At 42.6% G+C, this 57,671-nt stretch carries 47 protein-coding genes, 1 tRNA gene and 1 other RNA gene (2 of these 49 cut by a window edge); 9 read left to right on the top strand and 40 right to left on the bottom strand.

The features are described from left to right. The 3 genes from T541_RS0105480 to T541_RS0105470 form a co-directional block, all read right to left on the bottom strand. On the bottom strand, positions 1-4,585 hold the 5' portion of the coding sequence (locus tag T541_RS0105480; RefSeq protein WP_026651744.1) for an RHS repeat-associated core domain-containing protein. 809 nt of this gene lie to the left of the window's left edge; 4,585 of the gene's 5,394 nt are visible here — the first part of the coding sequence; the start codon lies at positions 4,583-4,585; the stop codon falls past the left edge of the window. Between the two features lie 78 nt (positions 4,586-4,663). Next, positions 4,664-5,038 (bottom strand): hypothetical protein, encoded by a 375-nt coding sequence (locus tag T541_RS0105475; protein WP_026651743.1) that lies wholly within the window; start codon positions 5,036-5,038, stop codon positions 4,664-4,666. Between the two features lie 23 nt (positions 5,039-5,061). Continuing rightward, the gene (locus T541_RS0105470; RefSeq protein ID WP_026651742.1) at positions 5,062-5,421 is read right to left on the bottom strand and encodes a hypothetical protein; all 360 of its coding nucleotides are present in this window, start codon (positions 5,419-5,421) and stop codon (positions 5,062-5,064) included. 216 nt (positions 5,422-5,637) lie between these two features. Here T541_RS0105470 and T541_RS0105465 point away from each other — a divergent pair, with 216 nt between their 5' ends. Further along, a complete protein-coding gene (locus T541_RS0105465; RefSeq protein WP_026651741.1) occupies positions 5,638-7,296 on the top strand; it encodes a putative bifunctional diguanylate cyclase/phosphodiesterase in 1,659 nt (552 codons plus the stop codon). Positions 7,297-7,449: 153 nt separating this feature from the next. Then, positions 7,450-7,698 carry an HPr family phosphocarrier protein gene (locus tag T541_RS0105460; RefSeq protein WP_051538108.1) on the top strand — a complete coding sequence of 83 codons (249 nt, stop codon included), beginning with the start codon at positions 7,450-7,452 and terminating at the stop codon, positions 7,696-7,698. Between the two features lie 75 nt (positions 7,699-7,773). Here the strand turns inward: T541_RS0105460 and T541_RS0105455 are convergent, their stop codons facing one another. From T541_RS0105455 to T541_RS0105355, 22 genes are all read right to left on the bottom strand, one after another. Beyond that, the gene (locus T541_RS0105455; protein WP_026651738.1) at positions 7,774-8,661 is read right to left on the bottom strand and encodes a DegV family protein; all 888 of its coding nucleotides are present in this window, start codon (positions 8,659-8,661) and stop codon (positions 7,774-7,776) included. A gap of 117 nt (positions 8,662-8,778) precedes the next feature. Continuing rightward, a complete protein-coding gene (locus T541_RS0105450; RefSeq protein WP_013280467.1) occupies positions 8,779-9,057 on the bottom strand; it encodes an HU family DNA-binding protein in 279 nt (92 codons plus the stop codon). 186 nt (positions 9,058-9,243) lie between these two features. After that, positions 9,244-10,503: a 6-phosphofructokinase gene (locus T541_RS0105445; protein WP_026651737.1), complete on the bottom strand. Its 1,260-nt coding sequence runs from the start codon at positions 10,501-10,503 to the stop codon at positions 9,244-9,246. Between the two features lie 86 nt (positions 10,504-10,589). After that, a complete protein-coding gene (locus T541_RS0105440) occupies positions 10,590-11,675 on the bottom strand; it encodes an endonuclease/exonuclease/phosphatase family protein (RefSeq protein ID WP_051538107.1) in 1,086 nt (361 codons plus the stop codon). A gap of 62 nt (positions 11,676-11,737) precedes the next feature. Beyond that, positions 11,738-11,953, bottom strand: a complete 216-nt coding sequence (locus T541_RS0105435; RefSeq protein ID WP_026651735.1) for a hypothetical protein — start codon at positions 11,951-11,953, stop codon at positions 11,738-11,740. Between the two features lie 46 nt (positions 11,954-11,999). Next, positions 12,000-13,136, bottom strand: a complete 1,137-nt coding sequence (locus T541_RS0105430; RefSeq protein WP_026651734.1) for an AI-2E family transporter — start codon at positions 13,134-13,136, stop codon at positions 12,000-12,002. A gap of 92 nt (positions 13,137-13,228) precedes the next feature. After that, positions 13,229-13,437, bottom strand: a non-coding RNA gene (ssrS, locus tag T541_RS21070) — 6S RNA. A gap of 128 nt (positions 13,438-13,565) precedes the next feature. Further along, entirely contained in the window at positions 13,566-15,221 is a 1,656-nt protein-coding gene (locus tag T541_RS0105425; RefSeq protein ID WP_026651733.1) for a nucleoside kinase, read from the bottom strand. Positions 15,222-15,233: 12 nt separating this feature from the next. Beyond that, the gene (locus T541_RS20570; protein WP_051538106.1) at positions 15,234-16,055 is read right to left on the bottom strand and encodes a class I SAM-dependent methyltransferase; all 822 of its coding nucleotides are present in this window, start codon (positions 16,053-16,055) and stop codon (positions 15,234-15,236) included. A gap of 9 nt (positions 16,056-16,064) precedes the next feature. Next, complete coding sequence (gene rpoD / locus T541_RS18895; RefSeq protein WP_051538116.1) at positions 16,065-17,228, bottom strand: RNA polymerase sigma factor RpoD; 1,164 nt, start codon at positions 17,226-17,228, stop codon at positions 16,065-16,067. Between the two features lie 634 nt (positions 17,229-17,862). After that, positions 17,863-19,641, bottom strand: coding sequence for a DNA primase (dnaG, locus tag T541_RS0105410; protein WP_026651731.1), 1,779 nt, complete (start codon positions 19,639-19,641; stop codon positions 17,863-17,865). Between the two features lie 97 nt (positions 19,642-19,738). Continuing rightward, a complete protein-coding gene (locus tag T541_RS0105405) occupies positions 19,739-20,746 on the bottom strand; it encodes a deoxyguanosinetriphosphate triphosphohydrolase (RefSeq protein WP_026651730.1) in 1,008 nt (335 codons plus the stop codon). A 272-nt stretch (positions 20,747-21,018) separates the two neighbouring features. After that, complete coding sequence (locus T541_RS0105400) at positions 21,019-21,333, bottom strand: hypothetical protein (RefSeq protein WP_026651728.1); 315 nt, start codon at positions 21,331-21,333, stop codon at positions 21,019-21,021. Next, entirely contained in the window at positions 21,333-21,806 is a 474-nt protein-coding gene (locus T541_RS20565) for a DUF6465 family protein (RefSeq protein ID WP_051538105.1), read from the bottom strand. The genes T541_RS0105400 and T541_RS20565 overlap by 1 nt, the downstream gene beginning before the upstream one ends. A 20-nt stretch (positions 21,807-21,826) precedes the next feature. Further along, positions 21,827-22,303, bottom strand: a complete 477-nt coding sequence (locus T541_RS0105390; RefSeq protein WP_026651727.1) for a hypothetical protein — start codon at positions 22,301-22,303, stop codon at positions 21,827-21,829. Positions 22,304-22,377: 74 nt separating this feature from the next. Continuing rightward, on the bottom strand, positions 22,378-23,127 hold the full coding sequence (locus tag T541_RS0105385) for an SIMPL domain-containing protein (protein WP_026651726.1): 750 nt from the start codon (positions 23,125-23,127) through the stop codon (positions 22,378-22,380). A 127-nt stretch (positions 23,128-23,254) separates the two neighbouring features. Continuing rightward, entirely contained in the window at positions 23,255-24,328 is a 1,074-nt protein-coding gene (locus T541_RS0105380; RefSeq protein ID WP_026651725.1) for a phosphotransferase enzyme family protein, read from the bottom strand. A gap of 29 nt (positions 24,329-24,357) precedes the next feature. Further along, a complete protein-coding gene (locus tag T541_RS0105375) occupies positions 24,358-25,836 on the bottom strand; it encodes an ABC transporter substrate-binding protein (protein ID WP_026651724.1) in 1,479 nt (492 codons plus the stop codon). A 13-nt stretch (positions 25,837-25,849) separates the two neighbouring features. Next, complete coding sequence (locus tag T541_RS0105370) at positions 25,850-26,761, bottom strand: carbohydrate ABC transporter permease (RefSeq protein ID WP_026651723.1); 912 nt, start codon at positions 26,759-26,761, stop codon at positions 25,850-25,852. Continuing rightward, positions 26,761-27,669 carry an ABC transporter permease gene (locus T541_RS0105365; protein WP_026651722.1) on the bottom strand — a complete coding sequence of 303 codons (909 nt, stop codon included), beginning with the start codon at positions 27,667-27,669 and terminating at the stop codon, positions 26,761-26,763. The genes T541_RS0105370 and T541_RS0105365 overlap by 1 nt, the downstream gene beginning before the upstream one ends. Further along, entirely contained in the window at positions 27,666-29,114 is a 1,449-nt protein-coding gene (locus T541_RS0105360) for an acyltransferase domain-containing protein (protein ID WP_026651721.1), read from the bottom strand. Before T541_RS0105360 ends, T541_RS0105365 begins: the two co-directional genes overlap by 4 nt. 12 nt (positions 29,115-29,126) lie before the next feature. After that, positions 29,127-30,374, bottom strand: coding sequence for a Gfo/Idh/MocA family protein (locus T541_RS0105355; protein ID WP_026651720.1), 1,248 nt, complete (start codon positions 30,372-30,374; stop codon positions 29,127-29,129). 315 nt (positions 30,375-30,689) lie between these two features. Between T541_RS0105355 and T541_RS0105350 the strand changes: the two genes are divergently transcribed. Together T541_RS0105350 and T541_RS0105345 are read left to right on the top strand one after the other, a co-directional pair. Then, positions 30,690-31,712, top strand: coding sequence for a LacI family DNA-binding transcriptional regulator (locus T541_RS0105350; protein WP_026651719.1), 1,023 nt, complete (start codon positions 30,690-30,692; stop codon positions 31,710-31,712). A 189-nt stretch (positions 31,713-31,901) separates the two neighbouring features. Then, positions 31,902-32,987: a GGDEF domain-containing protein gene (locus T541_RS0105345; protein WP_026651718.1), complete on the top strand. Its 1,086-nt coding sequence runs from the start codon at positions 31,902-31,904 to the stop codon at positions 32,985-32,987. 145 nt (positions 32,988-33,132) lie between these two features. Here the strand turns inward: T541_RS0105345 and T541_RS0105340 are convergent, their stop codons facing one another. The 9 genes from T541_RS0105340 to T541_RS0105300 form a co-directional block, all read right to left on the bottom strand. Continuing rightward, entirely contained in the window at positions 33,133-34,155 is a 1,023-nt protein-coding gene (locus tag T541_RS0105340) for a helix-turn-helix domain-containing protein (RefSeq protein ID WP_026651717.1), read from the bottom strand. Between the two features lie 329 nt (positions 34,156-34,484). Further along, positions 34,485-34,569: transfer RNA gene (locus T541_RS0105335), tRNA-Leu, on the bottom strand. Positions 34,570-34,654: 85 nt separating this feature from the next. Continuing rightward, the gene (locus tag T541_RS0105330; protein ID WP_026651716.1) at positions 34,655-35,311 is read right to left on the bottom strand and encodes an HAD family hydrolase; all 657 of its coding nucleotides are present in this window, start codon (positions 35,309-35,311) and stop codon (positions 34,655-34,657) included. Between the two features lie 60 nt (positions 35,312-35,371). Beyond that, positions 35,372-36,295 carry a hypothetical protein gene (locus T541_RS0105325; RefSeq protein ID WP_026651714.1) on the bottom strand — a complete coding sequence of 308 codons (924 nt, stop codon included), beginning with the start codon at positions 36,293-36,295 and terminating at the stop codon, positions 35,372-35,374. Next, positions 36,288-36,881 carry an RNA polymerase sigma factor gene (locus tag T541_RS0105320; RefSeq protein WP_081779863.1) on the bottom strand — a complete coding sequence of 198 codons (594 nt, stop codon included), beginning with the start codon at positions 36,879-36,881 and terminating at the stop codon, positions 36,288-36,290. Before T541_RS0105320 ends, T541_RS0105325 begins: the two co-directional genes overlap by 8 nt. A gap of 254 nt (positions 36,882-37,135) precedes the next feature. Beyond that, on the bottom strand, positions 37,136-38,257 hold the full coding sequence (locus T541_RS18885) for a DUF4349 domain-containing protein (RefSeq protein ID WP_026651712.1): 1,122 nt from the start codon (positions 38,255-38,257) through the stop codon (positions 37,136-37,138). A gap of 1,083 nt (positions 38,258-39,340) precedes the next feature. Further along, the gene (locus T541_RS0105310) at positions 39,341-40,195 is read right to left on the bottom strand and encodes a trypsin-like peptidase domain-containing protein (RefSeq protein WP_026651711.1); all 855 of its coding nucleotides are present in this window, start codon (positions 40,193-40,195) and stop codon (positions 39,341-39,343) included. After that, complete coding sequence (locus tag T541_RS21345; protein ID WP_155839465.1) at positions 40,182-40,322, bottom strand: hypothetical protein; 141 nt, start codon at positions 40,320-40,322, stop codon at positions 40,182-40,184. Before T541_RS21345 ends, T541_RS0105310 begins: the two co-directional genes overlap by 14 nt. 87 nt (positions 40,323-40,409) lie before the next feature. Further along, positions 40,410-42,236, bottom strand: coding sequence for an aminopeptidase P family protein (locus tag T541_RS0105300; RefSeq protein ID WP_026651710.1), 1,827 nt, complete (start codon positions 42,234-42,236; stop codon positions 40,410-40,412). 200 nt (positions 42,237-42,436) lie between these two features. Here T541_RS0105300 and T541_RS20560 point away from each other — a divergent pair, with 200 nt between their 5' ends. Both T541_RS20560 and deoC read left to right on the top strand, forming a co-directional pair. Further along, positions 42,437-44,920, top strand: coding sequence for an EAL domain-containing protein (locus tag T541_RS20560; protein ID WP_026651709.1), 2,484 nt, complete (start codon positions 42,437-42,439; stop codon positions 44,918-44,920). A 113-nt stretch (positions 44,921-45,033) separates the two neighbouring features. Next, positions 45,034-45,693: a deoxyribose-phosphate aldolase gene (deoC, locus tag T541_RS0105290; protein ID WP_026651708.1), complete on the top strand. Its 660-nt coding sequence runs from the start codon at positions 45,034-45,036 to the stop codon at positions 45,691-45,693. Positions 45,694-45,803: 110 nt separating this feature from the next. Here the strand turns inward: deoC and T541_RS0105280 are convergent, their stop codons facing one another. Together T541_RS0105280 and thrC are read right to left on the bottom strand one after the other, a co-directional pair. Then, complete coding sequence (locus tag T541_RS0105280; RefSeq protein ID WP_026651707.1) at positions 45,804-47,177, bottom strand: citrate/2-methylcitrate synthase; 1,374 nt, start codon at positions 47,175-47,177, stop codon at positions 45,804-45,806. A 43-nt stretch (positions 47,178-47,220) separates the two neighbouring features. Continuing rightward, positions 47,221-48,717 carry a threonine synthase gene (thrC, locus tag T541_RS0105275; RefSeq protein ID WP_026651706.1) on the bottom strand — a complete coding sequence of 499 codons (1,497 nt, stop codon included), beginning with the start codon at positions 48,715-48,717 and terminating at the stop codon, positions 47,221-47,223. A gap of 170 nt (positions 48,718-48,887) precedes the next feature. Here thrC and T541_RS0105270 point away from each other — a divergent pair, with 170 nt between their 5' ends. Beyond that, positions 48,888-49,682, top strand: coding sequence for a hypothetical protein (locus T541_RS0105270; RefSeq protein ID WP_026651705.1), 795 nt, complete (start codon positions 48,888-48,890; stop codon positions 49,680-49,682). A gap of 672 nt (positions 49,683-50,354) precedes the next feature. Here T541_RS0105270 and T541_RS0105260 read toward each other — a convergent pair. The 3 genes from T541_RS0105260 to T541_RS0105250 form a co-directional block, all read right to left on the bottom strand. Then, entirely contained in the window at positions 50,355-51,203 is an 849-nt protein-coding gene (locus T541_RS0105260; RefSeq protein ID WP_026651704.1) for a hypothetical protein, read from the bottom strand. A gap of 34 nt (positions 51,204-51,237) precedes the next feature. Beyond that, positions 51,238-52,086 carry a hypothetical protein gene (locus tag T541_RS0105255; RefSeq protein ID WP_026651702.1) on the bottom strand — a complete coding sequence of 283 codons (849 nt, stop codon included), beginning with the start codon at positions 52,084-52,086 and terminating at the stop codon, positions 51,238-51,240. Positions 52,087-52,154: 68 nt separating this feature from the next. Continuing rightward, entirely contained in the window at positions 52,155-53,714 is a 1,560-nt protein-coding gene (locus T541_RS0105250; RefSeq protein ID WP_026651701.1) for an ABC-F family ATP-binding cassette domain-containing protein, read from the bottom strand. Positions 53,715-53,965: 251 nt separating this feature from the next. Between T541_RS0105250 and T541_RS0105245 the strand changes: the two genes are divergently transcribed. Next, a complete protein-coding gene (locus tag T541_RS0105245; RefSeq protein WP_051538104.1) occupies positions 53,966-55,333 on the top strand; it encodes an MATE family efflux transporter in 1,368 nt (455 codons plus the stop codon). Positions 55,334-55,457: 124 nt separating this feature from the next. Beyond that, entirely contained in the window at positions 55,458-56,555 is a 1,098-nt protein-coding gene (locus T541_RS20555) for a hypothetical protein (RefSeq protein WP_051538103.1), read from the top strand. 59 nt (positions 56,556-56,614) lie between these two features. On the opposite strand, the gene rhaB is transcribed toward T541_RS20555, so the two are convergent. Beyond that, positions 56,615-57,671: the 3' portion of a rhamnulokinase gene (gene rhaB / locus T541_RS0105235; RefSeq protein WP_034466156.1), read on the bottom strand. The gene runs 374 nt beyond the window's last position; 1,057 of the gene's 1,431 nt are visible here — the last part of the coding sequence; the start codon falls outside the window, past its right edge; it ends in the stop codon at positions 56,615-56,617.

Below are 57,671 nucleotides of genomic sequence, written 5' to 3'. Positions count from 1 at the left end.
AAAGACCTGAAACCTCATCATCCTCATAGCCTGTAAATGCAAATGGCTGACTAACCTGACCATTTCTTCTGATTGTCTTTTTACCAAAGTCGTCGTAAGAGTATGCGTTAACCACTGCGCCATCTGTTCCAGTAAGGTACATTGTGCTTCCAAGCTCATCCTGGAGGTAATAGTAGTTCTCACCGCCCTTATTCATGCCTACAACGTTGGTGTCATATACAAACTTCTCGTCCTGTCCGTTTACAGTTCTTTCAAGAAGGTTGTAGTAATCTCTTGAGATATCGCATACATACTCTACTGCGTGCTCTGGGCTAAGAGACTCAACTCTGTAGCCAAGACCGTTGTACTTGTATGTTGTGCTACCCATAGCAGCATCTGTAGCCTTTACCATCTTGCCCTTAGCATCAAACTCAAAGGCCTTCTTAACTACATCACCTGATAAAAGAGCTACCTGGTTACCGCGTCTGTCATATCTGTAGGAGCTTACAACTTCACTTCCCACGCCGCTCTTAACAACTGATCTTGTAAGTCTGTCCAGAGCATCATACTCATAAACAGTCTCTGTGCCAGCTTCCATCATTCTTGATCTGTTGCCAAATCCGTCATACTCGTAGGAAGCGCTAAGCTCGCCATTTACTGAGCTCTTTGAAAGTCTTCCAAGGTTGTCATACTCGTAGTGGTATGCACCAGAAGCCTCTTCGCAGTCTCTTCTCTTTCTCTCGATGTCAGTAATTGCATTAGCTGAATTGTACTTGTAGCTGTACTCATCAATAATGCCCTGAGCATCTGAGCTTACTAGGCTCTTAAGAAGTCCGCCCTGATAGTAATCAAACTTAACGTTGATACCATTTGGAAGTGCCTTACCGCTAAGTCTTCCAGCAGCATCGTAGGAGTAAGATACCTCTCCGTCACTATTAAGGCTCTTCATTCTGCCAAACTCATCAAAGCTGTACTCAACTCTCTTGCCATCTGGATAGATAACAGCAGTCTCATGATCATATGGGCCATACTCATAAGCGATTGATCTGCCCTTATAATCTGTTACCTTTGTTGTTCTTCCAATAGCATCGCTTTCAATGCTTGTAAGACCAAGCTCGTCCTTAACCTCTTCAAGAACGTTAAGAGCGTTATAAGAAAGTCTTACGCAGCTGCCATCAGCATAATCAATGCCTGTGACATTGCCATTTAAATCTCTTGTATAAACCGTTCTGTAACCGTCTCTGTCTGTGTGACTAAAGAGCTTGCCACAGTTGTCGTATTCATAAACATCCTTAATACCAAGAGCATCTGTAACAGTCTCAAGCTTACCAGCAAGGCTGTGCTCATAGATTGTTACACGGCCGTCGCCTTCACTACCAGCTGCGAATCTCTCAATCTTCTTAAGAAGATCAAGCTCATCGTAGGTGTACTCAGTTCTGTTACCAATAGCATCAACTACGCTCTTAATCTTGCCTGTTCCTGTGTAAGCGTAGGTTGTAACCTTATCGCCCTCTTCCTTGGTAAGAACTCTTCCGCAGGCATCATAGGTGTAGCTGATAACTCTTCCTGTAGATTCAGAAATTGTCTTGATATTGCCAGCAGCTGTGTAGCTGTAAGTAGCAGTAAATCCATCTGCCTTAGTCTCTGTAGCAATTCTGCCGCAGCTATCGTACTCATAAGCACTTACAAGGATTTCCTCACCTGCTGCCTTCTTGCATACCTTAATGAGTCTTCCATCCTCATAGGTATTCTCTGTAACAACACCTGAAGGCTCAGTTGTAGTCTTGAGATTACCAGCCTTATCGTAGGTATATGCTGTTACATTGCCCTCTGCATCAGTCTCTTTAATAAGTCTTCCAGCAGCGTCATATTCCATCAGGGTCTCATGACCATCAGCATCTGTAACCTTAGTAATTCTGCTTTCTCCGTCGTACTCATACTCTGTTCTGTTACCATTTCCGTCGTACTCAGCAGCAATTCTTCCAAGGCCGTCATACTCATATTCGTTAACAACAACCATGCATTCTTCTGCTTCGTCAGGCTTTTCTACAGTAAGGACATTGCCCTCTGCGTCGTAGCTGTACTCAGTTACTCTGCCATCTGCATCACTGGTCTTAACAAGATTACCAAGAAGGTCATACTCAAATGTAAGCTCTCCGCTGTTAGGAAGAACGATCTTCTCTTCCTTCTGCATGTTGTTGTAGTAAACCTTAGTAGTTCTAAACTCCTCATCAGTAAAGGCTGATGGCTTGCCCATCTCGTTGTACTCCCAGCGTCTTACTGTTCCGTCTGGGTTAGTGATGCTTACAAGTTTTCCAAGAAGGTCGTACTCATAAGAAGTTACATTACCCTCTGGATCAACGCTTCTGATGATGTTGCCATTTGCATCCACATCAAAGGTTGTTCTTGCACCATCTGCATTCTCAGTGGCAACAACTCTTCCAAGTTCGTCGCACTCATACTTAGTTACAACACCGCTTGGATCAGTGATTGATGCAATAAAGCCTCTCTCATCATAAGTAAGATAGGTCTTTTTATTCTCAGGATCTCTGATAGCTACAACTCTACCTGCCTCATAATCAAACTTGATCTTGTCGCCAAGAGGATTAGCAACGCTGTAGAGATTGCCATCAAGGTCATACTTATACTTAGTCACATTGCCATCAGAATCCTTTTTAGAGGTCATTTTGCCCTCTGAATCGTATGTGATGTATTCGTGTAGCCCCTCTGGTCCAAAAATGCTCATAAGGTGTCCATAATTGTCATATGAGTACCTTGTTGTATATCCACGTCTGTCTGTATAAGAAACCTTCTGGTTCTGATCGTTGTAAAGGAACTTCTCATCCACGCCAAGATCTGGGAAGCGTGTTGCAATGTGGCGTCCCATCATATCTGACACATACTCAACTCTGCAGCCATTTGGCTCAACAGCAGTTGTGATGTGGCTTTCCTCATCGTAGCTAAAGCTGTAAACACTGCCATCAGCAAGAGTCTGCTTAACTACTCTGTTCTTGTCATCATACTCATTAACAAGAGTAACCACGCCGTCTGCACGAACTGAAGTCTGGATAAGACCATTCTCAGTGTAGGTGTACTTACGCTCTGCACCGTTAACAGCAACGATGGATGTGAGTCTGTACTCATCATTCTCATCCTCATATCTGTAGCTTACTTCTCTTCCTGTATGATCCTTAGCCTTTGTTAAAAGACCTTTCTCATCATAGGTAAAGGATAATGAGCAGCCCTCTTTTGTCTTAACAAGACTAGGAAGAGCCTTTCTTACTTCTGCTCCGTCAACTACCTTCTCAAAAATCTCATAATCTACTGTTGTGTGCTGACCGTAGTTGTCACCAGCTGCAACGAGATATCCGTCAGTATCAAAGTCGTAATATCTGTTGTCGTCATAGGATAAGCGATATACGTTATCTACAAAATGGAACACGCCGTCATCACCATGTACTTCAACGTATGCTTCCTCACCAGCAATAGTTGTCTTCTCAAAGTAGCACTCCTTACCATCCTCGAAGAAAAGAACTATATCATCACCCTTAAGGGAAATGTGCTGCTCATAGTTAAAGTTCCAGCCCTTACCAAGAACGCCTACTTTGTCAGAAAGAGCGTTGTAGAAGCGTCTTGCCTCGATGAAGTATCTGCCTCCGGAAACAGAAATGTCTGCTTCACTGGAGATAAAGTTACCTGTGATCATGTTGACAGGATCGTAGTTGTAGGACTGAGATCTAGGCTCAACACCCTTCTGGTGATCTCTGTACTTCTCAACATCCTCCTGCTTCTTCTCGTGCTCTTGTTCCTCTCTCTTTCCGTCATCGATATCAGGATCCTCAGTTGGATCGCCCATGATCTCCTTAAGGTTCTTAAGTACTCTGTCAATAAGAGTCTTAAACTCACTCTTAGAGAAATCATCCTCGTGCTTTTTGATAAAGGACTCAAACTTCTTATAGAAGGTAACAACAGTACCCTTTGTTTCATCTGATGTTACAAACTCGTCAAAGTCACACTGAAGATGCTTGCTATCTGGTTTCTTAAGCTTAACCTTCTTGGTGACAGAACTCTTCTTAATGATGTCTTTAGCTCTTTTATAAGTTGCCTCGATATCCTTGGCAATTTCACCGAACTCACCATTGTACTGAGCGAAATCTTTAATGACCTTCTCAAGCTTAGCACTTGAAAGAATGGCCATATCATTTTCATCCAGCATTTCATTGAAGTCATCAAGAACAGGGGCAGTTCTTCCCTTGCCCTTGCCTTTTCCAAGCATCATAGACTTTAAAGCCTCTGCTGCATTCACTGTATCAACCAGTGTCACATAGAGTCTACACTGAACAAAGTACTTGGACTCATCAGCCTCTGGTCCTGTATGCTCATCATCATTGATAAAATCGATAAAAGATCTTTCCATTTCATCTGCAGCGTCAAGAAATGGATCAATGATCTTCATGCATTCTTCAAAATATTCTCTGGCCTTTTCCTGGTTCCATGTAACATCATCTCCGCTAAAGCCCTCGTTGATATCGTAATTGATCTTGCGTGTTCCTGGCGCAGGGCAATTCAGTGAAGTCGTTGTAACATTTATATTATTCTCTCCCACTTTTTTCCTCTCCTAACATTTCACTTTTTTCATATTAAGCTGATAATCCCCATTATCAGCATCAAATCCACAATTAAATCAGTCGAGCTTTGTTGTAGCTACGCCGTCTACGTTCTCATAGTTCGCAGCAACCTTATCCATGGTAACAGTTGCTTTGTTAATACATTCCTTAAGTCTCTGGATTGTCTGACCCAGGACCTCGTTGGCATTTCTGTAGTCAGGCATAACAGGGTTGTCAAAGCATCCCGACTCAGTAGGTCCAAGATATGTTCTGTACTCAGGCATCTGGTGATTACTTCTCTTGATTCTCTCAACTTCATCCCTATACCTTTGCTCATTTATAGCAATAGTATTTTCAAGCTCCTGGATCCTTGCTGCCTGTTCTTGTATTACCTTGTCTTTATCTACGACCTTTTTTCCTCTTTTTTTGGCCTTATTTGAACTTTTCCCCATGACCTTTTAACCTCCGCGTATTATTAGAGTGCTGCCATCTGCTTTTTAAGCTTTTTAATCTTTTCTTTTAAAAGATCTATCGCCTGACCGATCTGATCGATCAGGACCAGTGTTTCCTCTTCATATTGGTAACAACTACTCTTGATCTCATTCTTTTTCTCTTCGGCCTTATCAGCATTGTTACCTCTCCAGCTAAGAAACCCAATTCCGCCGCTTTCATATATCTCATAATCAGCGACAGGCTTCTCCACATCATCAACGAATCTGTCCAGGTCCTTGCGAAGCTGCTCCTGACAATCCCTTAGTTCAAGCATCATCTGCATGTACTTGACGATTTTCTGTTGTATCTTTTCTTTTTGTGCTGCTATCTCCGCATTTGACATCCCCACTTTTCTCCTTTATTCAAAATATAAATTTTTTATTAACAAATACACACTCTATAGTTATAACAGATAATGGCATAAAAAAGTTGCAATTAGTTGAAAATTTTTAAAAAAAATTTTCATGCTACCCCCTTGCAACATCTAATGTGATTGATATTTTGTTAAGCTTTTAATAAAATAATATATATACACACTTTACTATGAGGGCGTAAAAGTATGACATTTGAAAGAAGTTTTGAGAATTTTGTCCAGATTCTATCTGAAGAAGACGTTACTCCAGAGATTTCTCCCAGCGCTCTTGCAGATCTGGCAAAAGAATTTTCTTTAAGATCCATAGTGGCAATTGTGTCAGATAATAAAGATTCGGATAAAGCCGGATCTGCGGATACTATTGTGCCATTATTTGGACCTGTCCCAGAGGATGAACCACCTGCTTATTTTTTCAAACGTGATATGCCTGCCAAAAAGACTGTTATCTACAACATATATCTTTTTGGTGATGGTTCATGGAATGAAGAGGAATACAAGGGCTTTGGCCTTATCATTGATATTCTCTCCTTCCATATGGAGAGATTCCTTCTTGCAAATATAGTTAAACAAAGTGCCCTTACACAGTATCTTACAGGCCTTCCTAATTCAGGAGGCTTCATTGTATTTGCCAAGTCTTTGTTTGAGACCAGGGCAATCATGAACTATGATTCATTTTTCTTTAACCTTAAGAACTTTGGTTTGTTTAGCAGACGCTATGGTATAGCTGAAGGCGATGAAATTATAAAGCGCTATGCCAATAAGTTAAAAGAGTTCTGTCAGGAGGATGAAATAATCTCCCACTTTGGCGGCGACAATTTCACCGCCCTTATCAAAAAAGAAAGAACCAAGCAGTTCCTTAAATACTTGTCAGGAGTTCCTGTATATGGAATGAAGAATGATAAGAAGGAGGACTTCAAGATATCTGCCGTTGCCGGTGTTTACGCTGTTGACGAATCCTTAAAGGAGCCTGGACAGCTTATTTCCAGAGCAGCCATGGCTCTTGCCTATGCCAAGAACGAAGCCAATAAGCCTTACGTATTCGTTAATAAAGCCATGAGCACCAAGATCTACAGGCAAAAGCAGATTGAAGACAGATATGAGGAAGCTCTTCAGAACGACGAGTTCAGGATCTATCTTCAGCCTAAGGTTGACATTAGAACCGGCGAAATAGTTGGAGCTGAGGCCCTTGCAAGATGGTTCTGCAACGGCATAGTTCTTTATCCTGTAGAATTCATACCTATCCTGGAACAGGAAGGAATGGTGGCAACACTTGACCTCTATGTTCTTAAAAAGAGCTGTGAATTTATAAAGGGCTGGATTGACAATAAGCAGCCTGCGATTCCGGTATCAGTGAATTTCTCCAGGAAAGACCTTAATTACAAGCACCTTGCAAGAGAAATCTGCCAGATAATCGATGAATCCGGTGTTGACAGAAAGTATATCGAGATTGAGGTTACTGAGACAGCCAGCGAGGATGAGCGCATCCTTATGACCACTTTTCTTAATAAACTTAAGGATATGAACATCACCACTTTAATAGATGATTTTGGAACAGGCTACTCTTCTCTTTCTACACTGAGGGACTTCCCAGTTTCCATTATCAAGATAGACAAATCCTTTATTGACAACGAGCCCCTTAATGACAACGATCGGATTGTCCTTAGAAGTATCGTAAATATGGCTAAAGAACTTGGCATTACTGTTATAGCTGAGGGCGTTGAAAGAGAGGATCAGATAGACCTTCTTAAGGAAGTTGGGTGCAATATTGTACAGGGATTCATGTATGACAATCCTATGCCTAAAGCGGACTTTGAGAAACGCTTAGGCAAGGGTACCTACGCTTAGCCGCATGGATACTGGCTTCCAGCGAAAACGTTTAAGCAAAATTTTATATTTTTTTTATAATTTATTTGTTCACAAAGTGTTCACAAAGTGTTACACTATTCTCTGTCGCCGGTATTTGAAGGCCTGCGATTTATGAGAAGGGGAAAATAGATTATGAAAAAAGAAGTAAAAGTATCACTGGGAGGGAAATCCCAAATCGTTCAGTTCATCAACATGAATTCCAAATCTTCATGCGAGATTGATGTTCAGGATGGACACAGCTATATCGATGGAAAGTCGATCGTTGGTCTGTTATCACTGAATCTTTTCAAACCTCTTGAGGTTACAGTAATTGGTGATGACAAGAAGATCTCAGCTTTGATCGATAGCTACAATTCACATCAACTTTTGCTTGCTGAATAAGCTAGCTGATGATAAAAAAGAGACCCAAGGGGGTCTCTTTTTATTTGCAATAATTATGTTATTAAGTGGTATCTATCAGTCTACTCTCTTGCCACCCCAGAAGAACAAAGCAACTGTTCCCGGGCCTGTATGGCTTCCAATAGTAGTTCCGATGCTATAGATTCTAACCTTGCCCTTAAGCTTAGGGAACTTCTCCTCTACAAGATCTGCAACAGCTCTTGCATCTGCATAGCAGTCAGAATTGGAGATATAGCACTCTCCGTCGTAGTCAGGACCCTTGTCAGCAAGCTCAAGCATCTTCTGAACCTGAGCCTTGATAACAGCGTTCTTACCACGAATCTTGCTGCGTACAATAAGTCTTCCCTGATAGTCAACGTTCATAAGAGGACAGATATTAAGCACGCTTCCGATGGTACCTGCCACCTTGGATACTCTTCCGCCTCTGATAAGGTACTTAAGGTCGGATACAAAGAACCAGTGCTGGCACTCAAGTCTGTGCTCGATAACCCACTCATATACCTCATCAATACTCTTGCCCTCATCTCTAAGGTCTGCAAGTCTGTCCATAAGAAGGCCGTAACCTGCTGATGCAGCCAGAGAATCAACTACGAAAAGCTTTCTGTCAGGGTACTTCTCCTGGAGCTGGTCTCTTGCAACGATGGCAGAATTAAGAGTACCGGATATTCCAGAACTGAGGGTAAGATGGATAACATCCTTGCCTTCCTTAAGGAATTTCTCAAAGTATTCTGCATACTCTCCAACGCTTACCTGAGAGGTGCGTGTCATGGCTCCCTGGGCCATTCTCTTATAGAACTCGTCAAAAGAAATTGACTGGCCAAGGTCATCTGCGTATTCCTGATCATCTATCTGGAAATGGAAGCAGATATAACTAATATTCCTTCTTGTAAAATGTTCATTATCAAGATCTGCTGTTGAACAACAGCTTAAAACAAAATCGCTCATTGAAAAGCCCTCTCTTAACTCTTTTTCACTCCCTATATCATACTCTATTATTCTATATGTATCAATCAAGACAGAAAAAAGGCTGCACGCAATGTGCAGCCTTATATTCCAAAGAAATTATTTCTTGTTTACAAGATCCTTAAGAGCCTTACCAGCCTTGAACTTAGGTGCTACAGATGCAGGAATCTTGATAGCAGCGCCAGTCTGAGGATTCTTACCTGTTCTAGCAGCTCTCTTTGTTGTCTCGAATGTACCGAAACCAACAAGCTGAACCTTACCCTTCTTCTTAAGCTCCTTTGTTACTGTGTCTGTGAAAGCGTTGAGTGCTGCAGCAGCATCCTTCTTTGAAAGACCAGCTTCCTTTGCGATTGCATCAATAAGTTCTGTCTTGTTCATTAGTTTTCCCTCCAAAAAGAAAATTTATTTATTACAATGCCCATTTTACCACTATTGTGTACCCCAAACAACCCAAAAACATAGAAAATTACTGAAAAAATCAAATATTTTTCAAAAAAAGCCGCATTTTTTCTACATTTGTTATATATCATATAGATAAAGCGCTGTTATTTACTATGCATTACATCAAAGGATATCCTGGAATCCAGGTCTGTAAAGATGTCTTGGAATACCATCAACCATGATAGGTCCAACATCGCCCTGAATAAGAGGTCTTACATATGTGATGAACTCATTAGTTACATATGTACCATCCTTGCTGATCCACTCTCTTGGAACTGTACGCTCATCGTTAGCAATCTTGTGAACGTCCTTAACCTCTGTTCCAGCCTGATAAGGATCATCAGAAAGTCTCTCGATAACTACCATCTTGCCGCTATCGCCTTCGTCTGCAGCCTTCATGGCAGCACCACCAACCTCGTAAGCCTCAAGGATATCTACACGAGATGCGCAGTGGCTGGCAGCTCTCTGAAGAGTTGAAAGCTCGATGGCACGTGTCTTACAACCGCACTCCCTAGCAACTACGTCGCAAAGGTATCTTGCTGTACCTGTAAGCTGCTTGTGTCCAAAGGCATCAACATAATCAATGTTGTTACCAAGCTCACTTACATACTTGCCGTCCTTGGTTCTGATACCCTCAGAAACAGCAACTACTATAGAAGCTTTAGTCTTAAGAAGACCTTTGATTTTCTTAATGAATGCATCCATATCGAATGCAAGCTCTGGAAGATAGATAGCATCTGGTCCGTCACAGTCTTCGCCCTTTGCAAGTGCTGTAGCGCCTGTAAGCCAGCCTGCGTTTCTACCCATTACTTCTACAATGATAACCTGTCCATGACTTGTCTCAAGTGACCAGCTATCTCTTATGATCTCTTTTACGGAAGTACCGATGTACTTGGCAGCTGAGCCATAACCCGGAGTATGATCAGTAAGCGCCAGATCGTTATCGATTGTCTTAGGGCAGCCTACGAATCTGATGTCTGAACCAGTGATTATAGCGTAGTCTGAAAGCTTTTTGATTGTATCCATGGAGTCATTGCCGCCGATATAGATAAAGCAGTCAATTTCCAACTTGACGAGAATCTCAAAGATCTTTTCATAGATATCTTTGCTCTCGAAGATCTCAGGAAGCTTGTATCTGCATGATCCCAGATATGCAGATGGTGTTCTCTTAAGAAGCTCAATATCAAGGCCAGACTGAATGTGATCAGAAAGATCAACATATCTGCCTTCCATAAGGCCCTGAACACCGTGAATCATACCGTAGACCTTCTGATATCCACGGTCGATGGCAGTTCTATAAACTCCAGCAAGTGAAGAGTTAATAGCTGCGGTAGGTCCTCCCGACTGTCCAACAATTACGTTTCGTTTCTTTTTCTGTACCATTACCCCTGTTCCCCTTTCAAAAGTATCATACTTTTACATTATATTCGAAAAAGCGTGCAGTGTCATGCACTTTCTCCCCAATGCAATCACTTTTCCAAATAAAATTCAACGTATACAGGATTATGATCTGAATACTTAAATCCCAGATCAATAGTAGAAATATCCTTGATAACAACATTACTAGATGCTATAACCCCATCAAGCATATAGTACTGAAAATGTTCCGGATCCTTGTTCTCTGCAGTTACCAGCACTCTGTCAAGACTTCTTCCCGTTGGCACTGATGGATCTGTGTAAAAAGACAGATCTGGATCAAACTCATTAACATCGATAAAGCCAGGCTCCCAAGGTGCATCTATGTTGGGATATCTGCTGGTATCTGTGGTGGAAAAGACCTGATTAAAGTCCCCCACAGCTATGACATAATTACCCTTTGCAACCTCATCCGCCATAATGCCCTTAAGCATATTGGTCTGCTCCACCTTGCCCTCTCCATCGTCATAGGCTTCAAGATGAAGATTGATAAACACAAGCTCTTTATCCGATCCTGCAATACTGTGCCGTGTTACAAGAAGGCACCTCTTAATATTGGCAACTCTTGAAGGCCATTTAAAAGGACATGGAAGCTGATATCTCTCAGCATCAGTAATGGAATACTTACTAAAGGTCAGTAGTCCACTATAGACCTTACCAATTGGTGGAATCGGATAAGGCAGAAAAGACACACTGAAATTAGGGGCAAACACATACTGTCTGTCCACAATTCTGGATTCACAATTATCGCTGATGTACTGCTTTTCATCAATGAAATAGGATCTGGATGAGCTTATGTCTAGTTCCTGAAAGAACAGAAAATCCGGATCTAGCTGATCTATTACATCACAAATGCCATCAAGATTGTAAACAACCCTCTCCTCAGTTGCGGTGTTAACCATTTTACCGCCATCCATGAAGAAATCGGCATTGTCTCCAAGGGCTCCGTAACCAATATTCCAAGTAGCAAAACGATAATCAACTTCTGTGTTAAGTCTGGTGCTCTTGGCACCGTAAATGTTCATCTTCTCAAGGTCTGCCGGCTTATATTCCTGCACTGTAAGATATGCAGCAAAAAGAGCTGTAAAAAAGACCAGGTGAAAAAGGACTGAAAGTATGGCCTTAATAAACTTCTTCATGTTGCTCCTAAATAGAATCATAAAGGGCATCTGTTATTCACAGATGCCCATAGTTATACATATTAAAAATCTTCTTCAAGGTAAGCCGCTTTCCTTCCGCTAGCCTTACCAATGCTGTATGCAATTGAAACAAGCACAATGGTGCATACTGCGGCCGCAACACATCCAACAAGCAGTCTCTTCTTCTGCTCGTCCATGCCTTCCCATATCTCCATAACTGTGTTGATCTTGTTCTTACAAAACTCCACAGCTGTATCTACGAATCCAACAATATCCATACGCCCCTCCGTAATCAGTATGTGAAATCATAACTATAGATATATTTTACCCCTGCTTGCGCTTTTGCTCAAGCCTTTTTAACAGATAATCCTTCCAGGTGAAGTCCAAAATTGCAGCAAATGGAATGGCTATAAGGATACCCATTACGCCAAAGAGCCTTCCACCAAGGATGATTGCTATAAGGATCATAAGAGGTGATACTCCAAGGCTTTCTCCAAAGAGCCTTGGCTTAAGCACATATCCATCCACGGTCTGAAGAATCAGTGTGAAGATGATAAACCAAAGGGCATACCATGGATTAACAAGAACCAGGATAAAGCCGCCAATCACAGCACCAACAATAGGTCCAAAGGTAGGTGCTAAGTTAGTCACACCAACAATAACTGAGATAAGTACTGAGTATGGAAGGCCAGCCACCAGCATGTAGATAAAGTTGGCAATTCCCACAATAATACCGTCGATAATATCGAAACTTATGTATCTGATAATGATCTCGTTACATCTTTTTGCAAATATAGCTGACTTCTCGTAGGAATCCTCCTTGAGGATAAGGGCCATCAACTTGGAAAAGCCCTCAATTATCCTGTGCTTATCAAGAAGAAGGTAGATAGCAAGTATAAAGGCCAGCACGCCATCAAAAACGCCTTTTCCGATGGATGCTGAGGTTGCAACAAAGGAATCCATGTTGCTGCCAAAATAATCGCCAATACTGCTGAGGGAGTTTTCAGCAAACTCTGCAATCTGGGCAAAGCTGATACCAAATATTCTTCTGTTGGTTGATCCCTCAAACTGCTTAAGAAGCTCCTGGGAAGACTCAATATATCCGGACATATTAGAAGCCAAAGTGGCTGTACTGTCTATAAGCTGAGGAATAAGAGCTGCTCCAAGTAATGAAACAAAAAGAAGTATGGTAATGATGGTACAGGCAACACTGAGCCTCCATCTGTTCTTCTCATTCTTCATTCTTTTGAAAATGTGATTGTCGTAAAGCTTAGATATTGGATTAAAGACATAAGCTACGATAATTCCTGAAACTACAGGCTTAATAAACTGGTAGAAGCCACTGATACCCCTTCCTATAGTTCCAATGTGGGACAACAGCATGTACAGAATCACTGCTGAACAGGTAGCTATTGTATAAGACACCCATTTTTTCTTGAACCACTTGTTGTTAAGCTTCATAATTGTCCTTTCATGAATCAGGGTTAATACATCTATGTCTATTATACATGGAAAAAGCAGCCATATAAAATATATGACTGCTTTATTTTCCAATGTTACCCAAAATGCCGGTTCCTGTTATTTGACTCCTAGCTAACGCCAGGTGGGTTACCGCAACCTATATGCCTGTCTTCCTCTCCCATAGCTTACCTGCGCATGCGCAGCACCGAAGGCGTGACATTTATATAAGTAATGTAGGAGTCCCGTTTAAAGTAACTGTAGGTTCAAATTACACAGGAGTTGTCGGACATCCCAGGAAAAGAACTAGGTTCTTTCTAATTCTTATTATACCCATAGGACCCCGAATTTCAAGGGTTTAAGGGCTAATTTAACATACTTTTTATGTATTTATCAGTTTTTAATCACTTTGTGATTGAATCAAGGTAAAAATTAAACCTTAAAGCAGCTTCCTCCAACGAATTCTCTGCAGATTGAATTCCTTGGAAGCATAGAGCTGTCAACGCTTACAAAGTAGTCAAGGAACTTAAGAAGGCGTTTTGCCTCAAAATATTCAGGATCAGTCTTCTCAATCGAGAAAAGAAGCGGCTCTGCAAAAGGTTTAATAACTGCCAGCTCATAAATCTGAGCTGAATTAAACATCTCATCTGCTCCCTCCTGGAATGGGAAGATATTCTGCTCTTCTCCTGCTCGAACAGATCCCCACATTCTGATGGTATCCTTGGCGGATGCTCCTCTTGTTCTTGCATCTCTTACAATTCTACGAAGAAGTCTTCCATCTGTTGTTGGAATTCTATTATGTGAATCGATTGAAAGAGTTGTAAGAGCGCTTATATAAATCTTAAACTTAGACTCCGCAGGAAGTGAATAGGACATTCTCTCATTAAGTCCGTGGATACCCTCGATAACAAGGATATCATTAGCACCAAGCTGCAGATATTCTCCGTTGTATTCCCTTTTACCGGTAACGAAGTTAAACTCCGGCATCTCAACTCTGTCTCCGTTAAGAAGCCTTGTCATATCTCTGTTAAAGCCCTCAACGTCAATGGCTTCAAGACATTCAAAGTTGTAGTTGCCATCCTCGTCCCTAGGTGTTTCCTCTCTGTTAACAAAATAGTTGTCCAAACTGATAGGATGTGGCACCATACCAAAGCTTCGCAGCTGAATGGACAGTCTGTTGGCAAAGCTGGTCTTACCCGAGGAACTTGGGCCAGCTATCATTACAAATTTAACATGGCTCTTTTGCTGGATATTGTGGGCTATCTGGGCAATTCTACGCTCCTGAAGAGCCTCCTGAACAAGTATCATCTCGTTGATGCGTCCCTGGCAGACCTGATCGTTAAGATCTCCCACGTTATCAATTCCCATCATGATGCCCCAGTCGCTGGCAAGCTTCATGGTGTTAAAGAGCTTTTCTCTAGGTTCAGACACCACCAGCTTATCAGGCTCTCTTATGGTTGGAATTGTGAGAAGCAGGCCATCGTGATATCTGTCAATCTGGAACTTATCGATATATGAGGTGTTAGGCAGCATGTAGCCATAGAAATAGTCGTAGAAATCCTCAAGCTTGTAAATGTTGATCTCAGAGCTTCTCCTATAGCGAAGAAGTGCCATCTTATCATGCATTCCCTGCTTATTAAAGATCTCCAGCGCATCCTCCAAAGGATAGACCTTCTTGGTAATAGGAATGGCTCTGTCCACAAGATCCTGGAATTTCTCAGAAACCTGTCTGGCAAACTCATCCGTTACCTCAACACCGCCTCTGATGGTGCAATAATATCCATTTCCGATGGTGAATTCCACCTTGGTAGATACCTTGCTCTTTTTGCCGACTACGTCATGAACTGCCTTGATAAGCATCATAACTGCAGTTCTTCGCATAGTCTTATTACCAATGGAATCCTTGAAGGTCAAAAAGGTCAGCTCGCCGTCCTTCTTAACCGTCTTCATAAGCTCTCTGATCTTGCCGCCAAAGATTACAGCAGCAATTCTTGAATCATACTGACTCTGGTACTCCTTTGCGATTTCTTCAAAGGTGGTACCCTTTTCGTATTCTTTAGATTCACCATTAATTGTAATTACAGGCATATGCGCTCCTTTTTAGTCTATAAGTTTAAGTGCAGCTACAATATCCTCAATTTCTCTATTAACTTGGTTATAACGCTCACTGTGAGCATCAGGGTCAAGATTACCTATAACGCTTTCAAGGACCTCTTTTCCATGCTCAAGGTAAGCTTTAAGGGCTTCATCCTTAGAAAGGAGATTGTGTTCTCCAAATTTGTTGCAGATGTCTCTGGCTCTTGCATCGTCGCATCCGCATTTACTTACAAGCTCTTCCTCCACCTGTGACAGGACTTTGTTAAAAGAGCTATCTCCATTCGCAAATGAAACCTTCGTTGGGAAATAGTACTTACCATCCTCGAAAATAACTCTCTCTTCAAGAATCTGGTAGTTATTATCCCTTAAAAACTGCCTGAAAAGATCTAGTTCTGACTGGGGCTGAAGCACAGCTCTTTCTATGCCAAGCTTAGAAAGAGATACATCACTTAAAAGTCTCATCATGAGTTTTCCACCCATTCCCGCTATTATAACGGAATTGGCTTCGCCCTCCTTGAGAGCTGTAAGACCATCTGAAAGTCTTGTACTTATGCTCTGTGAAAGTCCAAACTCTGCGATATTCTTCTCAGCTCCAGAAAGTGGGCCCTTGCGGACGTCCATGGCTATGGCTTTAGTGGCTATTTCTTTTAACAAAAGATATATAGACACGTAGCCATGGTCACAGCCAACGTCAGCAACCTTAAGGTTATCTCCGGCAGTACCCAGCATGTCTGCCACGGTCAGTAGCCTTTCAGACATGCGGGATTTAATTATCTGTAATCTGTCAGAATTATCTGTTGTATTGTTGTTAATCTTATCTGTCATAGCACTGGATCAATCAAGGTAATCCTTGAGCTTACGGCTGCGGCTTGGGTGACGGAGCTTTCTAAGAGCCTTAGCCTCGATCTGACGGATACGCTCACGGGTTACGTTGAATTCCTTACCTACTTCTTCAAGAGTTCTTGCTCTTCCATCATCAAGACCAAAGCGGAGTCTAAGAACCTTCTGCTCACGCTCTGTAAGAGTTCCAAGAACCTCTACAAGCTGCTCCTTAAGGAGTGTGAATGCTGCTGCATCAGCTGGTACTGGAACGTTATCATCCTGGATGAAATCACCAAGATGTGAATCTTCCTCTTCACCGATAGGTGTTTCAAGAGATACTGGCTCCTGAGAAATCTTGAGGATCTCACGAACTCTCTCAACTGGCATATTCATCTCTTTTGCAACCTCTTCTGGAAGTGGCTCACGGCCAAGTTCCTGAAGGAGCTGACGGCTTACACGGATGAGCTTGTTGATGGTCTCAACCATGTGAACTGGGATACGGATAGTTCTTGCCTGGTCAGCGATAGCTCTTGTGATAGCCTGTCTGATCCACCATGTAGCGTAGGTTGAGAACTTGAAGCCCTTACGGAAGTCAAACTTCTCAACGGCCTTGATAAGACCAAGGTTGCCCTCCTGGATAAGGTCAAGGAAAAGCATTCCTCTACCAACATATCTCTTGGCAATACTTACAACGAGACGAAGGTTAGCCTCTGCAAGACGCTTCTTAGCTTCGTTTCCTTCGTAAATGATTGCATTAAGCTCTTTCTTTCTCTTGTCTGAGAGCTTGTTCTTGCCCTCATCCTCTGCAAGCTCTTTTTCAGCCTCAAGGCCTGCTTCCATAGCCTTTGCAAGGTCAATTTCCTGATCAGCTGTAAGAAGAGGCACCTTACCGATTTCCTTAAGGTACATTCTTACTGGATCCTCGATGCTGATTCCATCTGGAACTGACAGGTCGATATTCTCCATATCAACCTCATCCTCATCTGTAAGAACCATATCGTCATCATCAGGAATATCATCGTCTGTATCTGAAACTCTAAGAACGTCGATTCCAGAATTCTCAAGGACTTCGAGAACGTTATCAAGCTGCTCCTCGTTAAGGTTAAGATCGCTGAAGAAATCGCTGATCTCAGCATACTCAAGAACGTTTTTCTTCTTCTTGGCAAGAGCAAGGATTTCTTTTACCTTCTGGGTAAAGAGCTCCTTTGTAGCCTCATCAAGCTCTCCATCCTCAGACTCCTTACCTTCGGAATCAGCCTTGGAACCCTTCTTGCCAGACTTCTTAGGAGCCTTCTCAGCCTTTGCTGGCTTCTCGGCCTTTGCAGCCTTCTTAGCTGGCTTTTCCTCTACTACTTCCTCTACAGCCTTTGCAGCCTTTGTAGTTTTGGTAGCCTTCTTAGCTGGCTTTTCTTCTACTACTTCCTCTACAGCCTTAGCAGCCTTAGTAGACTTCTTAGCTGGCTTCTCTTCTACTTCTTCCTTAGCAGCCTTAGTAGCCTTTGTAGCAGTCTTCTTAGCTGGTTTTTCCTCTGCTACTTCCTTAGCAGCCTTGGTAGCCTTCTTAGCTGGCTTTTCTTCTGCCGCTGCCTTTGTAGCCTTTGCAGTCTTCTTTGTTTCTTTTTCCTCGGCAGCCTTCTTAGGAGCTGCCTTTGTAGCAGCCTTAGTAGTCTTCTTAGCCTCTGTTTCCTTAACTGTTTCCTTCTTAGCCATTTTATTCATCCTTTTCTGTATTATTATCTTTTTGTTGGTTTGCAGATGTTATCTGCAGTTGCGAAAGTTTTGCTGATATTTCAGCAAAGTGATATTCAGTTTAATCATCAGGGGATATCTCTGCATGAGACAATTTCTCGAGATCTTTTTTACCCTGAATTGTTTTCATCAGGAAGTCCGGATCATCCGGCTTAAGTTCTTTCTTTTGTCTCTCGTATCCAGCCTGTTTAACGCCATATATAATGTCGTGGAACGCTTTCTTACGCTGCTCCTTAGTTTCGATGTCCACCAGATTGGTGTTGAACATTTCAGCAACCTTGCTGTGTTCCTCCTCGTCTGTGAAATCATCCAATATTGCAGCCGGTGAAAAGTTCCCTACATCCATTCCCTGGAAAACCTTGGAGGCAACGCTCCTATAAAGGTCATCCGCAAAATCCTCGGCAGACACGTACTGTCTAACCTTGGAATATATCCTTGGCTCATCTGTAAGCCAGGTTAAAAGAAGTCTCTGATTCTTCCTTGCACCGTCCTCAGGAGTTTTCTTATTCTGAATTCCTGATTTAGGTCTTGTGGCCGGTGTGATCATACCACCCTTGGAAGCATAGGATGCAACCATCTTGCGAAGGTCATCCACCGGGATGTTGTACCTGGCTGCCACAGCCTCCAGATAATTCTCCCTTTCGAGAGCTTCCTCGAATTCACATAGCTTTTTGGCTATCTCTCTGTAGAATTCCGTCTTGGATTCCGGATCGGACATGCTATAGTTCTTTTCCATTATCCTGACTTCAAAGAAGAATGGATTCTCAGCGTTTCTGGCTCTCTCTTCAAAAGCTTCCTTACCTTCGTTCTTGATGAATTCGTCAGGGTCCTTGTGAGGTCTAAGGTCTAAGACCTTGCCCTTAAGGCCTGCTTCCTTGAGAATTCCTATTCCTCGTAGTGCCGCTTTGGTACCGGCTTCGTCGCTATCGTAGGATAGGATCACTTCGTCAGTATATCTTTTTAATATAAGGGCCTGTCCGGTGGTGAATGCAGTTCCAAGGGAAGCCACCGCCATGTTAAATCCTGCCTGGTGCATAGCGATAACGTCCATGTAGCCCTCACAAATGATCATGTAGCCTGCCCTTGAATTCTTGGCAAGGTTAAGGCCAAAGAGGTTCCTGCTTTTATCAAATATAAGAGTTTCCGGAGAATTGAGATACTTAGGTTTGGCATCTCCCAGAACTCTCCCACCAAAACCGATGACCTTTTGGGATGCATCCTGAATTGGGAACATGACTCTGTTCCAGAACTTGTCATGGGTTCCATATTTTTCATCGTAGGACGCAAGGCCCGCATCTATTATCTGCTTATCCTGATAACCAAGCTTTTTAAGATGGTTAACAAGGTCTGAACTGGTTACGTTGGCATATCCAAGGCCGAACTTCTGCATGGTCTCATCGGATAATTCTCTTTTCCTGAAATACTCCATGCCCTTCTGGCCGTTTGGACTTCTGAGCTGATAGTAATAGTACTTGGCAGCCTCCTTGTTGATATCAAGAAGGATCTGTCTCTTATCTCGCATGGCCTTGGCCTGTGGTGAATCGTCCTCATCCGGGAGTTTGATTCCGGCCCTTTCAGCCAGCTGTTTAACTGCTTCCTGAAATGTTAAATTGTCATATTTCATCAAAAAGGTAATGACATTGCCCCCGGCTCCGCATCCAAAGCAGTAGTACATCTGCTTGTGAGCTGATACGGAAAATGACCCCGATTTTTCGTTGTGGAATGGGCATAATCCAAAGTAATTGGAGCCTTTCTTCTGTAAATGGACGTACTGTCCAACCACATCCACAATGTCATTGCGCGAGCGAACCTCTTCGATTATCTCGTCCGAATAGCGCAAATTATCTCTCCTCAGTGTGTAATTAGTTGTGTTGTTTTATGATATACGAATTGCTCCATAGCTAACATGTACACATTTTAGATTTATGACGTCTATATCATAAAACGTTCCAGGAATGAGGAACATAGATCTCCTCAAACATGGCAACTGCGTATCTGTCTGTCATGGAACTTACATAGTCGCAAACAAGCCTCTCCTCCGGCTCTCCCTGTTTACGCATTCTCTGTAAGTAATCTGGAAGAAGCTCTAAGTGATCAAGATAGTATCTGTAAAGGATCTTGATCATCTCTTCAACCTTGCCCTCCTGATTCTTGGCAATCGGGTTGGTATAGACATTTTCAAACATAAAAGATCTAAGCTTGTGGAAGGCGTCATAGACTTCCGGAGACATTCTGATGTCGTCCGTATCCATGCTGGTGGCTATGATGTCGTGGATAAAGGTATCTATCCACTCCTTGTTGGTATAGCCGATTACCTCCACCAGGTCTCTTGGCACATCCTCTGGAGTAAGGATTCCGCCTCTAAGTGCATCATCCATGTCGTGATGCATGTAGGCAATCTTATCAGAAAGTCTTACAACCTTGCCCTCAAGGGTTGCTGGTGTAAGATTCATCTCGTGATTGACGATTCCATTTCTGACTTCCCAGGTCAGATTAAGACCTGTTCCGTAGTTCTCCAGCTTCTCAACAATCCTAAGGCTCTGCTCATTGTGTCTAAAGCCCTCAGGAGCCACATCATTAAGAGCCCTCTCTCCGGCGTGACCAAAGGGCGTATGTCCCAGGTCATGTCCAAGGGCGATGGCCTCTGCAAGATCCTCATTGAGCATAAGGGCCTTGGCAATTGTCCTGGCATTCTGTGAAACCTCAAGGGTATGAGTCATTCTGGTCCTGTAGTGATCTCCATCAGGCGCAAGAAATACCTGGGTCTTGTCCTTAAGACGCCTAAAAGACTTAGAATACAGGATTCTGTCTCGGTCTCTCTGAAAACAAGGCCTGATATCACAAGGTTTTTCTTCTTTTTCTCTTCCCTTGGAATTCATGCTGAGAGTAGCATGCTTACTTAAGATCTCGGTCTCTCTCTTCTCTAGCTTTTCGCGAATTTTCAATTTTGTCGTCTTCTTTCTGCACAAAAAATTAAATCCTACAATCTCTATATTCTGCGTTTCTTTTCAAAATCCTTTTTATAAATAAAAAAAATCTAAGAAGCTTTTTAATATGGATTAATTTAGACAGATACAAACTACTAACTATGGATAGTAAAAGGACTGTGAAAACAAAAACATTTTTCACAGTCCTTTTTATTCATTTTAGACTTTTCTTCAGATCTATCAGATTCTTCTGTTTTCGTGATTACCAAACAAACATCTTCTCACGAAAACTATCTCTTCTCCCACTTCCCGGGATTATCAGTGTACTGGGCGTTGATCCAGGCAACTGCTGCATCAAATCCCTCCTGAGATACCTCGAAGTGCTCGGAAGTCTTAAGTTCATCAGGGGTGTGAGCGTAGGAATTAGGCTCAGGCCACACCGTTGCCATTAAAGTGGCAGGACCACGCTGATCTATCGGCGTGAACTTAACGTTCTCCAAGGGTTCACGGGCCAGTCTGTATCTCATTCCCTTATGACTTCCAAAATATGCTTCCCCATACTCGTAGTGAGTTAAGGGAAAGAAGGTGTTCTGCTCAATTTCCATTATTTATTAAATCCAATCTTTCCTGTCTCTGCGTGATTTACAACATAATATGCTGCATTATCAGAAGGCTTGATATAAACCTGAATCTCCTTGATATCGCTCTCAACATGGCCCTTAGCGATGTAATCAGCCTTGGCAGCCTTAACGATGTCTGAAGTTCTAACCTCGTGAGCTGCATACTGCACGAATACTTCTTCCTTGCAGTTTCTTCTAGCTGAAGCCTTGGAGATATCTTTTTTAACATTGTTGGCAACGTCCTTAGCCTTGGCTGTGCCCTGCTTAGCCTTCTTAAGAACTGGCTCCGCCTTAACCTTGATATCATCAATTACAGGCTCTGCCTTGGTCTTAATCTCATCAATGTAAGGTTCTGCCTTCTCTACATAGGGCTTAGCCTTCTCAACTATTGGCTTTGCAGCCTGCTGAACGTCCTGTGCGATCTCTTTGATCTTTTCCTCTGCAGTTCTTTTATCCATGCCTGATTCCTCCCTTTTTATCACTTGAATTTACTGAAGAATGATGCCATAGGTCCTACAGTCTCCTGAAGATCTGAAATTGCCTGGTTGAGGCCCTCAAAATCGATCTCAGAAATAGACTTGGTGGCCTTGGTAAGAGTCTCGGCGTTCTCATCGATGAAGCCGTTGAGATTCTCACTGGCTGTAGTAATGCTCTCTGTCATTTCATCTATCTTGGCAACTGAATTGGTGGCATCAGTTGCAAGCTGATTGACCTGGTTGATAGTCCTGATGGCCCTTGGCACGATAAGAAGTGCAGCAACAAGTATCACCAGGAATATTCCTGTTGTGGATATGGCTGCCAGCCTCTGGAAAAAAAGCTGTTTCTTAAGAAGTTCAGCAACCTCAGAGCCACTGGTATTCTGGTTCTGCTCATTACCTGATGAAACTGGTGCACTCATATTCACTGCACCACTATTCTCAGAAGCTGTCTGGATGTTATTCTCGTTATCTGCCATAGTTATCACCCCTCATTCATATACAATTCCGACCATTACTACTTCAATTCAAATATCACTATCTAAAATCGTCATTACTTAAGATCGTACTCAAGTCTAACTGTGATTGTAGCTGTCTTGTATCTTGAACCTGTATCAAAAGCTCCATCATAGGAATAGCTGCTGGTTCCAGAGTTCTTAGCAGTGATCTGGAATACACCAAGGCTTGAATTCTTAAGCTTTCCAAGGCGAGCTCCTGAATTCTTGGCAATGATGTCGATTCTGTCCTTGGCATTTGTAGAAGCCTTGTCGATAAGATCAAGCTTAAGGTCATCAAGGCCTGAGTAGTAGTACTCTGGAGACTCTGATGTGAACTCGACGCCAAGATCAAGAAGGCTTGAAATGTCACGGGAAATCTTCTCAACGTTATCAATATTAGATGATGTAATAGTAACACTCTGGGTAAGTCTGTATCCATCAGCCTCGCTTCCAATGTAGTTACCATTGTCATCGTAGATATCTCTGTAGATCTGGCTGATATCAACTGAGTTAAACACAACCTCATCCTCTGTAAGGTTGTTAGCTAAAAGATATTTCTTAACCTGGTCAGCCTCTGACTTGATTATGTTGTAGGCATCCTGTGATGTGTAGGCTGTTGCTGAGAAATATCCCCTCCAGATAATGATATCTGCCTCAAAGTCTACACTGGCACTACCTGTAGCTGTAATAACATGGGCGCTCTCTGATCTAAAGTGTGCAAGACCAAAGGCCAGTGAAATACAGCTTATAACAATGCAAAGTCCGATGATCAGTGGATTAAGCCAACTTAACTTTTTCTGTTCCATAACACTCCTCCTGTAAAAAGAAAAATTTCACACCGCCAAAAAGCCCCCACAGACCATTTCAGCGACACTACACTACTATGTTACCCCCTTTTGCCCCATTTGTGAACCACTAAGAAAGGGGCCGGTCCTAAAACCGCCCCCAATAGCTTTCCATATCTTCTATAAGTTTGAACTGATTCCGGGTCCTATCAAGGTTGTGGGTAGGATAATCCACCTTAAAGTAGGTGTCCCCCACCAGGAAGTCCGAAAGGAACCGAATTGCACATTCATAGGTCATGAGCACACTTGAAAAGGGTAAAAGATCTATCTCCTGCCTGGTCATATAAGGCTCCATTTCGCTTAAAAAGCCCTTAGCATAGGCATCATACATCCCCGCATCAAACCTCACTTTAGAAAGATCTGTCTCATCCTCTGTAGCAGTATTGGCCCCAAACCTTATGCTGTCGCCAAAATCGTATAGAAGTGACCCTGGCATTATTGTATCAAGATCAATTATGCAGACACTTTCGTTGGTATCTGGATCCATTAGGATATTGTTAAGCTTGGTATCGTTATGAGTAACTCTAAGAGGGATTTGGTCACTACCAAGCTTAGACACTATCCTATCGCAATAATTCTTGCGTTCCGTGGCAAAAGAAATCTCTTTTTCCGCTGCCTTAACTCTATCGGGTATTCCCTCTGCAATAGCCCTTTCAAAGGCTTCGTAGCGCTTAACTGTGTTGTGGAAATTGGGAATAACCTCATAGAGCTTTGAAGCATCAAAGTCAAATAAAAGCTTTTGGAAATTACCAAAGGCTCTGCCTGCATTTTCAAGAACCTCTCTGGTGGCTGCGCTTTGGTAGGATACAGTATTTTCGATAAAAAGATATATCCTGTAGCAGCTGCCAGATGAATCCCTGTAGTAGCTCTTTCCATCTCTGGTCCGTACCAGAGTAAGTGTACTCCTTAAAGGATCGCCGCCATTTGCGGCAATCTTCTCCTTAAGGTAGTCAGTAACAAGACAGATATTGTGCATTAGTTTATCAACATCAAAGATCTCTGAGTTGATTCTCTGCAATATATAGCGAACAGGCGGATGGAGCTCTCTCTTACAGTAAATAGCATAAGTGTCATTGATGTGTCCGCAGCCAAAGGGCTCTTCGTACACCATCTCCCCGTCTATGTCAAAATGCTCAACTATTTTTCTGATATCGATTTCCATCTGCCTGCTCCTCATAGTTCTTTTAACAATTACTTGGTCTTAAGGTACTCCTCAAGCTGCTTGTTAACCTCTTCCATATATCTGTCGATTCCAGCATCCTTGAGCTGCTGCTGAACTGCAGGGAAAGCCTCGTCGTAGTCAACGTATCCGCAGAGGATAGGCATAAGCTGTGTATTGATAAGCTCGCCGATTGCTGTAGCCTCATTCTTAACGTTGGTGTTATCAAAGTGGAATGCCATTACATCTGATTCGATAGCGTTCTCATCCCAGTGTGAATAGAGCTCGATAAACTCGTCAGTTACATCTGTTGTGAACATCTGATAGTTGGCATTTCTAAACATCCACTCGTAGAAAAATCCGCCAAATGATGGATCCTTAAGGACGATTCTGTCGTTCTCAACTGTGTAGTTCTCACCCTCAGGTCCGTAAAGAGCAAACATGTAGTTTTCCTGGCTTGTGTACAACCAGTTTACAAACTTGATGGCTCCGATTGGGTTCTGCGCTGAATAAGGAACGCAGAGAACTTCGCCGCCGCAGGCTGTAATGTACTTATCCTGCTCAGGAGCAAGGATGTAGGACTTAAGAACTGCATCTGGAGCGTTGGCACGAACTGAATTGATGATCTCATTTTCTTTTCCGATGGAGCCCTCTACCCAAAGGTATGTGCCCTGCTGCATTCTTGAATCACGCTCGTTGTAGTTGGTTGTAAGCTCATCTCTGTAAAGACCCTTTTCATACATGCTTCTATTGAACTTGGCAACCTTTTCAAAGGCCTCTGACTCGAAATAGCTGTATGCCTTCTTGGAAGTCTCGCCGTAAACAACTGCATCACCAGCTGAGAACCAGGTAAGTGGCTCATCCTGGAAGTATCTTGTAAGAGGCTTGAAGATTACATCTGCAGGACCTGAAAGCTCTGGATGAGCATCTGCAACCTTCTGTGCAAACTCTGTAAGATCTTCTGCAGTACTGATATCTGTCATTCCAACTTCTTCAAGAAGATCTTCTCTTACGCATACAAGTTGGAACATTCCTGATGAAGGAGCGTAAGCAGATGGAATACCATACTGAATGCCGTTAACAACACCACCAGAAAGCTGTCCATCAGGGATAACCTTCTTCATATCCTGACCATAGGTCTCGATGAGTTCGTCAAGGGGCTGTGCCTGTTTCTTGTTAACCATGCTGCTGATATCCTGAAGTCCATCCCAGTACAGGTCGATGGCATCGCCTGCGGACAACATGATATCTTTTTGCTCCCAATACTGATCCCATCCCTTATAGACCAGCTCTACCTCTTCGCCAATCTCTTCCTTGAGCTTAGGATTGAGCTCGTTCTTTATGAAGTTGCTCATTTCGTCTGTTTCTTCGCCAGGATACAGGATCACTACCTTACCGGTATCCTTAACATTGACGCCCAAGTTCTTGGAACCGCTTTTTCCGCATCCAGTAAAGAGCATTGATGCAGAAAGGACACCTACCATAAGTAACGATAATACCTTCTTATTCATACTTTCCTCCTTTTTACTCTTTAACGGCACCCACCATAATTCCGTTTACGAAATACTTCTGAATGAAGGGGTAAAGGAAAATGATAGGTCCAATAGTAACGATAGTAACTGCCATCTTAACTGTTTCCGACGGAAGCTTGATGTTGGCTGCGGCTCCCGATGGAACTCGTCCCGAGGTTATGGCGTTTACGTTGGACAGGATGTTGTACAGATAATACTGAAGTGGGAAATACTCTCTGTCATTTACAAACATCAGGGCATTCCACCAGTCGTTCCAATAGGTCAGAGCAAACATCATTCCAACAGTCATCATTCCGGTCTTGGTAAGAGGAACTGCGATCCTGGCCCAGATCTTGAAGTAGTCAGCACCGTCGATTCTTGCTGATTCGTACAGGGATGTGGGCACCTGCTCGAAATAGGTCCTAAGAAGGAACATGTTAAACACGTTCACCATCTGCGGAACTATCAGGGACCTGAAGTTATTGCCAAACCCATACCAGTTAACGCACACGTAGTACCATGGGATAAGTCCTGCGGAAAAGATAATTGTAAAATTGCAAAAGTACGAGATTATATTTCTGTATTTAAGGCTCTTTATTGAAAGAGCAAAGGCGCACATGCTGGTGATGATCATGGCTGATATGGTGCCCACCACAGTGACGATTATGGTAACACCGTAGGATTTAAGGATCCTTAGGCCGCTGTGGGCAAACAGATATAGGTAGGTATCCGTTGTGAAATTCCTTGGTAAAAAAGAATATCCCTTCTGCACCACTGCAGTGTTATCTGAAAGTGAAACAGATACCACCATCAGAAGCGGCATGAAGCACACCAGTGCTATGAAGCCAACAAATACATAGGAGAAAACTATTACAGCAATGTCTGCGCCGGATTTTTTAACTTTCTTAGGTGCTTTACTACTCATCAGAACAGTCCCTCCCCTTCATTTATCTTTTTAGCAAAATGATTGGAGATGGTGATAAGGATAAGTCCCATCACTGACTGCATAAGGCCAATGGCTGTGGTGTAGGAAAAGCCCATGGTCCTCATGGCTGAATAAACGTAGGTATCAATAACCGCAACCTCTTCATAGAGAAGGGAGTTGTTGCCTACGATACCGTAGATCATTCCAAAGTCTCCAAAGAAGATACGTCCGATGGCCATCAGTGTCAGGATAACCACTGTAGGCCTAAGTAGCGGCAGTGTTATGTGGATTATCTGCTTAAATCTGTTGGCACCGTCCACCTGGGCTGCCTCGTACAGAGTGCTGTCAAAGCCCGCCAGGGCTGCCATGTAGATGATTGAGTTGTAACCACACCACTTCCATACATCTGCGATGATGATAATAGGCTTCCAATACTTGGGCTCGGCGTACCATCTTACAATCTCACTGCCTGAGTTTGTGAGCCACTGGTTAACTATACCTGTGCTGGTTGAAAAGAAAGCGTAGATGATGGCACCTACAACAACCCAGGAAAGGAAATAAGGAAAGAACATTACGCTCTGGGCTATTTTCTTGTAAACCTTGTTGGTAACGTCGTTAAAGCAGATGGCTATGGTTATTGGGAAAACTGTTCCAAAGATAAGTCCCCAAAAGTTGATGATAAGTGTATTTCTTACGGACTTAAGTCCAAGTCCTGTGCCGGATCCAAGGAAGTACTTGATGTTCTGAAGACCCACGAACCGGCTTCCAAAGATACCGTCCACCACGTTGTAATCAGTAAAAGCCATCCACAGACCGCCATAAGGGATGTAGCAGAACATAATGAGAAATATGATTGCTGGCAGAGTCATCAGGTATAACTGCCAGTTTCTTTTAAACTCTTTTTTCATACCACTCCCCCTTTCTGGTTTTCTGCTGTGTCTGGGGCTTTAGGTTCGATGCTGTCGGTTTCATTTATGCCCTTGATGCCGTTTGCTTTAAAGAGCTTTCTCTGATCCTCTAAGTCCTTGTCTGTAATGTAGATCATCTGGTTGCAGTCCTTAGATAGTTCCTCTGGGAAATACACCATGCCTGGCTCGCAGAACTTTCCGCCCCTTTCAAGGTAGGTGGCCACGTTCCTTTGAAGGCTCGTCTTCTTAGGTACCTCTGCCAGCGGAATATCGCAGTCTCCGTAGAGTTCCAGATATAGCATCTCTCCGTTCCAGCCTCCCGAATAATTAAAGAGATGCCTTTGAGTCCTTACAATGTTGCTATCATCTGGTAGCAGCAAGGATAATCTTCCGTCATAGAGCCAGCTGGCGCTCCAAAAGCCCTTAAAAGGAATCTCCGGGTAATACTTACAGAAGAACTCCCAGGCCGGCTTCATGCTGCTTCTTACTCTCTCTGGAACATATCCCTCTCCCGATGGGATGTGGAAGCCAAGGAGCCAGTCATCTCTTTTAAGGATCTGCTTCCAGCTTCCCTTATCCAGGGTTACTAATTCTTTAGTAATAAAGCCGCAGGGTGAGATTCGATAGCCTGTAACCTCAGTATCTGTCTCAGTCCTGATGGTTTTAAATTCCTCTTTTCTATCTTTTTTGAAGGCGCCGTAGTAGTGGCCGTCCTTCTTTATTGTGTTGGTGTCAAAAGAGCTGTCTATGGTAGCGGTTTTGGAGGTCTCTGTGTTGTCCGTGCCATCTTCTGGCGGAAGGATCAGCTGGCCCTCAAAGTCCACTGACAGGCCGTCATCTGCAATTCCTATTACCTCGTTTCCGTTTCGGTAGAAGGTGTAGGGATCATCGAATCTGCAGGGCACAAACAGGAATCTGTCAAAAAGATATATGGCAAGGCTGTAGAAGTTGCTCTGCCAGGGAAGATCGTCCAGCTCATAGCTTCCCGTCTTTTTGAACTTCTCCATGTGCATCCTTAGCATTCTGTGGGGGATATCCTCGTATAGCTTTTCATAGATCCCTCTTTTAACAAGATCTCTTTTAGCATATCCAATGCAGGATAGGCACATGAAAAAGCTGACGGTCTTGCCCACATCTCCCACGTTCCCTGGATTAAAATCCGTATTGTCGTCGATATAGTAGTCGTAACGTTTGTCGCACTGACAATAGGTAAGGAATTTGATGTATTCAGTTAGCTGCTGGCTTTCACGGATTGTTTGAAGATAGGATTCAAGCTCTTTTACCTGATCCGCAGATAGATCATATCTACCCAGGATCTGCCAGAGCTCATCCCTTGTTAAGACGCTTCCTTCGCCGTTCCACTCTTCGTAGAACTTTGGAAAGCTTTCCGGAACATTCCCTACCCCCAAGTCCTTAATAAGCTTTTCATACCCGGTCTTATTCATTTCGTTCCCCATTCAAGTGTTGGTGGTTCTAAGTTCTTCCAGCTCGATAGTTCTGTGCTCTACCCTGGATTTCTCTGCCCCAATAGCCATGACGTGGCTTTCTATGGACCTTTCTATAGCAGAGAGATTCTCGGCATCTGTCCCCTCCAGCATTCCAAGGAAGTTCTCCATAAGGCCTGAATCCCCACCGCCGTGGAAGCCTTCCCTTAGGTCGGGACTAAATTTCTTGATGTATGGCGCGCTCTGCCAGTTGGGCGCAAACCTTATTATCTCGATTTCATTGAGGCCATCATCGCCTCTGATCTCGCCATTCTCGCACATGATCTTGATGGTGCGGCACATCCTGTTGGTAAAGCCGCTTAGGTTAAAGGATGCATGAACGCCATTTTCAAATTCAAATATTGCCACCTGATGGTCGCAAACGTTGTTATCACAGTGGTAAACACATCTTCCGTAGGGGCCTTCCTTGATGGCCTTCATAAGACCTTCTTCTGACTGATCTACAGAAAGAACCGTTGCAGGCCACTCTCCTGCTATTGGAAGGTAAACCTTTCTGGCATCAAAGCGGCAATCTGTTACCTTGCAGTCAAGACATCTGTCAGCGCTTCCTTCAGGTGCATGATCCTTGTTAAAAAAGCTAAGCTCTCCAAAGGAGGATACGCTTCTGGCCCTACTTCCTGTGATCCATGTCAAAAGATCCATGTCGTGGCAGGACTTCTGCATAATGAGGGAGCTGGTCTCGGCGCTGTTCCTCCAGTTGCCCCTTACGAAAGAATGAGCAATGTGAAAGTTACCTATATTCTCGTTGTGCTGGATATCAATGACTTTGCCAAGCTCTCCGCTGTCCACAATCTTCTTAATGGCTCCCCAAAAGCCTGTGTACCTAAGAACGTGGCAGACCATGACCTTGCACTTATTCTTAAGGGCCAGATCCCTTATCTTAAGGCACTCATCAAGATTAGGAGAAATTGGCTTTTCAAGGAGAATGTCGTAGCCAAGCTCTAAAGCCTTCATAACATGGCCGTAATGCTGTCTGTCCATGGTGGCTATTATGACTGCATCTGTAACCTTCCCCAGTTTGTAAAAGTCTTCCGGGTCTGTAAACAGCTTGTCCTCTGAAAGGCCGTACTTGTCAGCTGCAGCTTGTCTTCTATCTATGTCGGGCTCTACCACATACGCAATCTCCGCCCTGTTGTGATCAAAGGCGTAATCTGCATATATTCTTCCTCTCTGACCTGCCCCAATAAGCGTAAGTTTCATTTGCTCTCCACCCCGTTGTGAATGTAAACTTTGTTACCTTGTTGTTACCTAGATTATAACGCGTTTGTTACCTTGTTGTAAACCAGTTTTTGTGATTGTGTTATTTTATTGTAAGCCGCATGGTTGTGGGCTTGTTGACTTTGCATTTATGCTATTCTATAATTATTTTATGTTGTGTAACGCATGTTGTTAATCAGAAGTGTTACCTAGTTCTTTTACCAAGTAATCAACTATTTATTATCAATATAGTTACCCAGAATTACATTAATCAGGTGTCCAAAAAGGCTTAGGCGCCTGTAAATATGCGAGGTTAATATGAGTAATATTCGCGAAGTTGCCAAGGCAGCAGGCGTATCAACCGCCACAGTATCAAGGGTTATCAACCACGATACTGAGGGGCGTATGACAGAGGAAACCAAAGAAAGGGTCTGGGCAGCCATTGCAGAGCTTAACTACAAGGCTCCCGCCAAGAATATCAAGAAGAAATCCAAGAGTCTGCGCCAGCAAAGCGAAGGGACTCACTTTAAGATTGGCTGTATCATCAGTACTGACAAAGACAAGTACAGTGACCCTTATTACCTTAGCATCTTAGCTTCCATTGAGAGCGAGGCTGCAAGAAATGGCTATACAGTGCCCTTTATTGCAACCTCTAAAGAGATTGAGGAATGTAAGGCTCTTGACTCCTTCTTCCCTGCCCTTGATGGAATCATTTTGATGAACACCCTTAGCCCGGACATTTACTCTTATATAAAAAGAAATATCCCCGCCATCGTGGGTATAGATACCTCCCACAGGGATATTGATAATATCATCTACGATCACTATGAAGCTGCCTCTCTTGCGGTTTCTACACTGGCAGAAAGAGGCTACAAGGATATAGGATTTCTTGGAGCTTCACCTCAGGATTCCACTTTGGAAGACAGTAAGCGATTCCGTGGTTTTCTTGGCGAAATGAATTCCAGGGGATTAACTGTAAAGAAGGAAACCTGCATCAACTGCCACTGGAATGAGGACGAGTGCTATGCCGGAATTAAAAAGCTCCATAAAAAGAAGGCACTTCCAAGAGCCTTTGTGGTATCCAGTGACCTGATGGCCATGGCTGTTCTTCGTTCACTTTATGACTTCAACATCAAAGTCCCTGAGGAAGTGGCTGTAATGGGCATCACCAACATTGAGATGGCACGCTTTTCTAACCCTCCTCTCTCCACCATCAGTGTACCAATGACCGAAATGGGAATGGTAGCTGTAGATGCTCTCAAAGAGCGCATGAATGGATACAAAATGCTCCCCCGCAAGATTTCCCTCCCACTGGAGGTTATACTAAGATCATCCATTTAAGATAGCAAAACCTTGGACTACTTAACTGCAGTCCGAGGTTTTTTCTTTTCTTCCAACGCAATTCCTTAAATCACACTATCTTCATAAAGATTTAATAAACAAACGAAATATAGTAACGCTTAGATATGATATTATAGATATATATGTCCATAAACTACTTTATGTACTTGAAAAAGAGTCGAGGATTCTATGGAAGCACTAAATAAATTATGGAAAAAACTCTTACCTAAGAATAAGCAAGAGATAAATGACATAATAGACAAGGGCAACATGTCCAGCATAAGGGCAATGTGTCTAGTTACCATCTTCAGTGAAAGCTTTGTAGTTCTCAGATATTATGTCACGTACCGCGACAATTTCTACATAAATATGACCACAGCATTCGCAATTGCCGTCATTATTTCCTGCATTATAATGGCAATTCTGGCGGATTTATTGGTGCGTGGTATAATTCATGGTCATAAACTATCTGTTAGCATTGTCCTTGCGTTCATCCTTATTATTTCTCTTTTTGCCATGTACACCTCTTATACCAACTATAGGATGGGCAGGCAGATTATTGTTCTATTTGTAGCCAGCGTAGCCATTACATCTTTCATACAAATAACGCCGCTCTATCACATGATATTGCTGCTAATTGAATTCATAATTCTTTATTCCTTGCTATATGCGTACGACGGCGCCAAGAACATGGTATTTCTTAACGCCTTTGCTTATCTTGTGGTAATCCTGATAGTATGCGTTATTAGCTATCACAGAAAAAATGACAGCATTATAGCCGCCTATGAAGCCAAAATGCGAGCTGAAGACTATTATATAAAGTCTTCTGAAGATCAGCTCACAGGCCTTATGAACAGATTTGCTCTTGATTCCATTACCATCAAAAATGAAAAGACATTCTGCGTGGCAATGACAGATATAGACTTCTTCAAGACCATCAACGATAGTTTCGGTCACATAAAAGGCGATGAAGTCATCAAGATGACCGCATCCAAGCTTCTTGAACTATTCAGAAAAAATGACTGTTTCCGATATGGAGGCGATGAGTTCCTGATTCTCACAACCAAGCTGGATGAAAATGCCTTCAAGAAACGTATGGAAGACTGGGAAAAGTTAGTAGAAGAAACTAGAATCGAAGGTATCGACAGCGCCATAAAAATCAGCTACGGAATCGCTGTTGGAGTTGTTAACTCCAATGAAGACCTGCTGGCCCTCATCAAAGATGCCGACAATAAACTATATACAATCAAGAAACAGAGACACGAGAATTCATAGAAGCTACTGGGTGAGAGTCCCCTTCCACACGATATTAGAAATACAAAAATTATTTTTCCGGTACGGAAAGCTCTGCAAAAATAATAGGCGGGGCGATTCCTTTGAGAAGTGCCCCGCCAGTTGTCAGTCTATTTTTTACGGCTCATTATGCCTGCAACTGCTCAATCTTGTCCTGCAAACGGTCTATTTCTGCGGAGTATTTCGTATTCCAGTCCGTTCGAAGAAGTTCGATCTGTTTCTTGTAATAGTCTGCAGCCCGTTTCTTATCTCCCATACGGATGCAACAAAGTGCCATAGCGGCATAGGGATCCGTATAGCGGGGCTTAGGCATACAATCAAATGTCATCTGCCAATACCGGATTGCCTCTTCATACTTTTCGTGATAGGAAAACGTATTGGCAACGGAAAACAGTACGCTCCAGTCTTCCGGATATCTCTCCACCAGCTTCCGATATGCTTCTTTTGTTGCTTCAAACCCGTTTTCATATTCCTCGATAAACACCTCGTAGAAGTCATTCAAAGTGTTAGGGTTCTTTTGAACGGACTCCTTCAGAACTTCTCTTGCCTCCCGAAGTCTGCCGTCATCAATCAGATTGTCCAGCAGATAGAAGTAGATCCGAATATTCTTTGGTTCAGCCCTCAGGATCTTATACAGATCCTCAATCAGTTCATGATGATTTGCCGCATCCCAGTCAAAGAGCTTTCCATCGCTGCCAAAGCAGATATTGTTGATATCGCCCTTTTCGTTGGGGCGTAGTTCCAGCGCCTTTTTCGCACAGCGTACTGCCTTTTTCTTCAGATTCTCTGCCTGATAGCGATAAAGATCTGCCAGCAGAGAGATTGCGTCATGATTCGTCGGATCCGCTTCCGTTTCGCCAAGAAGGAAGCTTTCCTCATTCTCGAACTCTACATTTGACAGCACTTTTCCATATTCAATTTTCTTCTCGATACTCTCGAAGCGTTTCTCAGTGGAGTATTCAAACAGATCATCGATCTGTACTCCAAAGAGCGATGCGATATCCGGGAGCATGGTCATCTCCGGGAGGGAACTGTCTGTCTCCCATTTACTGACCGCCTGACTGGTCACTCCAAGTTTCTTAGCGACATCCGACTGTGAGAACCCCTTGGAGCGTCTCAGTTCTTTAATTTTCATTCCTATTGTTTTCATAAAACCGCCTCCGATTGTTGTATTCATGATCATGTAAGTTCATTATATGCATCATTCATACAACTATCAATTTCAAATTAGTTGGTTTTATGAAACCACTGGTTGTTTTTCGCACAGTCGAAAGTGCACAGCAATTGACGAGATGGGACTTTGAGCAGAGCACTTGGCGAGGTATTTTCGAGCCTAGTGCGAGCCATGGGTGAACACTTGACGAGGTCCTTCCGAGTCTAGTGTGAATCCCTGAACCCACGCAGCGAAGCTGCTGGGTGAGAGTCCCCTTCCGCACAAAATAAAAGGACCAACTCTTTCGAGTTGATCCTTTTATTTCGTGCGGAAGATGGGACTTGAACCCACACGACATAACCAGTCACAAGATCCTTAGTCTTGCTCGTCTGCCAATTCCGACACTTCCGCAAACCGTCATCACTTCGTGACGACTTGTATATAATAACAAAGTAAACACCTTACGTCAACAACAATTTATAAACTTTATTTCGCATTATTGCAGTGTTTCTGGGATCTCCAATGGATCGTCAACATATATATTGTCTTTCGCACCAGCTGCAATAAGGTCTTCTCTTGTTCTAAAGCCCCACATACAGGAAATGCAAGGGATTCCAGTGTTAACTGCTGTCTGATAATCCACTTCTGAATCGCCCACATAGATGCACTCATCCTTAGTTACGCCAAGAAGCTTCATAGCTTCGAAGCACTCATCTGGTGCAGGCTTTCTTTTAAGCTTATCTGTAACACCAACTGCCACAGATACGTACTCACCAAAGTATTTATCCTTAAGCTCAACAACCGCATCCATAGACTTATTGGATACGATTGCCATTTTATAGCCTTTACTATTTAGCTCTTTTAACATTTGAAGAATATTGTTATAGGGGCCAGTCTTGATATTGCAATGCTCAAGGTAATAGGCCTCATAATCCTGCAAGATCTGCTGGAATTGTGGGTTGTCTCTGCCCTCTGGAATAGCACGCTCTATAAGCTTGGCAGCGCCACTTCCCACTTTATACTTGATCTCATCGACAGTCCACTTCTTAAATCCATACTGATCCATGATGTAATTCACGGAGTCTGTGATATCTTCTATGGAATTAAGAAGGGTTCCGTCCATGTCAAAAATAACTGCTTTATATTTACTCATAATCAAAATGCCAAATTCAAACTGATTATCCCAATATTACATAGTCCTAAGCTGTCTCTATCAGCCTGTAACTCCAACTACCTTAGAAAGAAGATCCTTGAAATCCTCTTCGTTTCTGCCTGTTGTTGCCTCGAAGTCAAGGTTGTACTCTGCTCTTGACCATGTAGCATAGTAGTAATTCTGGCCATCGCCATAAATTGTAACTTCAAAGCCGTTAACAACGATTGTCTTGCTTGAAGTATACTTGTCTGTCTGTCCAACAGTTACTGCATTCTCAGAAACTGTTTCCTCTGTAGCCTCTGCTACCTCAGTCTCTGTCTCAGCTTCCTGCTCGTCGTTATTAGCAAACTGGGCGTCAACCTTATTATCTGACTCTGCTGAATCCTTCTCGCCACCCTTAGCTGCAACGCTTGTGCCACCTGGAGTTGTCTGGGTTGCATCATCAACCTCTTCAACGTCCGTCTGTGCTGCTGCGCTCTCATCCATCTGCTTACGGATTGTGATGATCTCGCCGTCAACCTCGTACTGGATCTGAGCTGCGTTTCCATCAAGAAGTGCATAGGATGAATTGTCAGCCTCATCAAGAAGCTCCTGAGAATCGTTCATGTTGATTCCTGAAACTCTTGAAAGAGAATTAGATGTCACATAGGTTGAAAGAACGCTTGCATCATCAACCTGAATGTCAGCGCTGGCTACCTGAGCCTCTTCCGCCATATCGTAGGTTGCATCCATAGAAGCCTTTGGTACATTCATTGTACGGTATACAGCAAAAGAACCTACTGCTACAAGCGCAAGAGCTGCTGCCGCTGATGCGATGCTCACAAATGTTCTGATGTTATTTTTCTTTTTCTTTGGAACAGGTGAAAAAGTCGCTATATTACTAGCTCCACTCCCGTCCATGTTGTTCTCGATGTTCTGGAGAATGCGAGCTCTCATATCGTCAGATACTTTAACCCTATTCATGATCTCCTGATATTTATTCAAAGTCATAGGCCTCCTTAAGTATTTTTTTGAGCTGTTCTCTGCCTCGCTTTAAATCAGAACGAACTGTAGATTCATTTCTGCCAAGGATGTTGGCGATGTCTTTAGTAACATAGCCTTCCTGGTAATACAGATGGATTACTTCTCTGTACTTGGTAGGGAGCTGCTTAACTGCGTCCCATACATACTGAAGATCTGTCTTCTCCTCAGCAACAAGTTCCTCCATAAGTTCGTCAGTTTCTCTATACTTTTTATATTCAATCTTGTTCTTACTAAGATTAGATGCAACTGTTAAAAGCCATGCTCTCTCATGTCCAAGACCGCTGAAAGTAGGCATTGTCTTAAGATACTGAATAAGTGTATCCTGAAGAATATCCTCAGCGTCATCCATATTGTGAAGGTAAGAATAAGCAACTCTCAAAATCGCGTCACCATACTTGTCCAGGATGATACCAGCTCTTTCTGAAGAAGCATTAATGGTACCTGACTCTTCCTGGTACTGTGCTGGTGAAAATGATGGTGTAAATGTCTGCGCAAATGCCTGTGCGACAGTTCTTGTCACTGCCTGCACGGCAGTCTGCGCAAACATATATAATTCTTCTAATAAACTTAACCCAATGGATTTTTCTAAATATAAGCTCTTTGGATACATATATTTCTCCGTTACTCTTTCTCGCTACGCGCTTAATAATTATACGAATAACAACACGGAGATATTGTATCACACACTCGCCTTTATAGAAAATGAAAATTTATCGTTTTTTCTTTATTATTTATGCAATCTGTACAGTCAGATCATTTCTATCTGTTATCTATTATGATGCTGAATAAATGATGTCTTTATTACTTCTGATCTGTTGTATTCTGCTGAGTCTGAACTGGCTGCTGTGGTGTCTGAACTGGCTGTGTTGCCTGTACTGCCTGCTGTGGTGCTGGCTGAACCTTTGCTGCATTATACATAGCTGCCTTCTTTGCTGAGCTCTTCTTATCAATCTTCTTGAAGACGAATACTCCAAGGAATCCAAGAATTGCGATGAATACAAGCTGTGGAATGTGGATAACAAATACTACAAAGAGTTCTACAAGTCCATCTCTAAGTCCGATAAGACTCTTCATGAAACCATTTGCCATTCTTGAAGCAGCTGACTCTTTAACAACTGGTGTGAACTCTACTACTTCGTCAACACTTACATATACTGTGCTGTAATCAACCTTGTTGTCATATACACGAAGCTGTGACTCAACATTCTCGATCTCATATCTGATAGTCTCAAGCTTATCCTCAAGAGTGATGAGATCTTCAAGCTTTGTTGCCTGCTCCATCATAGCAAGAATTCTTTCTTCCTCTGTCTTGAGGGCTTTCTTCTTACTCTCTACGTCTACATAGTTAAGTGTTACGTCGTTGGTATTCTCACTGAAATTGATTACGTGTGTTGCTCCACCTACAAATTCTGTGAATTCATCAAGTCTGTTTGATGGAATTCTGAAGGTGTAGCTGGCGCTTCTCTTGGTCTGATCGTAATATGTTCCGTTATAAACATTGGAATCTTCTACATATCCGCCAAGCTCTGCAACTTTATTCTCAAGATTTCTTGTAGCCTGTACAAAATCGTTAGTTTCTACTGATACATTAACTGTCTTGATGAGTTTTCTGTTTGTTGTCTGAGATGAGTTTGTGTTAGTGTTTGATGAGTTATTTGTGTTTGTTGATACATTGTTGTTCTGGCTTGCTGAGTTGTCATCTCCCTGGGCATCTGCCGCTTTTGGTGTGGCTGCAGCAGCTTCCTCATATGAAGCATCTGAAAGATCAAACATCACTTCATAGTCAGCTTCTGCTGCCTCTGTGTAACTACTTTCAGCCATCTTAGTATCTGTAACTGCTGTTGCTGACTTTGATGAGCCACATGCTGTTGCTGAAAGTGTAAGCACTAACGCAAAAGCAATCGTTAACAATTTCCTTTTCATAATTTTCCCTCCGTCATAAAAAATCTTTTTTAATATAAGCTGACCCGGGGGTTGTGAGTTGTTGGTTATTGGTTGTTTTTTGTTTGTTGTTTGTTGTGGGTCAGCTTTATTTCGCTCTCTACACTATATACAGATGGTAGTTTTGATATGTTGCAGATTTTGGAAAATTTTTTGGAGATTTTTTTAAATTCTTTTGGGAAAGGGCGCGGGGCTAGAGTTCATGGGGATTTGTGAAAAAATAAAAATCCGTCAATCTCAAAAAATGTGAGATTGGCGGATTCAGGCTGGTATTCGTTACAAGTTTACTTGAAACAATGCAAGCTTAATCAGTAGCTCAGAGGCTCTCGGTATACCTGCTCTTACTACCGTCCCAATAGCATTTAATACAGCGACCATCTTTAAAGACATGCTCACATTTTTCATATCCATACAGAATTGATGCACATTCTGGACATAAAGACATCATCTTAGAGCTTGCCTTATAGTATTCACTTCCACATTCACTACATTTTTCTAGTTCCATTTAGTTTCCTTTGATTTTTACGGTAATGATCATTTTTCTGTGCATCATCAAGTTACAAAATCGCAAAAACACAGAAAAATACTAGTGATGCTCTTTTTTTCTGTACACCATCAAATTTCTAAAATGCAAAAACACAGAAAAACAAGCAAGTAGACCAAATTTTCTGTACTCTAAGAACTTGCAAAAAATCTAAATTACAGAAAATACTATGTACTCTACTCTTTTTCTGTATTTCTCGTTCCAATCAACTGATTACGTTACATAAAAATCAAGATACCCCTCTTATTTTCTGTGTTTTTAAAGATTTCAAATTTCATCCTGCACAGAAAATAAATGGCACCTACCATATTTTCTGTATTTTAGCTCAAAACAAATGAACTAGCACCACACAGTGTACATAAAAAAGTAGAATTATAGCTATTTTCTGTATTTCAAGAAATAGTCATAATGTTACTTGTTCACAAGCTCCTATACTAATACAAATACAAGCTCCTATACTAATACAAATTCAAGAATTAACTTAGCTTCTTTGTTCGTCTAACCTCTTACTCATCAGCCCATCACTGGCCATATACTTCATCAATTGTTGCCACATCTACGCAGACAGCCTCGCTATCAGAGGAGCCACCAAGGAGCATTCCTGCGTAGTAGCCTCTTGTAGTGAAGAGGCCGCTTCCTGACATGCCTTCACTGACGTTACAAAGGCAGTAGATCATGTCCATGCCAAATTCCTCGATGAACATTGAATTACTGGCAACACTGCCGGCGCTCATAGCCTTCTCATAAGGATCATAGACAAAAACTGAGTCTCCAAAGTAAACCTCTGAAATAGTGCAGATACTCTTGATTCCAAGACTATCAAGGTCTACACTCTCTCCAGCAACAGTCTTGATAGACTTGCCTGCAATTCCACCATCCAGCGTAACTTCCAGGAAACAAATATCCTTATCTGTATCCTTCTTGATAATCCCAGCTTCAGCCTCTATTTTTCCGCCTATACTTGCAGAATTCTCATCAATAGCCATTTCCACATTATTGCTAGTATCAATTGCAGAATAACTATCGCTGGAACTACCAGTACTGCTGCCGTCATCGAACACCACAACACCTGTATCCTCGCCATCTCCAAAGATATGGAGTGCAGTAACTATCACAATCTTATCATCTGTGATTTTGTAGATGTTGCCGCTTCCCATAAGGCTAGAAGCCTTGACCTGAACTGAAGTCTTGCTGGCAAGTTCCATAGCCTTGCCGTAGTCAGCTTCTTCCTCAGAGAGGACCTCAGATACATGTCCATCTATATGTTGTTTCCGTAGCATACTCACATAGAACGATGCCGCCAGCATCAGCAAAGCTATTGATACTATCAAAAAATTCTTGATATTCTTCTTCATATTCACATTAATTCTGAACATTCTTTATCTCATGATTGTTCTTACTCTCATGTTCACTATTACTCTCATGAACATCTATAGTCTCATGTGTACTACTAATTTCAAGCATGTTCTCTATATCAAGAACACTCTCATTTTTCTTATTCAAATTACAACTATCCACAATCTATCCGTACTTAACTTGAGCATTTGCCATTTCGGCAAATGCTCATCATTTCCCACACTTCCTATATTTTTACTGCACTTCTCTTGTAGCTTCCTTAAGCCAAGCCTTAACCTCAGCATCCTCAATAAGAGGAGCAACTCTGTCGTATACCATCTTGTGATACTCATTAAGAAGCTTAACGTGCTCAGGCTTCATGTACTTAGTATCAATGGCCTCAAGATCGATAGGCGCATAGGTAAGGTGCGCAAATTTAAGAAACTTGCCGTACTCATTCTCCTTATCAGTAACAACTTCAAGGATGTTCTCAATTCTGATGCCATGGCTATCCTGAATGTAAACACCTGGCTCATCAGATACGATCATACCCTCAAGAAGTGGAGCCTCGTTGGCACCAGGAGCAAATCTCCATCTGATGTTCTGTGGTCCCTCGTGAACATTTAAGATATAGCCGATACCGTGGCCTGTGCCGTGGTTATAATCAATTCCCATATCCCATAATGGACCTCTTGCAAGGATATCAACATTTCTTCCTGTGCAGCCCTCAAGGAATGTAGCATTTGCAAGGCTAAGCATACCAGCAACAGTTGCTGTGTAGTGTCTCTTAATCTCGTCAGAAATAGCGCCAACAACGATAGTTCTTGTAACATCAGTTGTTCCGCCCATATAGGTTGCTCCAGAATCCACAAGGAGCATACCCTCTGCCTTAACCTCAGCGCAGTTATCCTCTGTTGCCTCATAGTGAGCCATTGCAGCATTAGCATTATAAGCACTGATAGTAGGGAAAGAAAGCTCAATGTAGCCAGGAAGCTCAGCTCTCATGCTATCAAGCTTCATAGCTGCGCTGTACTCTGTCATTGGGATCTTGCCCACATTCTTCTTAACCCAGTAGATAAATTCTGTGAGCTTAGCGCTATCCTTAAGGTAAACCTCTCTGATATTGGCAATCTCAGTCTTATTCTTCTGAGCCTTCATAAGCTCTGTAGGATCCTTCTCGTTCTTGAGAGCCACCTTACCCTCCTGGGCCTTCTTAAGAAGAGTCTTAAATGTCAGGAAGTTAGTATTTCTCTTATCATAGAGAACATCACTGTCAAAAGAGCTATCTCCTACAAACTCCATTACGCTGTGATAGTCACGAAGTTCGATTCCAACCTTATCGCAGTACTCCTTAACCTCAGAAGTAACCTCACCCTCCTGAACAAAGAGACTGAACTTATCCATTGTGATATAAGCATAAGCAAGAGCTACAGGATTGCACTCAACGTCATTACCACGAAGGTTAGTAAGCCAGCAGATATCATCAAGCTTGGATAAAAGATAAGCACCTGTTCCAAACTTCTTCATGGCATCTCTAACCTCTGAAAGCTTCTGTGCAAAGCTCTTTCCACAAAGCTCATCAGATAAAACATACATATCATGAAGAGGAAGAGCTGGTCTGTCTGTCCAAACCTCCTCTGCAAGGTCCTTGTCGATCTTAAGAGTTACCTTCTTAGCAGAAAGCTTCTTTTCAAGGCTCTCACCAATGCTTGTGGAGATTACTCTTCCATCAAAGCCAAGGCACTGACCTTCCTTCATATTTGCAAAAAGATATTCCTCAATAGTAGGAACACCTGGATTCATCATCTTAAAGAGCTCTACTCCTGTGCCCTTCATCTGGTTCTCAGCCTGGATAAAGTAACGGCCATCTGTCCACATTCCTGCAAAATCCTTGGACACAACAAGAGTTCCGTTTGATCCGTCAAATCCGCAAAAATACTCTCTTACCTTAAAGAAATCAGCTGAATACTCTGAATTGTGGAAATCAGAAGTTGGCATCATATAAAAGTCGATGCCCTCTCTTTCCATGACAGAACGGAGACTTGCAAGTCTTTCCTTTATAACTGTATTTTCATATGACATAATAATGCCTCCCTATATATTGATCTAAAAACCGCGAAGCAACTAAATATTACCCCGCAATTCTACTTATAAAAAATTCAAAAGAAATTTTATCACATTTTTATAGGTTATACACCCTTTGTTTGTGCTTTAAGCTTGTTTAAAGACATCAAAATAGTTTATACTCAATATATCAGTAATAGTTGATGGAGATTTCGTTTATGAAAGATGCCACCAAGGAAATTGACAAGGCCGCAGTCGCGAAATATGTGGTCGAAAACATCGACAAAGCCATCGAAAATGGGTGGATTGTGCCCTATTATCAGCCTGTGATCAGATCCCTCACAGGTCAGCTTTGTAGTGCAGAAGCCCTGGCCAGATGGATTGATCCTGAATACGGATTCCTGGCTCCATACCTTTTCATCGGCCCACTGGAAGACAGTAAGCAGATCTACAAGCTTGACTGTTTTATTGTGGAGTGCGCATGTAAAGACATTTCTGATCGCCTTTCACAGGAACTTCCTGTTGTTCCTGTTTCTATCAATCTCTCCCGCCTTGACTTCGAAGCCACCAATATGCTGGAAGTAGTGGAGAAGGCTATTGAAAAGTATGATATCCCACGAGACTATCTTCATGTAGAAATTACTGAGAGTATGATTGCATCTGACGAAGATCTGATGCGTTCTGAGATCGACCGCTTCAGAGAAGCCGGATACGAAGTCTGGATGGATGATTTTGGCTCTGGCTACTCTTCTCTTACAGTCCTTAAGGACTTCCAGTTCGATACCCTTAAGATGGACATGCATTTCCTGTCCACCTTTACAGAAAAATCAAAATCCATTATGACCTGGGGTATCACCATGGCTAAAAGTATCAAGATGAAGACCCTTGCAGAGGGTGTTGAAACCCAGGAACAGGTGGACTTCCTTAAGAAGATAGGCTGCGGACGGCTCCAGGGCTATTTCTACGGAAAGCCCATGCCCCTTGATGATCTTCTCCCAGCAATGCAGGAAAAGAACATAACCTTTGAGAAAAGGCAATGGCGCCACTACTATGACGTCGCCAGCTTTAACGCCATGGAAACAAATGAACCCCTTGAACTTTTCGAATACGACGGCAAGAACTTCAAGACTTTGTTCATGAATGAGCCCTATAAACAGCAGATCTTCATCAATGAAAAAGACCTGTCTAAAATAGATAATATTATATACACAGGAAGCTCTCCGCTTGTAAAGAAATACAAGGAATTTGCCAACATTCTGGCCAGCTCTGGTAACCAGGAGACCTTCTACTACACTTATAACGGCAGTATTCTCAGATTCACCGCAAGAGTACTGGCCAGCAACGCCGGGCGTCACCTGATAAAGGGATCGATCCTTAATATCTCCATGGATAGAGAGAATAACAAGCTCAACGACCTTAATTACAGGTTAAAAGAGCTAAATCACCTGTTTGAAGTTGTTCTCCAGCTTAACCCTGGCAACAATTCCATTGCTCCTCTCCTTGGACAGTTCAGGTATTCGCCTCAGGAAAAGGTTGTCACTGGTACTCTTACTGAGCGCAATGAACTAACAGAAAAATATATCGTTCACCCCAAGGACAGGAAAAGGTACCATGACTTCCTGGATATGAGCACCATCAAGTCCCGCATAGAGCTTAGCGGAAGGGGATATGTGGTTACTGTCTGCAGATTAAAACAACCAGATGGCAATTACCAGTGGAAAGAGTTATCTCTTTTACTTATCCCAGGAACAAATGCAAGAGAATACCTTCTGTGCATCAAATCCACTGTAGAGGATGTCTATAAGTATATTCAGGAATCCGTTAAGGGCACAAGCTACGAAGCATCCGGTGAAGTCAGTGATGAGATTATCCGTTCAGCCTACATGTGGCAGAACGTTATCAACAGCTCCAATATCAAATTCTTCTGGAAGGATAAGGATAGACGTTTCATCGGCGTAAGCCAGTCCTTCCTGGATTTCTATGATATCAGATCACTGGATGATATCATTGGCAAGACCGATGAGGATATCCGCTGGAATGTTGATGAAAACTCCTATATGTCTGATGAGATAGACGTTGTCACAAAGGGCAAGCTTATCCAGAACGCACCTGGACAGTGTATTGTAAATGGTATCGTTCACAATATCGTTGCCAACAAGGTTCCGTTCTACATTAACAATGAGATTGCCGGACTTCTGGGCTACTTCATCGACTGCGACGAAGAGCTTAACCAGATGGATTCAGCATCCAACAAGCGTAGGATTGATCCTGTTACAGGTCTTATGAGTACCAAGGCCTTCACAGATGCCATGATAGACTACGCTCTTGAATACCATGAGAATCACAAAAACTACGGTCTTATCATTATCAGAAACAGCAAGTACGAAAGAATCCGTGAGACCTTCGGGGATGAATTTGGCAAGAAGCTCCTTAAGGAAATGGGTAATGCTATCGTTAAGGTCACCGGACAGAGCTGCGCTGTTGCAAGAACCAGGGAAGCAGATTTTGCTCTTATAACATATCTCTTCAAACCAGGTGAGCTTCAGAACATCTGTGAAAACGTCAAGGAATCCGTTGAATCCATAAGGATGATCGATGGTAACGACGTAACAGTCAAGCTTGAAACCGCCTGCGTAGTAAGAAGCGAATGTGATCTTCCTGATGAAGGCATCTATCAGATGGCCATGAACCAGCTCAAATAAGATATAGGAATATTGCACTTTTGTAATTTAATGATTGAGTATATAATAAGTGGTGCAAGTTCACAGCTTGCACCATTTAATATTGTCAATTCAAATCAGAAAGGATTTTTATCATGGAAGAAAAAGAAATACTTAAACTCATTGACCACACACTGCTTGCTGCAGACTGCACTTGGGAGCAGATCGTTGCTCTTTGCGACGAAGCTGTTAAGTACGGCACAGCGTCAGTTTGCATTCCTCAGGCTTATCTTAAGAGATGCCATGAGAAGTACGGCGATGCACTTAATCTCTGCACAGTAATCGGCTTCCCTCTTGGCTACAACTCAGCACATTCTAAGGTCGTTGAGGCTGAGGATTCCATCGCTGATGGCGCTTCAGAGATCGACACAGTTGTTAACATCTCAGATGTTAAGAACCACAGATTTGACGAAGTAAAAAAAGAGCTTGAGATGCTGAGAAAGGCTTGCGGCGACAAGATCCTTAAGGTTATCATCGAGACTTGCTACCTTACAGAGGATGAGAAAATCGAGCTTTGCAAGATCGTAACAGAGACAAAGGCTGACTACATCAAGACTTCTACAGGTTTTGGAAGCGCTGGCGCTACACTCTCCGACATCGAGCTTTTCAAAAAGCACATCGGACCAGATGTTAAGATCAAGGCTGCTGGCGGAATCCGTACTATCGAGGATGCTAAGGCATATGCTGAAGCTGGCTGCAGCAGAATCGGATCTTCAAAGGTTGCTCCACTCATTGCTCAGAAGTACGGCCTTTAATTAGATAGTTCTTTTAACCCACATAAATACGGAGAGGATAGATGATATCCTCTCCGTTTATTATTGTCTTAATATCCTGCAGAACAAGCTTGCTCTGATCAAGTCTAATCTCAGTCTCTGTCGCCCATGGCAACATATTCCTTACGGGGCTCGATGGCCATGTATGCAGGACGAATGATCTTACCGTTGTTGGCAAGCTCTTCCATTCTGTGAGCGCTCCAGCCCACAATTCTTGCCATAGCAAAGATTGTTGGGTAAAGCTCCTCAGGAAGATCAAGCATTCTGTAAACAAAGCCTGAATAGAAGTCCACGTTGGCGGAAACGCCCTTATACATGGTACGCTCGCCGGAAATTATCTGTGGAGCAAGTCTCTCAACAAGCTGGTAAAGAGCCAGCTCATCTTCTCTTCCCTTTTCAACTGCAAGTTTCTCAACAAAGCTCTTAAGGATAAGGGCTCTTGGATCTGACTTGGAATAGATAGCGTGGCCGATACCATAGATAAGTCCTGCCTTATCAAAGGCTTCCTTATTAAGGATCTTATCAAGGTATGCTGCTACCTCTTCCTCATCCTTCCAGTCCTTAACATGCTCTTCAATGTCATCAAACATGTGAACCACCTTGATATTGGCACCGCCATGTCTTGGTCCCTTAAGGGATCCGATGGCTGCTGCAATGGTGGAATAAGTATCTGTCATACTTGAGCTGACCACGTGGGTTGTGAAGGATGAATTGTTACCACCACCGTGCTCCATGTGAAGCACAAGGCAGATATCCAAAAGCTTAGCCTCCAGCTCTGTATACTGGCTGTCAGGTCTTAGCAGATATAGGATTGTCTCTGCTGTTGAAAGCTCCTCCAGAGGAGGATGGATAACAAGGCTGTTACCCTCGTGGTAATGGTTGTAAGCCTGGTAGCCATAGATTGATAAAAGTGGGAACAGGCTTATAAGCTGCATACTCTGCCTAAGCACGTTAGGAAGAGATGTGTCATCAGCAAGATCGTCATAGGAATAAAGCGTAAGAACTGATCTTGCCAGGGTGTTCATCATATCTTTACTTGGCGCCTTCATGATGATGTCTCTTACAAAGCTGGTTGGAAGGCTTCTGTAAAAACCAAGCATCTTGTTAAAATCAGATAGCTCTTTTTCATTAGGGAGCTTATCAAATAAAAGCAAATAGGAGCACTCTTCAAAGGCGAAACGATTATCGTCAGTAGCTCTTTTTATAAGTTCTCTGACATCATAGCCTCTAAAATAGAGTTCGCCGTCAATTGGTATGCTCTCGCCATTTTCTTCTTTCTTGGCAATAATTTCTGAAATACGGGTAAGGCCTGTAAGTACGCCCTTACCATTAAGATCACGAAGGCCTCTTTTTACATCATATTTGTAAAAGAGCTCGTTATCGATCATATCTCCTGCTTCGGCCAGTTTAGAAAGCTCAACGATTTCAGGTGTGTTTTCTGAGTAAATATTCTTTCCAGTATCCATTCGCACCTCCTGTTATTGTATTTGCTACAGCTGCTCTGAATTATTACTGGATCTTAAGAAATTCCTTAACTGCCTTCTCCATGTCGGTCTTAGCAACTACCTTATCATGAAGCACCTTGGCAGTTCTGATAGATGTTACTGCCTCTGGAATATCTACCTTAGATAATTCACAAAGCTTTTCAGCAAGTTCGAAGTCGTCCTTGGAATCGTCATTGTGAGAAAGAGCTGTCATGACGCTTCTTGTGAACTTGTATGGGCTTGCTGTTGAAGCAATAACTGTCACTGTGTTATCTCCAGTCTCCTTAACGTATTTCTTGTAAACTGAAGAAGCAACTGCTGTGTGGGTATCCATGAGATATCCGTAATTTTCAAAAGCGTCCTTGATGGCTGCGAAGGTCTCTTCCTCTGTAGCGTAGCCGCCGTAGAAGTCTGAGAGCTTCTCCTTCATAGCATCTGTGATGTCGTACTTACCGCTTTCATTAAGCTCTTTCATAAGAGAAGCGTCTGTACCTGCGTCGTCACCTGCGATGTGATAGATAAGTCTCTCAAGGTTAGATGAGATGAGAATATCCATAGAAGGTGATGAAGTAAGGACAAATTCTCTGTTTCTGTCGTAAGTACCGCTCTTGAAGAAATCAAAGAGTACCTTGTTGGAGTTAGATGCGCAAATAAGCTTTGCAATGTTAACTCCCATCTGCTTAGCGTAGTAAGCAGCAAGGATATTACCAAAATTACCTGTAGGAACTACTACATTGATAGCGTCCCCATCTGAGATTCTGCCTTCCTTAAGGAGTTTGGCATAAGAATAAACATAGTAAACAATCTGAGGAACAAGTCTTCCGATATTGATGGAGTTGGCTGATGAGAACTGGAATCCGTTAGCATCAAGCTCTTTGCAGATTCTCTCGTCAGTGAAGATCTTCTTAACTCCTGTCTGAGCATCATCAAAGTTACCTTCGATTCCGATAACGCAGGTGTTATCTCCTGTCTGAGTAACCATCTGTCTCTCCTGAATTGGGCTTACGCCGTTCTTAGGATAAAAGACGATGATCTTAGTGCCCTTAACATCAGCAAATCCAGCAAGGGCTGCCTTTCCAGTATCTCCACTTGTGGCTGTAAGAATGACGATCTCATTTTTTACATTGTTCTTCTTCGCCGCAGTGGTCATAAGATATGGAAGGATTGAAAGTGCCATATCCTTAAAAGCAATAGTTGCGCCGTGGTACAATTCCAGGTAATAAGCGCCTCCGCACTCAGCAAGTGGTGCGATCTCTTTAGTATCAAACTTGGAATCGTAGGCGTGCTCTATACAGTACCTAAGTTCTTCCTCTGTGAAATCAGTTAAAAGAAGCTTCATTACTTCGTAAGCTGTCTCCTGATAACTAAGTTCTGAAATCTCTCTAAGTGATTTTTCTAAAGAAGGGATGTGATCTGGAACAAAGAGTCCACCGTCCTTTGCAAGACCTTTCAAAATAGCTTCAGATGCCTTAACTTTGTCCAAAGCTCCCCTGGTACTACTGTACAAAACTTCCTTTGCCATTGCTTTTACTCCTCATTTATTGATACAATATTTATATGGAAATTCTGGTAGAAAACCTACCCTTTGAAATATGAGTATAACACACAAATACCTCAAATATCTACCATAAATTTTAGCGCTTTGAATTATTAAAGTAACAACGTGTTTTTGGTAAACATAAGGGGGATACTTTGAAAAATCAGCGAAGTACCGGTGTATATGCTACAACTCTTAAAGACGGGACGCCATCCTACAGAGCTTCCATCACCTTCGGAGGCAAGCACATTTCTTTAGGAAGCTTTGACCGTGAAGACAAGGCCGCCAAGACCTACCGCGAAGCTCAAAAGGTTCTTGGAGACCCATCCTTTGACATCTCATCTTATTCAAGTAAAATGACTCTCCCCTTTGAAAAATGCGTAAGTCTCATTAACTACAGAGATAAGGGTATGTACATCGCAACTCCTATCTATCTTGAAAAGAAATATTTCCGCTACTACTTATCCCCTGACCTTTCACTTAAGTTCGATATAGATGATCTCTTTTACTACTCTTCTCATAAGATCATGAAGCGTGGTTCTCACTTGTTTGTGGCGGACTATGGTTCCCAGCTCTCCGTCCTTGCGCGTTATGGTATAAAGAGCTATGCCGTTGAAGGCAGGGACTATCGCTTTGCCAATGATGATCCTCTGGACTTTCGCTATGAGAATATCATCATCCTTAACCGCTACCGCGGTGTTATGCAGTATGCAGAGAAGGGTTTTCTTAAATACAAGGTGGTGATCCACGTTCGAAGTAACTATGTGGTTGGGAAATACAATTCAGAAGCTGAGGCCGCCATTGCCTACAATAAGGCAGCAGATATCCTCAAAAAAAATGGGATAAAGAAAAACTTCCAGCAAAACTACGTGGAAGATCTTTCTCCATCCCAATACGCCGACATCTACATGAAGCTCAAGGTCGCACCCAGAATCTACGCCCTGAGCTGATCCTGGCTATCCACTACAACGCCCCAGGGCCATAGATATGTATATGCTCACGTTTCCTCGCCGTGACTTCCTACGGCTTATATAAGAAAAATGGCTCATATCACAGTCGTTCAGGGCATTCACCATTTTTCTTATATTTCACCTAGGAACTCATCGACTCGTCCAAATGCTCGCATCTACATATCTATGGCCCTGGGGCTCTGCATCTGGCTTAGCAATACTCATCTCATATCCAAGTTCTTTACTTATGCAAATAATTCCAACTAGTAATCAACCTCATTCTCTAGTAATCAACCTATATTCTAGCCTGTACGTGTAAAGCATTAATAATCCCACCATCTTATCCGCAACTTTTCATGTTTTGATACCTCATTCTCAAGGCATCTACGGATAAGATATCCTGAATCAATTCATCCTATCCGCAAATTCGATTTCAAGCTAAAGACTATGAATCTAGATTTGCGGATAGAGGTTATTGAATCATACTGGTTTATCCGCACGGTCTACGAAAACCTGATTTTCAAAGTCAATATTTGCGGATAAAGGTACTGAATCATAATCCCCTTATCCGCACAAACTGTGGCAAAGGCATTTGCCCACTCCTTGTTTTCTGGCTTGATCACCATTTTCGTTCTTATCAGATAGATTCTTTCCTCTAATTCTATTAATTATTTATTCTACACGCTGTTTTTTCTTTTTAATAATCATTCTTACGATGAAGTCAATCAATGCTACTAAGAGAAAGACTACAACTGCGTTTAGCACAAACAAAGCAAAAAATATTATTCCAAAATCTCCAAACGCCATAAATTGGTAGTCTGTGTAAATAGCAGCTACCGTAAATAGTGCATACTGAATGAAGCCGTGAAGAAGATTAAGCTTCTTGACTACAAAGAATGCGATCACTCCAAATGCCACAATGAAGGCCACGGCTAACATATACATAAATTCAAATGAAATTGAATCCTCTAAGTAGATATATATTTCTATTGGAAGCATTTTTATGATATATGCGATCAGATCCAACGATCCCCAAACGCAAAGAATATACATAAAGCCTAAAACCAGCGCTCTAAGATACTCATGAAGAAATGGAATTAGTCTGTCAATTGCAAGAAAGATCACACATGTTCCGATCACATACCATGAGATATACAAAAGTCTCTCTGGCCAGAATCCCAGTTCCCACTCGGAATAAACATGGTCTGTGCGCCAGATTGTAGAAGAGGCAGCACTAAATACCACATTTAGAATTGCTGCGATCACCGGAAAGATAAGGATATCATATACATTCTTGAACTTATTCAGGTATCCAACAAGCTCGAAGGTAACTACTCCTGTGATTACTCCCACAAGTCTTGGATGGCTGAAAACTCCCCAATAAGCAAAGAAATTACCCTGCCCGTTATCGTATCTAATTGATGTCCATGCCATCAGCCACCAGATCAAGCTAAACCACGCTACGCAAACAATCGCTGACAATGGACATTTCTTTATGTCGTTCTTAAGTTTCTCTTTCATACTCTTTTCCTCCTAAGATAGCCTTATTCACAAGTCATAGTAAAACATCCTTCTTAACAGCTCTGCTACTAAGGAAATCTACCAGAGTCAGTAATCCAAAGATAAAAATGGAGAAAATAGCAAAAAATGCTACAAAAGCTGTTCCCATATCTCCAAAGATTGGAAGTTGGAAATCTGTGTAGACAGCTCCAAAGAAAAATAGTACATACTGTCCAGCGTCGCCAAGCAGCTTCATCTTTTTGATCACAAGATAACCAACTGCTCCAATTAAAGTACCTAAAACAAGAGCTGAAATTACCATACTCGCGATACTTACAAAGATCATATGTAAAAAGAAATCAGCTGCCCCAAAGAGAAGCATTTCAAACGCAACTAAAATCAGAGCAAGTAATCCCCAGATGCAGAATGTAAACACAAAGCCTACAATTAATGCCCTTAAATACATATGCACAAAAGGAAGTAGCCTGTCAAATGCAAGAAATACCACACATACTCCGATAACATACCATGAAATAAACCAAAGCCTATCAGGCCAGAAGCCCAGCTCCCAGTCAGTATAAACATGGTCTGTGCGCCAAATAGACGAAGAGATAATAGTAAATACTACATTTAAGATAGCTGCCACCATCGGAAACAGCACCACATCAAGCCTGTTCTTAAACTTATCCCAATATCCTACAAGAATAAAGGTAATAACTCCAGATACCGCTCCCACAAGCCTTGGATGATCAAACAAACCCCTATAGGCAAAGAGATTATCAAGCCCCTCATCGTATCTAATTGATGTCCATGCCATCAGCCACCAGATCAGGCTAAACCATATAGCACATACAAGGGCTGACCATGGACATTTCTTTATATCATTTCTAAGATTTTCACTCATACTCTCTCCTCCGTAGATAGTCTTATACAATCTATACAGATGAGAAATGAATTATGTTGCAAAAAATCTTACACTCTTGTTGTCCACTTGGAGCAGTCCATGATCTCAGTGGCGAGACCTTCGTAGAAGTCTGGCTCGTGGCAGACCATGAGGATGCTTCCCTTGTATTCTTTGAGAGCTCTTTTAAGCTCGTCCTTGGCATCTACATCCAGGTGGTTAGTAGGCTCGTCCAGTACAAGAACGTTGGACTCTCTGTTGATCAGCTTGCAAAGGCGAACCTTAGCCTGCTCACCACCAGATAAAACCTTGCACTTACTCTCGATGTGCTTGGTGGTAAGTCCGCACTTGGCAAGGGCTGAACGGACCTCGTACTGAGAAAAGCCTGGGAATTCCTTCCAGATTTCTTCCATACAGGTGGTCTCAATGTCAGGAGACATCTCCTGCTCAAAGTATCCAATCTCCACATTCTCGCCCAGTTCTACGTTTCCACTTATAGGCTTGATAAGACCGAGGATACTCTTAAGAAGTGTTGTCTTACCGATACCGTTGGCACCAGTAAGGACAATTCTTGATCCACGCTCCATATTGATATTAAGAGGTAATGAAAGTGGCTCATCATAGCCGATCACCAGATCCTTAGTCTCAAAGATGTACTTACCAGGAGTCCTTGCAGTCTTAAAGTTAAACTCTGGCTTTGGCTTTTCCTGGATCTTCTCGATAATGTCCATACTGTCTAATTTCTTTTGACGGGCCATGGCCATGTTACGGGTGGCAACGCGGGCCTTATTGCGGGCAACGAAATCCTTAAGATCAGCAATCTCCTGCTGCTGTCTGTTGTAGGCTGCCTCTCTCTGGGCCTTCTTCATCTCATAGACTTCCATGAACTTGTCGTAATCACCAACATATCTGTCCAGTGAATGGGTCTGACCATCCATGTGATAGATGATGTTAACTACATTATTAAGGAAAGGAATGTCGTGTGAGATAAGGATAAAGGCGTTGTCGTACTCCTGAAGGTATCTTGTAAGCCACACGATATGCTCAGCATCCAGGTAGTTGGTAGGCTCGTCAAGAAGAAGGATATCAGGCTTCTCAAGAAGCAGCTTACCAAGTAAGATTTTAGTTCTTTGTCCACCGGAAAGCTCAGTAACATCCCTATCAAGACCAAGGTCAAGGAATCCCAGTGCTCTTGAAACCTCTTCAATCTTGGAATCAATAAGGTAGAAGTCATGGTTGGTTAAAAGATCCTGAATAGTACCCAGCTCTTCCATATAATTATTGAGGGTCTCTTCGTCCGCATCCCCCATGGCATCGCAGATCTCGTTCATGCGGCGCTCCATCTCATAAAGAGGCTCGTAGGCGGATGCAAGGACGTCCCTGATGGTCATTCCCTCTTTTAACACAGCGTGCTGATCAAGGTAGCCCACCTTAACGTTCTTTGCCCACTCGATCTTACCGGCATCTGGCATAAGCTTGCCGATAATGATATTCATAAATGTAGACTTACCTTCGCCGTTGGCTCCAACAAGTCCGATATGTTCACCCTTAAGGAGTCTGAAAGACACGTCATCAAAGATGGCTCTGTCGCCGAAACCGTGGGTTAAATGCTCAACGTTTAAAATACTCATAAAACTCTCCTATTTAAATCAAATCAAAAAACCGTTTTATATCATACCACATTTGTCAAAAGAGATAGTGAAGATTTTTCATAATCATCTAATGAGTTTGCAACATATCAAAGATAAATCAAAATCCACAGAAAGTGTTCAATAATGTAGATAGAAAAAGAGCTAAGGATAACCTATACTAAACTGAATGCTTAGCGCTCTGAGATATTTAGAGCAGCTTGGCAAGTGTATATTTGAGTTTAGAGGTAATCATGAGTAAAGCAGTAACACGTTCAACATCAGTAGATATGACGGTCGGGGATCCCACAAAGCTTCTTCTGACCTTTATGCTTCCAACTTTATTTGGAAATATTTTCCAGCAGTTCTACAACATCGTAGACACCATCATTGCTGGCAGATACATTGATCCTTCCGCCCTGGCTGCGGTTGGATCCACCGGTCATGTGACAAATCTCTTTTTCGCCCTGGGAAACGGCCTGGCTACAGGTATTGGCATCGTCACATCCCAGCACTTTGGAAAGGGCGACATCAAATCTGTTAAAAAAGTTATCACCAACGCCTTTATTCTCGTGGCTGCCACTGCCATGACCATCGGTGTTCTTGGTGCCATCTTTGCTTTCCCTGTGCTTAAGTATATTATGGGAACTCCGGAGTACATTCTTTCTAATGCGGCAGCCTATATGTCCATCATCTGCCTTGGCTTTGTGGGAACAGCTCTTTATAACACTGTTTCCTACATATTAAAGGGCGTTGGGGATTCCAAGACTCCGCTGTTCTTCCTTATAATATCCAGCTTTCTTAACGTGATCATGGATCTGGTATTTGTTCTGGTATTCGACATGGGTGTGGTGGGCCTTGCGGTGGCTACTATTACAGCTCAGGCTCTTTCTGCTTTGTCATCCATGACCTTTGCTTTCCTTAAGAATCCTGTCTTTAAATTAGAAAAAGCAGACTTCGGATTTGATAAAGATATTGTCGTAAAGTGCTTTACTCTTGGAGGCTCCATGGCGCTTCAGAGCGGACTCATAGCTCTTTCCTTCGTGGTTCTTCAAAGAGTCATTAACTCTTTTGACTATATTATTGTTGCGGCCTTTACTACTACAAGTAAGATTGAGAATCTTGTGAACCTGCAGTTTAAAGCTCTTTCTGATTCTCTCTCCTCCTACACGGGCCAGAACTTCGGCGCAAGGAAAGGGGACAGGGTAAAAGAGGGATATAAGAGAGGCATGACTATGATGCTGATCTACGCTATCGTGATGATCCCTGTGATGCTGCTGTTTAGCGGATCTATCGTAAGCATCTTTGTAAAAGGAGAAGGGGCTGACAAGATCATCTACTACGGCGGAACTGCCATGAAGATTCTGTCTATGTTCTATCTTCCACTTGGAACCATCTATGTCTGCAGGGGAATCCTTAACGGTGCTGGAGATGCTCTTTTCCCAGCTCTCTCTGGTGCAGCTGAAATGGTTGGAAGGGTTGTGTTCCCACTGGCTCTTTGCTCTATTCCATTCCTTGGAGAATGGGGACTTTGGGTATCAACTGGAATCACCTGGACAATTGTTGGCTCAACAGCCTTTGCAAGATACCATTCCAAGGACTGGAGAAAAGGCTTGTTTTAGGGCTTTTTAGACTATCTCATAAATTTTTTTAAAATTTTTTTGAAAATTTGCAACATATCTGCCACCCCATTTGTGTATATGGTAGAACAGCAAATAACACAAATGATTTTTAGGGAGAAATGGTATGAATTATAATAATCAGTTTAATAATCAGGGCAATAACAATTTCAATCAGCAGTTTCCAGGTCAGAGACCTAATCCAAATTATAATCAGTTCCGTGGTCCACAGATGAACAATGGTGGATACAACCCACAGATGCGTCTTAACAATTCAAATGGCTTCGGTGGTGGATATGGTAACCAGGAGCCTCCTAAGAAGAATATCGGACTTATCGCTGGTATCGGCGGTGCTTTAGTTGCATTCCTTGCAATTATCATTGCTATAGTTTTCTGCTTCGGACCAAGCGCAAGAGCTCAGGAAAATGAGAATGGCGCAGCAGTTGCTTCAACTGAAGATGAAGAGAAGGAAAACAAGAAGGATAAAGATAAAGACAAAGACAAGGATAAAGACGACGAGGACGACGACGAGGACGACGAAGAAGACGACGAGGACGACGACGAGGACGACGACGAAGACGACGACGAAGACGACGACGGAAAAGACAAGAAGAAGAAAAAGAAGAACAAAGATAAAGATAAAGACAAAGATAAAGATAAGGATAAAGACAAAGACAAGGATAAGGACAAAGACAAAGATAAAGACGACGATGAAGACGATGACTACGACGGCGATGACTTTGGCTGGGGCGGCGGCTCAGACAACAACAACGGCGGTTCAGACACATCTTACAGCTGCGTAGATATGTCAGGTTACTATGCATATGAGTTCGATGCAGAGGCTCAGGATCTTGACTATGATTCATACTGGCACTTCTCAAATTCAGATTATGCATACCTTTATGACGATGGTTCAGTTTGGTACTCAGATTATGTAGTACTCCTTGATGACGAAGCAAAGCGCTATGTTTGCAACGAGCTTGAGTCTTCTGGTCTTTCACTTTCAGATCAGGATACTATCGACAAGGCTCTTCAGCAGCAGGAAGGTTACGAGCACTATGTTGTAGTTGTATTCCCTAACCCAGAGGATAGCAGCGATGGATCATATTCAATCGGTCACGATGTACTGTTCGTTGGTGCTTACTACTACGTAGATGGACTTGAAATGTTTGATCTTATCTCAGTAGCTAATGGAGATGAGTCAATCATGGTATTGCAGCAGTAATTGAAACTGCACATTTGGAAATGATAAATCCCCCAGAGAGTAATCTCTGGGGGATTTTTTTATTCACTGTATTTCTTAACTCCAAAGGATTCATATACTGCTCTTCTGAAGTCGTTGAGGGTCTCAAAGTCACCGCCAGCAAGCATTTGGGCGCCGATGTTGCCGATGGCGGTTGCTTCAGATGGGCCGGCGTTGACAGGTCTACCTGTCTCTTTAGCTGTGAGTTTGTTGAGGTATTCTGCATTTGAGCCGCCGCCAACGATGTTGACTGAGTCAAAGTGCTTACCAGTAATGGTTTCGATCTCATCTGTGGCTTCTTTGTAGCATACCGCAAGGCTTCTGTAGATTACACGTGCAAGTTCCCATGGAGATTGTGGAATCTGCTGTCCAGATTCTTCGCAGGTCTTCTGGATTTCTTTTATCATTGATGAAGGATTAAGGAATCTCTCATCGTTAGCTGGAACGATGGAATCAATGGTCTCCTTGGCTGCTCTGTCGCAGAGGTTTGCAAATGAGTAGTCATCTTCTGTAGTCTTTCCAGCATATTCAAAGCCCTCTTCCAACTCCTTCTTCACAGACTGGATCATCCAAAGGCCCATGATGTTCTTAAGGAAGCGGTATCTATGGTCGTAGCCGCCTTCGTTGGTGAAGTTGGCTTCACGGGCTTTGGTGCTGCAGTTAGCCTGTGAGAGTTCGCATCCCATAAGGGACCAGGTGCCGGAGGAAATGTATAAAGTGTTCTCCTCTGTGCAGGGAACGCTCATTACGGCTGAGCCTGTGTCGTGGGTAGCTGGAAGAACTACGCTGCAGCTAAAGCCTACCTGTTCTTCGATAGCTCTTTTTACAGGACCAAGGACTGTTCCTGGCATAGACAGCTCTCCGAAGAGTTCGTCAGGGTAGCCCAACATGCTGATGAGCTCATGGTCCCACTCTCCTGTTCTAGCGTCCACAAGGCCAGTGGTCGTGGCGTTGGTGTACTCCTGCTTGCGGACTCCTGTAAGAAGGAAATTCATGTAATCCGGGATCATTAGAAGGGTCCTGGCATTTGAGAGCTTCTCAGGGTTACGCTTCTTGGTGGACATGAGCTGATAGATGGTGTTAAAGATTGCCTTCTGG

This window comes from Butyrivibrio proteoclasticus P6B7 (assembly GCF_000622085.1).
Classification (GTDB): Bacteria; Bacillota; Clostridia; order Lachnospirales; family Lachnospiraceae; genus Butyrivibrio; species Butyrivibrio proteoclasticus_A.
The sequence above is the reverse complement of the archived record's forward strand: the minus strand, read 5'-3'. Positions and strand labels throughout refer to the sequence as shown.

Coding starts and splice junctions, on each gene's coding strand:
- T541_RS0105475 (WP_026651743.1), bottom strand. CDS start 5,038: ATGGGGAAAAGTTCAAATAAGGCCAAAAAAAGAGGAAAAAAGGTCGTA.
- T541_RS0105470 (WP_026651742.1), bottom strand. CDS start 5,421: ATGTCAAATGCGGAGATAGCAGCACAAAAAGAAAAGATACAACAGAAA.
- T541_RS0105465 (WP_026651741.1), top strand. CDS start 5,638: ATGACATTTGAAAGAAGTTTTGAGAATTTTGTCCAGATTCTATCTGAA.
- T541_RS0105460 (WP_051538108.1), top strand. CDS start 7,450: ATGAAAAAAGAAGTAAAAGTATCACTGGGAGGGAAATCCCAAATCGTT.
- T541_RS0105455 (WP_026651738.1), bottom strand. CDS start 8,661: ATGAGCGATTTTGTTTTAAGCTGTTGTTCAACAGCAGATCTTGATAAT.
- T541_RS0105450 (WP_013280467.1), bottom strand. CDS start 9,057: ATGAACAAGACAGAACTTATTGATGCAATCGCAAAGGAAGCTGGTCTT.
- T541_RS0105445 (WP_026651737.1), bottom strand. CDS start 10,503: ATGGTACAGAAAAAGAAACGAAACGTAATTGTTGGACAGTCGGGAGGA.
- T541_RS0105440 (WP_051538107.1), bottom strand. CDS start 11,675: ATGAAGAAGTTTATTAAGGCCATACTTTCAGTCCTTTTTCACCTGGTC.
- T541_RS0105435 (WP_026651735.1), bottom strand. CDS start 11,953: ATGGATATTGTTGGATTCGTAGATACAGCTGTGGAGTTTTGTAAGAAC.
- T541_RS0105430 (WP_026651734.1), bottom strand. CDS start 13,136: ATGAAGCTTAACAACAAGTGGTTCAAGAAAAAATGGGTGTCTTATACA.
- T541_RS0105425 (WP_026651733.1), bottom strand. CDS start 15,221: ATGCCTGTAATTACAATTAATGGTGAATCTAAAGAATACGAAAAGGGT.
- T541_RS20570 (WP_051538106.1), bottom strand. CDS start 16,055: ATGACAGATAAGATTAACAACAATACAACAGATAATTCTGACAGATTA.
- T541_RS0105400 (WP_026651728.1), bottom strand. CDS start 21,333: ATGGAAATTGAGCAGAACACCTTCTTTCCCTTAACTCACTACGAGTAT.
- T541_RS20565 (WP_051538105.1), bottom strand. CDS start 21,806: ATGGATAAAAGAACTGCAGAGGAAAAGATCAAAGAGATCGCACAGGAC.
- T541_RS0105390 (WP_026651727.1), bottom strand. CDS start 22,303: ATGGCAGATAACGAGAATAACATCCAGACAGCTTCTGAGAATAGTGGT.
- T541_RS0105385 (WP_026651726.1), bottom strand. CDS start 23,127: ATGGAACAGAAAAAGTTAAGTTGGCTTAATCCACTGATCATCGGACTT.
- T541_RS0105380 (WP_026651725.1), bottom strand. CDS start 24,328: ATGGAAATCGATATCAGAAAAATAGTTGAGCATTTTGACATAGACGGG.
- T541_RS0105375 (WP_026651724.1), bottom strand. CDS start 25,836: ATGAATAAGAAGGTATTATCGTTACTTATGGTAGGTGTCCTTTCTGCA.
- T541_RS0105370 (WP_026651723.1), bottom strand. CDS start 26,761: ATGAGTAGTAAAGCACCTAAGAAAGTTAAAAAATCCGGCGCAGACATT.
- T541_RS0105365 (WP_026651722.1), bottom strand. CDS start 27,669: ATGAAAAAAGAGTTTAAAAGAAACTGGCAGTTATACCTGATGACTCTG.
- T541_RS0105360 (WP_026651721.1), bottom strand. CDS start 29,114: ATGAATAAGACCGGGTATGAAAAGCTTATTAAGGACTTGGGGGTAGGG.
- T541_RS0105355 (WP_026651720.1), bottom strand. CDS start 30,374: ATGAAACTTACGCTTATTGGGGCAGGTCAGAGAGGAAGAATATATGCA.
- T541_RS0105350 (WP_026651719.1), top strand. CDS start 30,690: ATGAGTAATATTCGCGAAGTTGCCAAGGCAGCAGGCGTATCAACCGCC.
- T541_RS0105345 (WP_026651718.1), top strand. CDS start 31,902: ATGGAAGCACTAAATAAATTATGGAAAAAACTCTTACCTAAGAATAAG.
- T541_RS0105340 (WP_026651717.1), bottom strand. CDS start 34,155: ATGAAAACAATAGGAATGAAAATTAAAGAACTGAGACGCTCCAAGGGG.
- T541_RS0105330 (WP_026651716.1), bottom strand. CDS start 35,311: ATGAGTAAATATAAAGCAGTTATTTTTGACATGGACGGAACCCTTCTT.
- T541_RS0105320 (WP_081779863.1), bottom strand. CDS start 36,881: ATGTTTGCGCAGACTGCCGTGCAGGCAGTGACAAGAACTGTCGCACAG.
- T541_RS18885 (WP_026651712.1), bottom strand. CDS start 38,257: ATGAAAAGGAAATTGTTAACGATTGCTTTTGCGTTAGTGCTTACACTT.
- T541_RS0105310 (WP_026651711.1), bottom strand. CDS start 40,195: ATGTTCAGAATTAATGTGAATATGAAGAAGAATATCAAGAATTTTTTG.
- T541_RS0105300 (WP_026651710.1), bottom strand. CDS start 42,236: ATGTCATATGAAAATACAGTTATAAAGGAAAGACTTGCAAGTCTCCGT.
- T541_RS20560 (WP_026651709.1), top strand. CDS start 42,437: ATGAAAGATGCCACCAAGGAAATTGACAAGGCCGCAGTCGCGAAATAT.
- deoC (WP_026651708.1), top strand. CDS start 45,034: ATGGAAGAAAAAGAAATACTTAAACTCATTGACCACACACTGCTTGCT.
- T541_RS0105280 (WP_026651707.1), bottom strand. CDS start 47,177: ATGGATACTGGAAAGAATATTTACTCAGAAAACACACCTGAAATCGTT.
- thrC (WP_026651706.1), bottom strand. CDS start 48,717: ATGGCAAAGGAAGTTTTGTACAGTAGTACCAGGGGAGCTTTGGACAAA.
- T541_RS0105260 (WP_026651704.1), bottom strand. CDS start 51,203: ATGAAAGAGAAACTTAAGAACGACATAAAGAAATGTCCATTGTCAGCG.
- T541_RS0105255 (WP_026651702.1), bottom strand. CDS start 52,086: ATGAGTGAAAATCTTAGAAATGATATAAAGAAATGTCCATGGTCAGCC.
- T541_RS0105250 (WP_026651701.1), bottom strand. CDS start 53,714: ATGAGTATTTTAAACGTTGAGCATTTAACCCACGGTTTCGGCGACAGA.
- T541_RS0105245 (WP_051538104.1), top strand. CDS start 53,966: ATGAGTAAAGCAGTAACACGTTCAACATCAGTAGATATGACGGTCGGG.
- T541_RS20555 (WP_051538103.1), top strand. CDS start 55,458: ATGAATTATAATAATCAGTTTAATAATCAGGGCAATAACAATTTCAAT.